The organism is Bacillus sp. AFS088145, from assembly GCF_002564465.1.
Lineage (GTDB): Bacteria > Bacillota > Bacilli > Bacillales > Bacillaceae_G > Gottfriedia.
Genome location: NZ_NUUX01000013.1, coordinates 173,015 through 230,685 on the forward strand (window position 1 = coordinate 173,015; position 57,671 = coordinate 230,685).

The 57,671-nt window shown below is 35.3% G+C and carries 45 protein-coding genes and 1 pseudogene (1 of these 46 cut by a window edge); 13 read left to right on the top strand and 33 right to left on the bottom strand.

Annotated elements, in window-relative coordinates:
* Positions 1–554: 554 nt before the first annotated feature.
* Positions 555–1,343 carry an enoyl-CoA hydratase/isomerase family protein gene (locus COI44_RS09015; protein WP_098427639.1) on the bottom strand — a complete coding sequence of 263 codons (789 nt, stop codon included), beginning with the start codon at positions 1,341–1,343 and terminating at the stop codon, positions 555–557.
* Positions 1,344–1,567: 224 nt separating this feature from the next.
* Positions 1,568–2,485, bottom strand: a complete 918-nt coding sequence (locus COI44_RS09020) for a LysR family transcriptional regulator (RefSeq protein ID WP_098427640.1) — start codon at positions 2,483–2,485, stop codon at positions 1,568–1,570.
* Positions 2,486–2,815: 330 nt separating this feature from the next.
* On the opposite strand from COI44_RS09020, the gene COI44_RS09025 reads away from it, so the two are divergent.
* Together COI44_RS09025 and COI44_RS09030 are read left to right on the top strand one after the other, a co-directional pair.
* The gene (locus tag COI44_RS09025; RefSeq protein ID WP_179887059.1) at positions 2,816–4,162 is read left to right on the top strand and encodes a flavin monoamine oxidase family protein; all 1,347 of its coding nucleotides are present in this window, start codon (positions 2,816–2,818) and stop codon (positions 4,160–4,162) included.
* 56 nt (positions 4,163–4,218) lie between these two features.
* Positions 4,219–5,145, top strand: a complete 927-nt coding sequence (locus COI44_RS09030; RefSeq protein ID WP_098427642.1) for a DMT family transporter — start codon at positions 4,219–4,221, stop codon at positions 5,143–5,145.
* 216 nt (positions 5,146–5,361) lie between these two features.
* Here the strand turns inward: COI44_RS09030 and COI44_RS09035 are convergent, their stop codons facing one another.
* The 16 genes from COI44_RS09035 to COI44_RS09110 form a co-directional block, all read right to left on the bottom strand.
* Positions 5,362–6,759: an aldehyde dehydrogenase family protein gene (locus tag COI44_RS09035; protein WP_098427643.1), complete on the bottom strand. Its 1,398-nt coding sequence runs from the start codon at positions 6,757–6,759 to the stop codon at positions 5,362–5,364.
* A 61-nt stretch (positions 6,760–6,820) separates the two neighbouring features.
* Positions 6,821–7,021, bottom strand: a complete 201-nt coding sequence (locus tag COI44_RS09040; RefSeq protein WP_098427644.1) for an aspartyl-phosphate phosphatase Spo0E family protein — start codon at positions 7,019–7,021, stop codon at positions 6,821–6,823.
* 166 nt (positions 7,022–7,187) lie between these two features.
* On the bottom strand, positions 7,188–8,165 hold the full coding sequence (locus tag COI44_RS09045; protein WP_098427645.1) for an electron transfer flavoprotein subunit alpha/FixB family protein: 978 nt from the start codon (positions 8,163–8,165) through the stop codon (positions 7,188–7,190).
* 20 nt (positions 8,166–8,185) lie between these two features.
* Complete coding sequence (locus COI44_RS09050) at positions 8,186–8,950, bottom strand: electron transfer flavoprotein subunit beta/FixA family protein (RefSeq protein ID WP_098427947.1); 765 nt, start codon at positions 8,948–8,950, stop codon at positions 8,186–8,188.
* A 149-nt stretch (positions 8,951–9,099) separates the two neighbouring features.
* Positions 9,100–10,263 carry an acyl-CoA dehydrogenase family protein gene (locus tag COI44_RS09055; protein ID WP_098427948.1) on the bottom strand — a complete coding sequence of 388 codons (1,164 nt, stop codon included), beginning with the start codon at positions 10,261–10,263 and terminating at the stop codon, positions 9,100–9,102.
* A 52-nt stretch (positions 10,264–10,315) separates the two neighbouring features.
* Positions 10,316–11,086 carry a 3-hydroxyacyl-CoA dehydrogenase gene (locus COI44_RS09060; protein WP_098427646.1) on the bottom strand — a complete coding sequence of 257 codons (771 nt, stop codon included), beginning with the start codon at positions 11,084–11,086 and terminating at the stop codon, positions 10,316–10,318.
* A 91-nt stretch (positions 11,087–11,177) separates the two neighbouring features.
* Positions 11,178–11,954: an enoyl-CoA hydratase/isomerase family protein gene (locus tag COI44_RS09065; protein WP_098427647.1), complete on the bottom strand. Its 777-nt coding sequence runs from the start codon at positions 11,952–11,954 to the stop codon at positions 11,178–11,180.
* 157 nt (positions 11,955–12,111) lie between these two features.
* A complete protein-coding gene (locus COI44_RS09070) occupies positions 12,112–12,906 on the bottom strand; it encodes a citryl-CoA lyase (protein ID WP_098427648.1) in 795 nt (264 codons plus the stop codon).
* 289 nt (positions 12,907–13,195) lie between these two features.
* A complete protein-coding gene (locus tag COI44_RS09075) occupies positions 13,196–14,383 on the bottom strand; it encodes an acyl-CoA dehydrogenase family protein (RefSeq protein ID WP_286163839.1) in 1,188 nt (395 codons plus the stop codon).
* 86 nt (positions 14,384–14,469) lie between these two features.
* Complete coding sequence (locus COI44_RS09080) at positions 14,470–14,880, bottom strand: MaoC/PaaZ C-terminal domain-containing protein (RefSeq protein ID WP_098427649.1); 411 nt, start codon at positions 14,878–14,880, stop codon at positions 14,470–14,472.
* Between the two features lie 25 nt (positions 14,881–14,905).
* On the bottom strand, positions 14,906–15,349 hold the full coding sequence (locus COI44_RS09085; RefSeq protein WP_286163865.1) for a MaoC family dehydratase N-terminal domain-containing protein: 444 nt from the start codon (positions 15,347–15,349) through the stop codon (positions 14,906–14,908).
* A 94-nt stretch (positions 15,350–15,443) separates the two neighbouring features.
* On the bottom strand, positions 15,444–16,259 hold the full coding sequence (locus COI44_RS09090) for an SDR family NAD(P)-dependent oxidoreductase (protein ID WP_098427651.1): 816 nt from the start codon (positions 16,257–16,259) through the stop codon (positions 15,444–15,446).
* A gap of 59 nt (positions 16,260–16,318) precedes the next feature.
* A complete protein-coding gene (locus COI44_RS09095; protein ID WP_098427652.1) occupies positions 16,319–17,497 on the bottom strand; it encodes a lipid-transfer protein in 1,179 nt (392 codons plus the stop codon).
* Positions 17,498–17,834: 337 nt separating this feature from the next.
* Entirely contained in the window at positions 17,835–19,034 is a 1,200-nt protein-coding gene (locus tag COI44_RS09100; protein WP_098427653.1) for an acyl-CoA dehydrogenase family protein, read from the bottom strand.
* Positions 19,035–19,393: 359 nt separating this feature from the next.
* Positions 19,394–21,010 (bottom strand): long-chain-fatty-acid--CoA ligase, encoded by a 1,617-nt coding sequence (locus COI44_RS09105; protein WP_098427654.1) that lies wholly within the window; start codon positions 21,008–21,010, stop codon positions 19,394–19,396.
* A 131-nt stretch (positions 21,011–21,141) separates the two neighbouring features.
* A complete protein-coding gene (locus COI44_RS09110) occupies positions 21,142–22,344 on the bottom strand; it encodes a CaiB/BaiF CoA transferase family protein (protein ID WP_098427655.1) in 1,203 nt (400 codons plus the stop codon).
* A gap of 342 nt (positions 22,345–22,686) precedes the next feature.
* Here COI44_RS09110 and COI44_RS09115 point away from each other — a divergent pair, with 342 nt between their 5' ends.
* The gene (locus COI44_RS09115) at positions 22,687–23,595 is read left to right on the top strand and encodes a LysR family transcriptional regulator (protein WP_098427656.1); all 909 of its coding nucleotides are present in this window, start codon (positions 22,687–22,689) and stop codon (positions 23,593–23,595) included.
* Between the two features lie 516 nt (positions 23,596–24,111).
* On the opposite strand, the gene COI44_RS09120 is transcribed toward COI44_RS09115, so the two are convergent.
* Positions 24,112–31,326 carry an Ig-like domain-containing protein gene (locus COI44_RS09120; RefSeq protein WP_098427657.1) on the bottom strand — a complete coding sequence of 2,405 codons (7,215 nt, stop codon included), beginning with the start codon at positions 31,324–31,326 and terminating at the stop codon, positions 24,112–24,114.
* A gap of 1,003 nt (positions 31,327–32,329) precedes the next feature.
* Here COI44_RS09120 and COI44_RS09125 point away from each other — a divergent pair.
* Positions 32,330–33,790, top strand: a complete 1,461-nt coding sequence (locus COI44_RS09125) for a spore germination protein (protein WP_098427658.1) — start codon at positions 32,330–32,332, stop codon at positions 33,788–33,790.
* Positions 33,791–34,188: 398 nt separating this feature from the next.
* Here the strand turns inward: COI44_RS09125 and COI44_RS09130 are convergent, their stop codons facing one another.
* Together COI44_RS09130 and COI44_RS09135 are read right to left on the bottom strand one after the other, a co-directional pair.
* Positions 34,189–35,658, bottom strand: coding sequence for a spore germination protein (locus tag COI44_RS09130; RefSeq protein ID WP_098427659.1), 1,470 nt, complete (start codon positions 35,656–35,658; stop codon positions 34,189–34,191).
* Positions 35,659–36,190: 532 nt separating this feature from the next.
* Positions 36,191–36,354, bottom strand: a pseudogene (locus COI44_RS09135) (alpha/beta fold hydrolase); the annotation flags it as partial.
* A gap of 266 nt (positions 36,355–36,620) precedes the next feature.
* On the opposite strand from COI44_RS09135, the gene COI44_RS09140 reads away from it, so the two are divergent.
* Positions 36,621–37,178 carry an NADPH-dependent FMN reductase gene (locus COI44_RS09140; protein WP_098427660.1) on the top strand — a complete coding sequence of 186 codons (558 nt, stop codon included), beginning with the start codon at positions 36,621–36,623 and terminating at the stop codon, positions 37,176–37,178.
* Between the two features lie 180 nt (positions 37,179–37,358).
* Positions 37,359–38,003 carry an isochorismate family cysteine hydrolase YcaC gene (gene ycaC, locus COI44_RS09145; protein ID WP_097976051.1) on the top strand — a complete coding sequence of 215 codons (645 nt, stop codon included), beginning with the start codon at positions 37,359–37,361 and terminating at the stop codon, positions 38,001–38,003.
* A 193-nt stretch (positions 38,004–38,196) separates the two neighbouring features.
* Here ycaC and COI44_RS09150 read toward each other — a convergent pair whose 3' ends face one another.
* The 7 genes from COI44_RS09150 to COI44_RS09180 all read right to left on the bottom strand — a co-directional run bounded on the left by COI44_RS09150 (position 38,197) and on the right by COI44_RS09180 (position 48,711).
* On the bottom strand, positions 38,197–38,904 hold the full coding sequence (locus COI44_RS09150) for a response regulator (RefSeq protein WP_098427661.1): 708 nt from the start codon (positions 38,902–38,904) through the stop codon (positions 38,197–38,199).
* Positions 38,901–40,502 (bottom strand): DcuS/MalK family sensor histidine kinase, encoded by a 1,602-nt coding sequence (gene dcuS, locus COI44_RS09155; RefSeq protein WP_098427662.1) that lies wholly within the window; start codon positions 40,500–40,502, stop codon positions 38,901–38,903. Before dcuS ends, COI44_RS09150 begins: the two co-directional genes overlap by 4 nt.
* A 216-nt stretch (positions 40,503–40,718) precedes the next feature.
* The gene (locus COI44_RS09160) at positions 40,719–42,428 is read right to left on the bottom strand and encodes an NAD-dependent malic enzyme (protein ID WP_098427663.1); all 1,710 of its coding nucleotides are present in this window, start codon (positions 42,426–42,428) and stop codon (positions 40,719–40,721) included.
* A 226-nt stretch (positions 42,429–42,654) separates the two neighbouring features.
* The gene (locus COI44_RS09165; RefSeq protein ID WP_098427664.1) at positions 42,655–43,623 is read right to left on the bottom strand and encodes a 2-keto-3-deoxygluconate permease; all 969 of its coding nucleotides are present in this window, start codon (positions 43,621–43,623) and stop codon (positions 42,655–42,657) included.
* Positions 43,624–44,657: 1,034 nt separating this feature from the next.
* Positions 44,658–46,073 (bottom strand): branched-chain amino acid transporter BcaP, encoded by a 1,416-nt coding sequence (gene bcaP / locus COI44_RS09170; RefSeq protein ID WP_098427665.1) that lies wholly within the window; start codon positions 46,071–46,073, stop codon positions 44,658–44,660.
* 446 nt (positions 46,074–46,519) lie between these two features.
* Positions 46,520–47,437: a response regulator gene (locus tag COI44_RS09175; RefSeq protein WP_098427666.1), complete on the bottom strand. Its 918-nt coding sequence runs from the start codon at positions 47,435–47,437 to the stop codon at positions 46,520–46,522.
* Between the two features lie 5 nt (positions 47,438–47,442).
* The gene (locus COI44_RS09180) at positions 47,443–48,711 is read right to left on the bottom strand and encodes a sensor histidine kinase (RefSeq protein WP_286163840.1); all 1,269 of its coding nucleotides are present in this window, start codon (positions 48,709–48,711) and stop codon (positions 47,443–47,445) included.
* Between the two features lie 166 nt (positions 48,712–48,877).
* On the opposite strand from COI44_RS09180, the gene gltP reads away from it, so the two are divergent.
* Entirely contained in the window at positions 48,878–50,164 is a 1,287-nt protein-coding gene (gltP, locus tag COI44_RS09185) for a glutamate/aspartate:proton symporter GltP (protein WP_098427667.1), read from the top strand.
* Positions 50,165–50,594: 430 nt separating this feature from the next.
* Here the strand turns inward: gltP and COI44_RS09190 are convergent, their stop codons facing one another.
* Together COI44_RS09190 and COI44_RS09195 are read right to left on the bottom strand one after the other, a co-directional pair.
* The gene (locus COI44_RS09190; protein ID WP_098427668.1) at positions 50,595–51,494 is read right to left on the bottom strand and encodes a DMT family transporter; all 900 of its coding nucleotides are present in this window, start codon (positions 51,492–51,494) and stop codon (positions 50,595–50,597) included.
* A 147-nt stretch (positions 51,495–51,641) separates the two neighbouring features.
* Positions 51,642–52,004: a hypothetical protein gene (locus COI44_RS09195; RefSeq protein ID WP_098427669.1), complete on the bottom strand. Its 363-nt coding sequence runs from the start codon at positions 52,002–52,004 to the stop codon at positions 51,642–51,644.
* Positions 52,005–52,484: 480 nt separating this feature from the next.
* On the opposite strand from COI44_RS09195, the gene COI44_RS09200 reads away from it, so the two are divergent.
* Entirely contained in the window at positions 52,485–52,685 is a 201-nt protein-coding gene (locus COI44_RS09200) for a hypothetical protein (RefSeq protein ID WP_098427670.1), read from the top strand.
* 70 nt (positions 52,686–52,755) lie between these two features.
* Entirely contained in the window at positions 52,756–53,172 is a 417-nt protein-coding gene (locus COI44_RS09205) for a Ger(x)C family spore germination protein (protein ID WP_142329247.1), read from the top strand.
* 51 nt (positions 53,173–53,223) lie between these two features.
* Here COI44_RS09205 and hxlR read toward each other — a convergent pair whose 3' ends face one another.
* A complete protein-coding gene (gene hxlR, locus COI44_RS09210) occupies positions 53,224–53,589 on the bottom strand; it encodes a transcriptional activator HxlR (RefSeq protein ID WP_098427672.1) in 366 nt (121 codons plus the stop codon).
* Between the two features lie 148 nt (positions 53,590–53,737).
* On the opposite strand from hxlR, the gene COI44_RS09215 reads away from it, so the two are divergent.
* Positions 53,738–54,730, top strand: coding sequence for an NADPH:quinone oxidoreductase family protein (locus COI44_RS09215; RefSeq protein ID WP_286163841.1), 993 nt, complete (start codon positions 53,738–53,740; stop codon positions 54,728–54,730).
* 40 nt (positions 54,731–54,770) lie between these two features.
* Here the strand turns inward: COI44_RS09215 and COI44_RS09220 are convergent, their stop codons facing one another.
* Positions 54,771–55,220, bottom strand: a complete 450-nt coding sequence (locus COI44_RS09220) for a ribose-5-phosphate isomerase A (RefSeq protein ID WP_353616011.1) — start codon at positions 55,218–55,220, stop codon at positions 54,771–54,773.
* Positions 55,221–55,346: 126 nt separating this feature from the next.
* Positions 55,347–55,601 (bottom strand): DUF3231 family protein, encoded by a 255-nt coding sequence (locus COI44_RS09225; protein ID WP_353616015.1) that lies wholly within the window; start codon positions 55,599–55,601, stop codon positions 55,347–55,349.
* A gap of 427 nt (positions 55,602–56,028) precedes the next feature.
* On the opposite strand from COI44_RS09225, the gene hxlA reads away from it, so the two are divergent.
* The 3 genes from hxlA to COI44_RS09240 all read left to right on the top strand — a co-directional run.
* The gene (gene hxlA, locus COI44_RS09230; RefSeq protein ID WP_098427673.1) at positions 56,029–56,661 is read left to right on the top strand and encodes a 3-hexulose-6-phosphate synthase; all 633 of its coding nucleotides are present in this window, start codon (positions 56,029–56,031) and stop codon (positions 56,659–56,661) included.
* An 8-nt stretch (positions 56,662–56,669) separates the two neighbouring features.
* Positions 56,670–57,227 carry a 6-phospho-3-hexuloisomerase gene (hxlB, locus tag COI44_RS09235; protein WP_098427674.1) on the top strand — a complete coding sequence of 186 codons (558 nt, stop codon included), beginning with the start codon at positions 56,670–56,672 and terminating at the stop codon, positions 57,225–57,227.
* Between the two features lie 115 nt (positions 57,228–57,342).
* Positions 57,343–57,671, top strand: the 5' end (the start) of a protein-coding gene (locus COI44_RS09240) for a 3-ketoacyl-ACP reductase (RefSeq protein ID WP_098427675.1). It continues 391 nt past the right edge of the window; the window shows 329 of its 720 coding nt (coding positions 1–329); the start codon lies at positions 57,343–57,345; its stop codon lies off the right edge, out of view.

Sequence of the window (57,671 nt, forward strand, 5' to 3'; positions counted from 1 at the left end):
TAATTTCAGACATTTTTTTTAAGAAATTGTCGAATTTTATAATAAAAAACAGAAATTAGTAAGGAATCCTGAAAAGAATTTAATAAATATGAATAACAATTAACTAAAATTAATTTGATAAATGTGAGTATCCTAAAATCTGGGGGAAATAGTGGTTTTTAAGGATTTTTGTTCAAAATTAAACGTAAATTGTCTCGTAAATTAAAAAAAAATTATAAACAGATAAGAAAATATTTATTGTTCGACATTTGAAGAGAATATGTCTGATTTGTTTTGGAGGTGTCGTTAATGCTAAAAATAGACTAACGCCAAAATAAAATAGAATAATCTTCCAATTAAAGTCCACACAAATATCCTCATGATGAGAACGAATAATTATTAGTAACCGAGTTTACTACCACCAATAAAAAAAGAATCTTCAATTTTAGATTCTTTTTTTGCTGTTCATTAAACTATACTGCCCTATAGTATTTTCATGAAAGTAAAATGAAAATACTTTGAAATTCTATCAAAAAGAAGTAGCAAATGCATCTGCCGCTTCTAACTTTTTGTTTTTATTTTTTCACATAATCAGCTTCGCGTTTTTCCAGAAAAGCTGATATCCCTTCTTTTCCCTCATTACTACTTGCTCTCTCAACAATCATTAAGGACTCCATACTCATTTGGGACTCAAGCGTTTCTTGAAGAGAGTGATAAAGTAACTTCTTCGTTACTCCAAACGCATTCATTGGTCCATTTGCTAGTTTTGCAGCTAAATCAAGGACAAAAGGCATTAATTTATCGTTCGAAAATACATCATTTACAATTCCCCATTCTTTAGCCTCTTTTGCTTCCAATGGTCGATTGGTATACAATAATTCAAGAGCACGTCTTACCCCGACAAGACGTGGCAAGAAATAACTTCCTGCTCCATCCGGTGTTAAACCAATTTTGTTATAAGCCGTAACAAATTTTGAATCCTCAGAAGCATAGACTAGATCGCAAGCACATGCTAGACTCATTCCTCCACCGGCTGCTACTCCATTAACTGCTGCAATCATTGGTTTATTCATTCTAGCAAAATATGAAATAGCTTGATGAAAATACCCTGTTACAATTTTCAGATGAGAGCCAATTTCGTCCCCTTCATTCGCAAAACTTTTTAAATCTCCACCAACTGAAAACTTATTTCCAGCTCCCGTCAGAACGACTGCCCGTATTTTTTCGCTTTCTGAACAAAAAACTGCGACCTCCATTAATTCCTTTGCCATTTGCAAATCAATTGCATTCCCTGCTTCTTGGTGACTTAATGTAATAATCCCAACATATTTTTCAATGTATAGGTGTACATAGTTATTTTTCAATGATAATCCCTCCCATTCTTACTTTCTTAATAAAATCTAATCCTCAACTATCAATTTATCTAAATAAAGAACTTATAACACCCTCTTTATATTCGTTAGCATGATTAATAATCCTGCCCCATTAGTTAAATAAAAAAAGATCCGCTTCTTACCAAAACTAACAAAAAATAGTTAACTATATTACTAACCTGTGTTAAAAATAAGTACAATCATTAACTAAAAAATTATTTAAAGTCCTTACTTTGGACTTCTGTCTTTAAATATTTCATAAAAGTTTTAGCCGTTTTAGTAAAATGATTACTTTTTGATCGAACGATTCCAATTTTATATGAAGATGGGAAACTAGTTATTTCTAACGGAATGATGTCTCCGCTTTTAACATAATGATTATTTTTTAATGCTATTTCTGAAATAAAACTGAATGCTAGTCCATTAGCAACAGACTTATATATAATTTCATAATTGTTTGTTGTAAATAAGATACTGATTGGTACGTAGTTTGTTTTAAACTCATTAATAAATGATTTACATAAATCACGATTATCATCATAGATCACAAATGGTTGGTCAATTAATTCATATGGTGTAATTGAGCGACTGTTAGCAAATGGTGAATGTTTACCCACTATAATTTTCAATTTTGATATGATTAGTTTTTCAAATATAAAATCATTTTCAATCCATATTTTAGGATAAACGAAAGGAATTATCCCTAAATCAATTTTATTTTGCTTGAGTTCTTCTCTTATTTCCTGGTTACTTTTTTCCATTATATTAATCTTTACGTGTGGGAAATCATTCTTAAATAAAGTGATCGTTTTTGTTAAGAGAGTTGAGACGATATTTGGACTTGCTGAAATTCTTAATTCTTCGTTCCATACTGAGTGCTTCGAATAAACATCATCTTTTATCTCCTGAATTTTTACTAATATTTCATTTGCCTTTTTGATAATAGATTCCCCTTCATCTGTTATAACTGTACCGTTTCTAGAGCGTCTAAATAATTTAATTCCTAACTCTTTCTCTAAATTTGCGATGGATCGACTAATAGTTGATTGAGTGACAAAGAGATTTTGTGAAGCCATATAAAAAGATTTCGTTTTAGCAACTTCGACTATATGAGTAAATTGTTCTATATTCATTGTCTATACCCCAATTAGATGATTTTTTATCAAGTAAGTATGATTATTACCAATTATACTTACTTGATAATTGTATGTAGAATTTAGTTAATTCATTTATTCTGAAACTCAAAGACTATTATTTCAAGAATAACTTGAAAATTAATCTATACGAGGTGATTCATTTTAAAAAAAATAGAATTTGTATTGATGAAAAATAGTTAAAAGTGAATCATGAATCAACTTAGAAAAGTAGTAGCTCCAACTTTCAAATTAAACGATTAATTTTACATGGAGGGATTATTTTGAATAAAAAGGTACAGTCAATTTTCGATAGATGGGATGATACTAATGGTCAAAATCGTTAATGATTCCAAAGAAATATATGATGTCATCATCATTGGTGCAGGATTTGCAGGAATCACAGCTTCTCGCGAACTAAGCAATCGAGGTTTTAAAACCTTAATCCTTGAAGGACGAGATCGTATTGGTGGTCGAACATGGACTGAAAAGCGATTAGGTAGAGATCTTGAATTAGGAGGTACTTGGGTTCACTGGAGTCAGCCCCATGTATGGACAGAGATTATGCGTTACGGTCTTGAACTTACCCCATCTCCTTCCCAGGAAGTAGCTTATTGGTTTGAAAATGGAAAGCTAAAAAAAGGTACAAAGCTTGAATTTTTTCAACTGATAGGTGATGCACTAACAAGTTTTTTAGAAGAAAGTCGTTTGCATATCCCTCTTCCTTACTTGCCGCTTACTTCATCAACTATGGAAGAAATTGATAAACAATCTGTAGATGATCGTTTAGATGAACTAAATCTTGACAAAGTAGTGTATGACAATTTAAAGAATTTCTTAGAAGCGTGTTTTAATGGTCCAACGGATGTTGCTGCATATAGTACACTACTTCATTGGTATTCTCTTTCTATGCATGATTTAAAAACTTTGTTTGAAACGATCGCTAAATTCAAATTGGTCGAAGGCACTAAATCGCTTATTGACTCAATAGCATCTGACTCCTCAGCGGACATCCAGTTTAATAAGACTGTAACTCTCGTTGAACAAATAGGTGATGTATATAAGGTAAATACTGTTGATAGTGTTGAGTATAAGGCAAAAACTGTCATCACCACACTGCCTATCAATATCTTAAATAAAATCGAATTTAAACCAGCACTTTCTAAACTAAAGCAACTGGCTGCAATTGAAGGGCAAACAAGTAAAGGTATTAAATTTTTTGCAAAACTTAGAGGGAAGTATGAACCATTTTCGGCCTATGCCCCTTCTGGTAGTCCAATAAATATTTGTAATTATGAATATGATTTAGATGGTGACAGCATAATTGTTGGATTTGGATCAGACGCTTCTCGGATCAATCCAAACGACTTGCCTGCGATTCAGAATGAAGTTCGTCGATGGATTCCAGAAGCAGAAGTTTTAGAATGTACTGGACATGACTGGGTTGCAGACGAATTCTCTGGTCAGACATGGAACATGCAAAAACGTAATCAAAAAACTCGTTATATGGCTGAATTACAACGACCAGAACAAGGCGTTTTCTTATCAGGTTGCGATTATGCAAATGGTTGGCCAGGTATGATGGACGGCGCAATTGAAAGTGGTCTAGTTGTTAGCCGAAAAGTTCAAGAATATTTAAATTTGAGATCTGCTAAAATGATTAATTTAATCAATTAAAGTTAATTGATTTCCCAAATATCTAAGATGCTCATTTTGAACTATGGAGGGTATTAATGGCAAAAGCATATTTTTTTCTTATATTAGTTCAATTTTGCTATGCAGTTCCACTAGTTATTAGTCAAGTTGCTCTTGAACAAATACCAATCTTTTTATTCACTGAAATTAGTTTTATTGCAGGTTTTATTTTCTTACTTCCCTTCTCATTGAAGAAAGAGAAAGTGAATTGGATTAAACTAGGAAAAAACAATTATGGTAAGTTACTTATTCAAGGGTTTTTAATAAATATTTTACTAAACATTTTTTTACTTTTTGGAATTAGTCATACTAGTGCAACCGCCACCGGGATCATTAATAGTTCTACTCCTGCTGTCATTTTAATCCTATCATTCTTCATTTTACGTGAACGTATTAAAGCACATTCTATCTTGTCTATCTTATTTGCGATTGTAGCTGTTACTTTACAATCCTTTATTAGTCTAGGACATAGTCCGAAAACCTCATTATTAGGTAATCTATTTATCTTTCTGGCTGTACTCACTCAATCATTTTTTGTTGTTTATTCGAAAAAATTTGCAGCAGATGTACCTCCGATTACGACAGCAACGATTGTAACTTTAGTCGGTTTAATCTTATTTTTACCTCTTGCAATGATGGATGGATATAAATTAAATTGGGCAGCCATTTCCGCTTCAAATTGGTGGATTGATATAATCTATGGTGTAGTTGGAAATGCTTTGGCTCTCATTTTATATTACACCGCAATTAAAAGAGTACACGCTAAAACTGTTGGTATATTTGGAGGTCTCCTACCTATCTTAACGACGATTACAGCATTAGTAGCTCTTGGAGAACCTTTTAGCTTAACGCTGATCGTTTCCCTTTTCTGTATTCTCATTTCAATCGGTATTGCTGTATTAGGTGAGAGAAATAAAAAGGAAGAAATCTCTTTAAGTGCATATGGTGAAATACCTCTAAAATAGAATAAACTGATTAATTTACTAGTTTACACGAAATGCTAGTGATCATAGTAAACAGTTAAATTTTCTGAACAACTCTCTAAAACATTTTCATAAACTAGAAGCGGCAGCAGGCCAAGTTCGGCCAGCTGCCATACTTTAACCTGATTCAGTCTGAAGTATAGAATGAATCTTTTACTTCTTTCAGAACTAAAGAATAATCCGTAAATTACTAATACATTATTTAGTATTTTTTCTTAGTACTTCAAGTTTCCCTTTGTATGGCGCTCTAGCAAAGGACTCCATCGGGCTTGTCCCTACTTGTGCCTGATAAAGTACTCCACGTTCATGAGAAAATTCCTTAAATCCATAAATCCCTGTATATCTACCTATGCCACTTTCATTTACTCCACCAAATGGTAGATTCGGTTCTGCCATATGTTTCATTACATCATTAACTGTTACTCCTCCAGAAGTGGTTCTTGAAAGTACACTTTCTACTACATTTGGATTGTCACTAAATACATATAAAGCTAATGGTTTAGGTCTTGAATTAATTTGTTCAATTACATCATTGAAATCTGTATAAGTTATGACAGGCATAATCGGTCCAAAGATCTCTTCTTGCATGATTTTGGCATCATGTGTAACATTCGTCAAAATAGTAGGATAGAATGTTCTTCCTTCTACTAATCCACCACATCGAACATTGGCTCCCCTAAAAATTGCATCCTCTAGCAATCCTTGTAATCGATTTACGTTTCGCTCATTAACAATTTTTGATAAGTCAACTTGATTAAGTACTCCGTTCTCGAAGTAGCTTGTTTGAATATAGTCCACAACAAAGCTTACAAATTCTTCTAGTTTGTTTTCCTTCACATAAATATGATCTGGGGCAAGGCATATTTGTCCAGCATTTGCGAATTTACCGAAAGCTATTCTTGGAACAATTTTCTCCAAGTCAACTTCTTCATCAATAATAACAGGACATTTCCCGCCTAATTCTAATGTAACGGATGCAAGATGTTTTGCAGCTGCTTTCATAACTACTTTCCCTACACTAGTACTTCCTGTAAAAAGGATGTGGTTAAACGGAAACTCAAGTAAAGCATTTGAAAGTTCGACTCCTCCTTCAAAAATAGCGACCTCTGATTCGTCGAATAATTCATTTACAATTTTAACAGCTAATTTGCTAGTCGAGGGAGCTAATTCAGAAGGTTTCAAGATACAGACGTTTCCAGCCCCAATAGCTGGTATTAATGGATAAAATAGTAGCATGAACGGAAAATTCCAAGCAGAAAAGATAAGACATTGGCCTTTTGGTTCAGAGATTATTTTAGTTTTAGCTCCCAAATTTCGAGCTGGGGCTTCTATAGGTTCCATCCATTTTTCTAAATTCTCGACAAATAAATCGATTTCATTTATAACACTCATAACCTCTGATGTCAGTACTTCAAAAGCTGGTTTTCCAAGATCTAGTTGAAGAGCTTCTATAATAGCTGGAGTTTCTCTTTGAATCGTTGCTTTTAGTTTATTTAATTTTTCTATTCTTTCCGCAGGTGTCGTTTGCTTAATCACATGTTGATGTTGTTTTTGCAACTGAAATACTCTTTGAATTTCTGTATTAGTAACTTCCATCTTTTCCTCCTCATATCTTTTAAAACGCGTTCATTTCAAATAAAAATTTACGTAAACTTATTCACGTATTGGAATTTCCATTTGATGACACAGAAAGAAGCTCATATTTAAGCTTTTGCCACATGACGATTTTCTCATCTAACTGTTGACTAATTTTAATAACCTGAGGATCAATTAAACCTTTCTCTTCTGACAACTTGTACATGTATTCACGATGATCATTAATACTTCTTAATAATGTAAGTACTTTTCCAAAAATCATTGAACTTACTCCTTTCTAATTTTCCCATGTAACAGTCACCAGTTTAACGATCATTAAAGTAATATTTAGCTACAGTATAGTTTCTGATTATTTTTCAAATATTCTGAATAAACTTAACGTATTTAGAGTAAATAAAAAAATTAGTTTTTCTAACTTATAACCTGACCTAGCTAATAAGAGATAAACCCAATATTTTTTTGAATTCTTCAGTTAAAAGTGGCACAACCTCAAATAAATCTCCAACAATACCGTAATCTGCTACTTGAAAAATCGGTGCCTCTGGATCTTTATTGATAGCTACGACCATTTTAGAGTTAGACATTCCAGCTAGATGTTGAATTGCACCAGAAATTCCACAAGCAATGTATAAATCAGGAGTGACCACTTTTCCAGTCTGACCAATTTGTAAAGCGTAATCACAGTACTCCGAATCGCACGCACCACGAGATGCGCCAACCGCCCCGCCAAGCACATCGGCAAGTTCCTCTAATTGTTTGAAACCACCTTTCGATTTTACACCACGTCCACCTGCTACGATTACTTTTGCTTCCGACAGGTCAACACCACCTGTCGTTTTACATACAACTTCTTTTATAACTGTGCGCAAATCTTTCAGTTTGACGGTAAAATCTACAATTTCAACCCCGCCACCTGTTTCTTCAGCTTGAATATTATTTGGACGAATTGTTGCAAATGGAACACCATATACTACTTTTTTCTTTTCAAATGCTTTTCCTGAATAGATTGGTCTCGTAAAAACTAGTTCTCCAGATTCAATCTGCACATCTATTACATCTGAGACAAGCCCAAGCCCATGACAGGCAGCAATACGTGGTGCCAGATCTTTTCCCATTGCTGTATGAGGTAATAAAATTACTTCAGGCTGTACATCTTCAATCACTTTGCTAAATGCTTGAAAATAGGCATCTGTTGAATATAAATCTAACTGTTTATTCGCCACAATATATAATTTTTTTGCTCCATATTTTCCTAATACTTTCGCATGTATTGTTGAATTACTGCCAAAAGCAGCCGCAATGATTTCTCCACCTTCCGCAATTCGCATAGCAGCAGTTAGTAATTCTAGCGAAACACTTCTTAATTTCCCGGCTTTAGCTTCCGTTAATACAAGAACTTTTTTCATAGACGTTTCCTCCTATCTGATTAGATTACATTTACTTCACTGCGAAGTAAGTTAGCTAGATCTTTAACTTGATCTCGGATTTGCCCTTTGAGGATTTGGCCATCCTTTTTTTCCATAGGAAAAAACGTCTCAGTAACAAATGTTTTTACTTCTACATCTTCTGCGATAAATAAATCGTCAAATGCAATCCGTTCAATTGGCTTCTTTTTTGCTTTCATTATCCCCGGTAAAGATGGATAACGTGGTTCATTTAAACCTTGTTGTGCTGTGACTAATACAGGAAGTGATACTTGGACAATTTCTGTATCACCTTCGACATCACGCTCAATTAAAGCTTCATTGCCCATAATGTCAATTTTAGTTATTGTTGTTACTTGAGGGATACCTAGCTCCTCTGCAACTCGTGGCCCTACTTGTCCCGATCCATTATCAATCGAAACATTCCCTCCTATAATAATGTCAAACTCATATTCTTTAATAACTTCTGCAAGTACTTTGGCTGTACTATATTCATCTAAATCAAAATCTTCACTGTCTACTAAAACCGCTTTGTCCGCACCCATTGCTAATGCCGTACGAAGTGCACTTTCTGAACGTTCCGGACCGACTGTGATGACAGTTACTTCACCACCAAACTTTTCACGTATTCGGATTGCTTCCTCTATGCCGTATTCATCATAAGGATTTATTACGAAATTTACTCCACTTTCAATAATAGTCCCATGCTGAAGCACAATTTTTTCTTCCGTGTCAAATGTTTGCTTCATTAAAACTAAAATGTTCATTTTCTTCGCCCTTTCCAAGTAAACTAAACTCCCTATAGAAAGTACAGTGCTCAATAAAACGCTTACACAAATTCACTTACTTCTATTAAACGGTTATTAATCTATGATTTACCATTTTATTTTTATTAATTTGTCATACTCCTAGCTACTTATAAACCTAAATTTTTGGCGATAATACCTTTCATTATTTCGTTAGAACCAGCATATATTGATCCTGCGACAACATCCCTGTACATTCTTGCAATCTCATATTCTTCCATAAAACCATATCCCCCATGCAATTGTAGACATAAAGGGGCTATTTTCTTTGCTAGATTGGTTATCCACCATTTTGACATTGAAACCTCAGTAACAATATTTTCACCTGCTATATGTTTTTCAATTAGTTGATCAACAAACGTACGACCAAGTTGAATTTCAGTCGCCATTTCAGCAATTCTAAACTGTGTATTTTGAAACTTACTGAGCTGTTGCCCGAATACGGTACGCTCTTTTACATAATTCATTGTAATTTCTAGCATTCTTTCTGCAAATGTAATAAAGCTCACAGCAACCATTAATCGTTCTTGTTGTAGTTTTTCCATCAAATGATAAAATCCTTTGTTTTCTTCACCGATTAAGTTTTCAACTGGTACAACGGCGTCTTCAAAAATAAGTTCCGATGTATCATAAGCATGTTGACCTAATTTTTTTAATTGTTTTCCTTTTGAAAAACCTGGAGTCCCTTCTTCAACAACGATTAAACTAATCCCTTTATGTGGAGATTCTGCATTTGGATTTGTTCTACAAACAACTATGACAAAGTTTGTATTAATGCCATTCGAAATAAACGTTTTTTCACCATTAATAATAAAGTGATTACCTTTTCGTACTGCATTTGTTTTTACTTTAGCAAGATCTGACCCTGTTCCTGGTTCTGTCATGGCGATCGCAGAAATCAGATCACCGCTAATAGCCCGTGGAAACCATCGTTTTTTCTGCTCATTGGTTCCGTATCTTTCTATGTATGGCATAATAACATTATTGTGGATGTTCAGCCCACCTAATCCGGAACCGACTTTACATAATTCTTCTTGAATGACAATTGAATAGCCGAAATCCGCTTTGAAACCTCCATATTTTTCATCTGCCCATGGGCATAAATAACCCATATCTCCCATCTTCTTCCAAAATGATTTTGGAACAATTTTATTTTCCTCCCATTGTTCATAAAAAGGGAGAGCTTCTTTTTCTAAAAATTTACGAAGTGACTTTCTAAAAACGAGATGCTCTTCTTTTAAATAACTTTTTGCAGTGTATTTCTGATCCCCCATCAATCCATTCACCTTGCAATCTCCTCCTTCTATTTTGAGTAAGTGCTCACTTTTATTTTGGTTGCATTCGTAGAGCACCGTCTAAACGAATTACCTCACCATTTAGCATAGGATTTTCGATAATTGATCGAACTAAATGTGCATATTCACTTGGTAGTCCAAGTCGTTTAGGGAATGGTACCATAGAACATAATGCATCTTTTGCTTCATCAGATCTTTTACCAAGCATTGGTGTTTCAAATAAACCGGGGGCAATTGTTACGACTCGAATACCATATGAAGCTAAGTCTCTTGCAATCGGAAGTGTCATCCCAACAACTCCACCTTTTGATGCACTATACGCAGCTTGTCCAATTTGTCCCTCAAATGCAGCTGCAGAAGACGTATTTATGATAACACCTCGTTCACCATTTTGATTCGGTTCGTTTTGGCTCATCTTTTCAGCTACTAAGCGTATAACATTGAATGTACCAATCAAATTTACTTTTACAATATTTGAGAAAGTAGCTAAATCAAAGGGACCTTTTCTACCAAACGTTTTTTGAGGTCCGCTGATGCCAGCACAATTTATGGCAGCTGTAATTCTGCCGAATTTCTCGATCGCCTGATCTATTGCTGTATTCACATCCACTTCTTCTGCTACGTTCGTTTTTACATAAAGTACATGATTATTTCCTAGTTCTTCAACTAAGTTCTTCCCTCTATCATCATTTAAATCAAGAATAATCGCTTTACCACCTTTGTCGACTATGTTTCTAACAGTAGCTTCACCAAGTCCTGAAGCACCACCAGTAACGATGGCAATACTGTCTTTAAAATTCATCTTCATCACGTCCATTTTCAGTTTAGTTTCAGTAGTAGTTTTACAATTTCGCTGAAATAGTCTATTCATTGTTGGGGTTGATCTAGTTCGATTACCTACCTTGAAATTGTGGTTTTCTTTTTTCTAAAAACGCTTGAACTCCTTCTTTTACATCTTCCTTTAGGAAAAGGTCTTGAAACAATTCAGCTTCTCTTTCTAACGCTTTATCAAAGGATAATTCACTGCCTTCATCTACCGCTTTTTTGATATTTTTCAAAGCCAAAAGTGAATTGCTACATATTTTTTTTGCCAATTGTAGTGCCGTTTGCAAACCCTCACCTGTTGGTACTACTTGATTAACCAAACCAATTCTCAATGCTTCTTCCGCTGAAATATGATCACCTGTAAAAAGTAACTGCTTAGCTCTCGCCTCTCCTATTAATCTAGGTAATCTTTGTGTTCCACCTGCACCTGGAAGTAAACCGAGCTTAACTTCTGGTACTCCCAGAATTGCATGTTCTTCAGCTATTCGAAGATCGCATGTTAATGCTAGTTCAAACCCACCACCTAATGTATAGCCATTTAAAACTGCAATAGTAGGCTTTGGTGAGAAGTCAATAAAATTAAAAATTTCATGAGTTTTCATCGTTTGAGGTATAATATTTGGATTACCAATTCTTTGCGGTAATTCTTTAATGTCTGCACCAGCCATGAATGATTTTTTACCTGCACCAATCAAAATAATTAAATTCACTTCATTATTAGCGTTAAGGTCAGAAAAAACTTCTCTTAATGCTTCTTTCATAGCTGCGCTCAATGCATTCATTGGAGGATTATCGATTGTTACAATTGCGATTTGGTCTTGTTTTTCAACTTTCAATAAAGTCATTTTATGTTTACTCCTAAATCATTTATTTAGAAAACAATACCTATGGCCTTAGATATTATTTATTTTTTACATTGTTAGATTCATGTAAACAATTGAAATATTAATAAAGTATCCTACTAAACATTGTCAATTTACGAAAAGCTAGTGGTCACTAAAACTAGTTCTCTAAATTTACTTCCATACCGTTTGAATAAAGTGTATTTTCTTCAATATGATCATAGAGCTTTTGTGCCATGCTTTCTTTTCGACCCGACTCAATTTCTTCGACGATATGACCGATTAATCCAACTGCCCGTGCAGCGACGGCAAATGATTTTACAACACTGTAATGTAAATTCATATCCGAAAAAATTGCTCCAATTGCTCCGGCAGCATTTAGTGTAATTTGTTTCCCTTTTTGGTCAGAAAATTGACGATGAATTTCTTTCATTAAAGCGGTATGTTTCCCACTAAATCCTAGTTCTTCAGCTAAAGTAAACAGCTTAATTGAACGTGGGTCAATCGGCTTATGAATTGGATGACCAAATCCAAAGACCTGTATCTTTTTTTCTTGTCGAAATTCTAAAATATTTCTAGCAATCTTTGTAATATCCTGGTCGTTACCATACGTATGCCAAGCTTCTTGAAGCATTTGTGCAGTATTTTCCATTGCGCCAAGGTAAACTGAACCTGCTCCAAGTAATCCTGCAGCTACTGCAGCCTGCACTGCTTCTGGTGCGCCTAGATAAGTAAAACGAGCCGAAATAGAACTTGGTGTGAATCCATGTTCGCAAACAGCTACCATACATGCATTGAGCATTTTAGACTCTTCAAATGTAGGTCGACGATGAAGTGCACCTAAAAATGCCATGTCTGCCAAAGTAATTTCACCTATTAAATCATCAGTTAAATTGTAACCATGTACATAAATTGCATCTGCACTAGATTTTCCGATTTTCGTCTCGAATTTCATTACTCTCATCCCCACGGTTAATAAAATTTTTGATATTCGTTCTATATTAGATACTTGTTTTGCCCTAAAAGGCAAAATGTGTATCGATTAAAGTTGATAAAGAAACCGCCTTAAGTAATTTACATGAAAATTTGTTTTCCAAAAATTCTAGTTACTTAAAACGGTTACTCATATTTGAAATTTACTTTGATCCGATCGTGTTTCATATGGAATACTGATAGATTGTATAAACCGTACCAACTTGTAAAACCAAATTCCTGCATTACATCAAATTCATCTACTTTGTCATTTACAATCCAAGATTTTTTGCGATTATGTTTTTCATAATTTCAGTTGTACCACCATAAATTGGCATAACCGCAACATCTCGATAACGACGGGCAATAGGATATTCTTCCATAAAACCGTATCCTCCATGAAGTTGTAAGCAACGTGAAGAAATACGTCTAGTCATTTCAGTAATAAACCACTTTGCCATTGAGATCTGTGTAACTATATTTTCACCTTGAATATGTTTGTTTGTTAAATCATCAAGGAAAGTTTGTGCTAATGATAATTCAGTTGCCATTTCAACCATCTCAAATTGAGTGTTCTGAAACGAACTAATTGGTTTACCAAATGCATGTCTCTCTTTTACATAACTCATTGTTGCCTTTAACATTTCTTCAGCTACAACTAATGCACCAATTGAAATTAAGAGACGCTCTTGTTGTAATTTGTCCATCAGATAGTAGAAGCCTTTACCTTCCTCACCTAGTAAATTAGCGACTGGAACATGTGCATCTTCAAATACTAGTTCAATCGTATCAGTAGAATGCTGACCAAGCTTTTTCAATTTTCGTCCCCTAGAAAATCCAGGGGTCTCAGACTCCACTAAGATGATACTAATTCCTTTTCGAGCCGGAGTTGCTTTTGGATCAGTTTTAACGGCAACAAAGAACAAACCAGCATTGATTCCATTGGAAATAAATGTTTTCTGTCCATTAAGAATATAGTAATCACCATCTCGAACTGCTGTAGTGCTCATACTAGCCAAATCAGAACCAATTCCTGGTTCTGTCATAGCAACCGAAGTTGTCATTTCACCACTTACGCATTGAGGCAAATACTTTAGCTTTTGCTCTTCTGTTCCATATCGTTCTAAATAAGGGACGATAATAGAACTGCTCGTGCTCGCTAATGTTCCAACTCCGACACGATTTAATTCTTCAGCTAAAACTAAGTTGAAACCAAAATCCAGTCCTAGTCCACCATATTCAGGTTTGACTTGCGGACAAAGAAATCCTTGTGCACCCAATTTTTCATAAAATTCTTTTGGGGTGTAGTGATCAGCTTCCCATTTCTCAATATGTGGGACTGCTTCCTTTTCAAGAAACTTTTGAAGAGAATTACGAAACATCTCATGTTCATGAGTTAGAAAGGGTCTTTCTCTCTTATATAAATCATAAATTTCGCGATTCGATGTTGTAGTTGACAATCTAGATCCCTCCAAATCATGTTTTTAAATTGTAAGGTTAAAATCTGACGATGTTTATATTTAATTAATATGGAGCATCTAGTAAACTAGGAAATTCTAGATGGTAGTATGGCTTCAAATATTCCTGCAACTTTTACTTCGCCTTCACTATTCTTTGCCAACACTTCGCCCACCACTGTATTGTCAGTCTTTTTCTCTAGCACTTTACCTACAATCTGAATCGATTCACCAGGATAAGTCATTTTGCTAAAGCGGACTTGGATTTTCTTAATATTTTTCCTAGATACCCAAGATGTTACTCCTTGAGAAAGCATCCCCATAATCAACATGCCATGAGCAATAATTTTCATACCTGCTTTGTCAGCAACCTCTTCAACTAAATGCAGTGGATGAAAATCACCAGAAGCTCCTGCAAATCTTACAAGTTGTACCCGAGTGATTGGATCCTTTTGCAGTACCGGGAATTCATATCCTTCATTAATATCCTCAAAAAACATGATTCTTTCTCCTTTCCATTTCAAATTAATGTCGATGCACTAAAGTGCTTTTCGCTTTAGCTACTAGTTCTCCGCGTTGATTAGTGTATTGATTTTCAGAAGTAATCAGATCCATTGCCCCTGTACTACCTTTCTTTGTCTCAGCATTTACCACTTTACTTGTTACAAATAATTTATCTCCTGCTAAAATATCACCAAGATATTCATATGATTGTTGTCCATGCAAAACTCGAACTAGGTTTAACTTCAACTTTTCTACCTTTTCAACTGAACCGTATCCGCCCCATAAATCGATCACTTGTAAAAAAGTAGGTGGTACTGGGATCCCATCAAATCCTTCTTTTCTTGCTGCCTCTACATCGTAGTAAATTGGGTTATGATCATCTAGAGCTGTTGCTAATTCTTTTATTTTTCCTTTTTCAACTTCCAAGCTGTAAGGCTCGAACTCAAGCCCGATTAACTCTTTCACATTTGACAAGTTTATTCACCTCTTTTAGAAAATAATTAACGTTTTAGTTAACTTTAATACAAAAATATAATGATCTTCCTTTATCAAGAAAGTATTAAGTTAGTGACCCTCCGTTAACTCCAAGCACTTGTCCATTTACATAATTAGAAAATGGTGATGCAAGGAATAAAATACTAGCTGCTGCTTCACTACCACTTCCGACACGTTTTTGTGGAATACTGTTAATTAACATATTACGAACTTTTTCAGGAATACCCGCTGCTTCTCCATTAACGATTAAACCTTCTTCTTTTGGACGAGTAAGACGAGTATCAATAAACCCAAATGCGACAGCATTAGCATTTACGTTAAATTGGCCCCATTCCTTTGCAACTACTTTCGTTAATCCCATTACGCCAGCTTTTGCAGAGGAATAATTCGCTTGTCCCATATTACCTCTAACCCCTGAACCAGATGAAACATTGATAATTTTTCGATGATGAACAATTCCTTGCTCGATTTCTTTTTTAGCAACGTCACGCATATATGGTGAAGCCTCACGAATTAATCGGAATGGAGCAATTAAGTGAATATCTAACATTGCTTGGAAATTTTCATCAGACATTTTATGAATTAAACCGTCAATACAATATCCTGCATTATTTACTAAAATATCTAATCGGCCAAATGCAGTAATTGCTGCCTCTACTACTTGTTTAGGGAATGCTGGATCTGTTACATTTCCACAAAATGCAATTGCATCACTACCGATTTCCTTAATTAAAGATGCTACTTCTGCTGCTGGCTCTTCGTCGCGATCTGCAACAACAACTCGCGCACCGTGTTCTGCAAACATTAGTGCCGTATCACGTCCGATTCCTCGACCTGCTCCTGTAATAATTGCTACTTGATTTTCCAATAATTTAACCATTTATTTTCTCCCTCTCAATTGTTTTATATAAAAAATGTAATTTCAATTAATTTAGTAAATTAACCCATTCGATACATCGTAACGACACAAGCTCCGCCAAGTCCTAAATTATGTTGAAGTGCTATTCTTGCATTTTCAACTTGACGCTTTTGGGCTTGTCCGCGAAGATGCCAAACTAATTCGGTACATTGTGCTAATCCAGTTGCCCCAATTGGATGTCCTTTCGACATTAATCCACCTGAAGGATTCACGACAACTTTTCCACCGTACGTGTTTGCTCGATCATTAATGAACTTCTCAGCTTCACCTTCCCCACATAGACCAAGACTTTCATATGTAATGACCTCATTTGGAGTGAAACAATCATGTAGTTCTAATACATCTACTTCATCAGGACCAATACCCGCTAATTCATAAACTTGTTTAGCAGCACGACGAGTCATATCTGCTCCAACTAGATTTATGATATTGTCATGACTTTCGCTAGTATCAGTCGTTAAAGCTTGTGCCACGATCTCGACTGCGTTAGAGATGCCATGTTTTCTAGCAAACTCATCGCTACAAACAATCGCTGCAGCTGCACCACAAGTTGGAGGACATGCCATTAGACGTGTTAAATGTGGTAACAATGTTGGTGCATTCATTACTTCATCAACCGTCAGAGATTTTGTAAAAAGTGAATAAGGATTTTTAATTGCATGACTCCTTGTTTTCACTGATACTTTTGCAAAAATATCTGGATTTGCGTCATACTTTTCAAGATACTCTTTACCAGCTGATCCAAATAATCGTATCGCATTCGGTGCATCTGGAACCTCAGGCCAAAGTTCTTTAACGCGTTCTTGTAACCAACCAGTCGCAGGTGTTCGGTCATCCCAGTGAGATTTTAGTGCACCTGGCTGCATTTCTTCAAATCCGAATGCCAAAGCACATTCAACTGTACCTGACTCGACAGCTTGTCTAGCTAAAAACAATGCATTGGATCCAGAAGAACAGTTATTATTAATATTAAAAATTGGAATACCCGTCATTCCGACTTTATATAGTGCCCTTTGTCCACATGTACTGTCTCCATAGATATAACTTGCATAAGCCTGTTGTATTGCTGAATAGTCAATACCTGCATCTTCTAAAGCGCCTTTTACTGCTTTGGCCGCCATAACCTCATAAGGTTCATGCATTCCAGGTTTTGTAAACGGTACCATATTTACGCCGATAATCTTTGCTTTTTTGCTCAAAATCTATCCCTCCTTCATTATTGTGTTTTTTTGTAAAAAGATTCTAAATAATTAGAATCCTTATATTTATAATAGTTTCATTGTTTAGTTTTTAATAGTTTAGAAATTAAAAGGTATGTTAAATAAATATTAATGTACATCAGTAACTGGGTTCTAAAATAATTTGGAAATTGGAATCTCATTCTTACTAGTTTTTACAAGCAGTCAAAAAATCCAAACACTATTAGATTCATTAAGACTCTACGCGTTTGGATTATTTACTTACTTTCTATCAATCTTACATAAATTAACGAGAACATAACGATTACGTGTATATAAACAATCATTCAAAATCGATTTACATACCAAGATTCTTTGCAATGATATTTTTCATAATTTCAGATGTTCCCCCACCAATCGATGAAACTGCAAGATCACGATAGCGACGAGCAATTGGGTATTCTTCCATAAACCCGTATCCTCCGTGAAGCTGCAAGCAACGTGTTGCGATCTTTTTAGCCATTTCAGGTATATAATATTTCGCCATAGAGACTTGGGTATCGACCTTCTCTCCTTTCATATGACGAGGAATTAAATCATCTAAATAGCTACGAGCTATTGCAAGTTCTGTCGCCATTTCTGCAATTTCAAACTGAGTGTTTTGGAAAGAACTGATTGGTTTTCCAAATGCTTGTCTTTGTTTCACATATTCAATAGTCGTTTTTAAGATTTCTTCTGCAACGATACAGACTGAATTCGCTGCACTAATTCGCTCTTGTTGCAATTTGTTCATTAGAATCTTAAAGCCTTTTCCTTCTTCTCCAAGTAAATTAGATACAGGTACACGAACATCTTCAAAAATCAATTCAGTCGTATCCCATGAATGTTGTCCTAATTTTTTCAATTTACGACCATTTGAAAACCCTTTTGTACCTTTTTCAACTATGACAACACTTACACCTTTATGTGCTGGTGTTGCATTTTTATCTGTTTTAACGACTACAAAAAACAATTCAGCGTTAATTCCATTTGAAATAAACGTTTTCTGTCCATTAATAATATAGTGATCACCATCTCGAACTGCAGTTGTTCGTATCCTAGCTAAATCCGATCCTGTACCTGGTTCTGTCATTGCAACCCCAGTAAGAATTTCACCACTTACAAATTTAGGTAAATACTTTTCCTTTTGTTCTTCAGTTCCATATTCTTCAAGATAAGGTACTATAATCGTGCTGTGCATCGATGCTCCACAAATCCCACCACCAATTCGATTAGCCTCTTCACCAAGAATTAAATTAAAACCGAAATCGAGGCCTAACCCTCCATACTTTGGATCAACCTGAGGCGCAAGAAAACCTTGTTCACCCATTTTATGAAATAATGCACGTGGAGTGTATTGATTTTCTTCCCACTCTTCAAGGTTCGGAACAATCTCTTTTTCGATGAATTTACGTAGAGAAGTTCGAAACATTTCATGCTCATTCGTATAAAAAGGTCTTTTTGTATTAAATAAATTAAATTTAACTAGATTAGTTGTAATTGTTGTATTTGTCATCATTAATTCCCTCCATTACTAATACAAAAGCTGTTCATTAATGTCGTTAAAAATAAAGGCTTTGCGTAAATATTGTTGCTATTACAGTATGTATGTGTAAGTTGATTTCCACTTCAAAATACTCGCTTTCCGTGGGGCGAGAGCTAGCTTCTTCGTTGCGTCCGCTCCTGTAGGGTCTTCCGCCTTCCCGCATTTCCCACAGGAGTCGAGCACCCTTTTAGTTCCAATCAACTTCTGTCTTAGAAGTTACAATAGCTAAAAGCAACAATTCTTTAAAAAAAGCCAAAATAAAACAAAAATATGAGAAGAATCGTAAAAAATCAAAAGACGATTTAGTAATCAATTAAAAAATCTCGTCATGATCAATTTCTTTGTAAGTGGTCATTTACTCTTTTTTGTTCTAAATACTCTTCAACCAACACACGTCGTAAAATCTTTCCAATTGCTGATTTAGGTAATTGTTTTCTAAATTCTACTTGTTTTGGTACTTTATATCTGGCTAATCGTTCAGTGCACCATGAAACAATTTCTTCTTCCGTTAACATATGATTTTCCTTTACAACAATTGCTGATTTAACCGTTTCACCGCGATATGTATCAGGAATTCCAAATGTACATGCCTCAGCAACGGAAGGGTGCTGATACAGAATCTCATCAATCTCGTTAGGATAAATATTATATCCACCAGCTATAATCATTTCTTTTTTTCTTCCAACAATATACAAAAATCCATTTTCATCCATTCTCCCTGTATCACCGGTATACAGCCATCCATTTCGTATAGCGCGAGACGTTTCTTCTGGATTTTTCCAATATCCCTTCATGATCTGTGGACCCTTTAAAAGTATTTCACCTGTTTCTCCTAGAGGCATTTCATTCATACCAGTTTCTAAATCAACTATCTTTACATCTGTATTTGGGACGGGTATCCCTACACTTCCTATTCTTCTTTCACCTTTCATTAAGGTACGAATTGTAATCGCATTCGATTCAGTCAATCCGTATGTTTCAGAAATTCGCACACCCGATTTTTTTTCAAATGCTTGCAGCACTTCTAGCGAAAGTGGCGCAGCCCCTGATCTGCATGCTTTCAAAGAACTTAAATCATCATCTTTAAAATCAGGATGATTAAGCAAAGCTATAAAAACGGTTGGAGGCAATGAAAGTTGAGTTGGTCGATATTTTCGAATAAGTTCGAGGGATTCATTTATACGAAAATGTTTGATTGGAATATAACTTCCAGCATAAAAGATCGCTGACATCATAACCATCATTCCAGCACAATGAAATAGTGGAAAAACACCAAAAAATCGTTCACCTGGACGCCTAAGAGCTCCATCATCAGTGAGGTACGTATGGTGAATAGACGATGCAATATTGTAATGTGTAAGCATTACTCCTTTTGGTATTCCAGTCGTACCACCTGTATACTGGAGAACTGCAATATCTTCTTTACTATTGATATTTAATGAGGGGAGATCTTTCTTCTCTTCCTGAATTAAATCGTATAAATATGGATCCTCACTATCCGTCTGATCAATGGTAATGATTGCTAGCTTATCCCCATACTTGGTATTTCTTAATTTCTCGATTTGATTACACTCACAAAGCATCCAAATTAGTTCGGAATCCCCCAACATAAAATTCAGTTCATGCTGCTGATACATTGGATTTAATTGAACGACGATACCTCCTAACCTTTGAACAGCGAAGTAAGCAATTAGATATTCTTTACAGTTAAAGAGCATAATCCCAAAACGATCACCCTTTATAAATCCACGACTACTTAAAGCAGCTGCAAAATGATCAACTGCCCGTTTCAATTCAGAATAAGTCAAACTAACTTCTTCCTCTATAATGAGTGTGTGATTAGGAAAATCTTGAGCAGCACGTTCTAGAAAATGATAGATTGAACATGAGGGTATTTCGATTTCAAACGGAATGTTTTTAGGATAAAAGGCATACCATGGTTTTTTCATGTAACTAATTCCCCCCAGCTATTTTAATATTGGATTAAAGAACACAGTTTCTGACACAAAGTGTAATGAAAGTACTGATGGAGTGAGATATTCATATGAATTAAACAAACTTTTAATCTACTTAAACAGTTTTACTCACAGACTCCGATCTCTCTTTTTATAATGTGTTTACTTGCTAGTTCATCAATTTGTTCTTCAGAATAACCAATCTCTAGTAAAAGTTCCTTAGTATGTTCCCCTGACTTAGGTGCTAATTTACGTATAGATCCTGGTGTTTTTGATAATTTAATTGGCGGAGAAATTAGTTTGACTTCACCAACTTCTGCATCTTTATATATTTGAATCATGTTTCTTTCAATTACATGAGGATCTTCCTCTAAGTCTTCAAGTCTATTGACTGGAGAAACACAAGTTTCTACCCCATCAAAGATTTCAATCCATTCTTTTCTTGTTTTTTGAATAATAATAGATTGAATTTCTACTTTCATGAAATCTTGAACTTCAGTTGGAGCGTTTATTTTTTGAAAAAAGTCTTCTCTTCCTACTTTTGTACAAAATACTTCCCAGAATTTTAATTCTGTTGCTCCAACTGACAAGTATAATCCATCCTTTGTTTCGTAAACTTCATAATTTGCCTTCCTTCCAAACAAATCATGTTGACCACGTACTTGATGTTCTTTCGTTACCAAAAAAGCTGGGAGAAGAACTTGTAACCAAGAAAGCACTCCGTCCATCATTGAAACATCAATAAACTGGCCTACACCAGAGCGTTCTCTTTCATATATAGCAATTAGAATTCCTATCGTGCTCATGAGAGCACCTCCACCAATATCAGCTATTTGAACGGATGGTACAATCGGCTTTCGATCACTTACTCCAAAATATTCAAGAACCCCAGCATAACTTATGAAATTTAAATCATGGCCAGGCTTTTTAGAATATGGCCCAGTTTGCCCATACCCAGTGACTGCACAATAGATTAGACGAGGGTTAATTTTCTTTAATACGCTGTAACCTATACCAAGGCGATCCATAACTCCTGGACGAAATGATTCGACAACAACATCCGCTTTCTCAACAAGCTGTAGGAAAATTTCTTTACCTTTTTCTGTTTTTAAATCAATGCATATACTTTTTTTATTTCGATTTATCGAATGAAATATTGCACTATCTCCGCCTATTTTCGGATTAATTACCCTCGCATAATCACCAAGGTCTGTGTCTTCAATCTTGATAACTTCTGCCCCATAATCAGCAAGTAGCATTGTGCTAAAGGGTCCTGGCAACAATCTTGTTAAATCTAAAATGCGAATAGACTCTAATGCTAATGTCAAATTAATCACCTTACCCTAATTATGTTTTTTATAAACTTCACTTTAATTAGATCGCTCCAATTACTTAAAAAATCATTCTTTGGCTGCTCGCTCCTAAACTTTGTAAACGATACCATTTTTATTGATAGACTCTCCTTTCTACTCTTTTCTTCTTCCATCAAAATATTTCAAATAATTTTAATTATTAGGAATATTTACTTTTATCGTAATTTTATATTATAATTTTTTAAAGTTTAAAAAACTAAAGGTACCTTAAGAAAATATTAATGGGTAGATATAGATCGTTTTAGTCCCAATAAATGTAAGCACTTTCAAAAGTTATCAATGTACTAGGGGGAAAATATGCGAATCGAACAACTCTTATATATAACTGAAATAGCTAAAACAGGTTCAATTGCAAATACTGCAGAGAGACTTTTTGTATCATCTCCAGGTATAAGTCTAGCAATCAGTAATTTAGAAGAAGAACTAGGAGTTAAGATATTTGAACGTTCTAGAACTGGACTTGAGCCGACTGAAACCGGAAAAAATTTGATCACAAGGGCACAAGATATATTAAATCGTATAGAAGAATTTAAACATGAAGCAAAAAGTAATTATATGGAAATTGAAGGACATTTAACGATTTCTGCTGTTTCAAACCTTTGTAGGAGTATTATCCCTAAAACATCAGCAGAGCTTAAAGCTAAGTTCCCAAAAGTAACTCTTCATATTAAAGAATCACTTCCCTCACAAGTCCGAAAAGATGTCTTAAATGGTGATGCGGATATCGGATTATTTGCTACACCTTCCTCATTACTTGAAGAAAACCAGCTTCTTACGACCACGCATATACTGGATAGCTCTGTCATGATTTGCTTTAAAAAAGATTCAGAGTTGGCTAGTAAAAACTTTCTTACAATGGAAGATTTACATGAACACCCGGTTGCTATCGCATTTAATAAGCATGACAAAAAAACTTTTTATTCTATATTTGGAAAATTTAACAAACTAAATATACTAGTTCAATCTCAAAACTCAGAAACAAGAAAGTATTTTATTTCGCAAGGATTAGCCCTAGGATTTGAGCCAAACTTAATTATTCAATCTGATTCGTTTTATCAAAATGAAGATATTATAGTAAAGCCTGTAGTAGGGTTAGAATCAAAATTATCCTATTTTGCCATAAGATTAAAAAAACAATATTTTTCTGCTGCAGGCAAGGAGTTTATGAAAGAACTTCATAATCAAGCTAACCATTTTAAAGAATAATATTAAAAAAACTCCCACATTAAGATAAAAATAAAAGACTCCGTTAGAGATTGGAGTCTTTTTGTTTATTTTTGACTAAATGTAAGTTAATAAGTACTGAAAGTAAACAAAGAAAAAGCCCAACCCCTTGATAATTAAGAGTTTGAGCGTTCCATTTGTATAATCTCAACTGGAAGCCAATCAATTAAATCAATAACTATGAAGAGTAAATAATTAAAAAAACTATATCTGCTCATAATTAAATTAATTACAATTTTTTTACGATATCTAAATTCTCTAAGTAAGAGTACATAAAAAACCCCTTCGTAATAATTTTCCTACAAAAGGGATTTTTCTAAAATAATATACCTGAATAGATTGACTAAGTTATTTCTCAATACTAAGAAGACAAGAATACTAAAAATGTATTCTTGTCTTTTATTATTTTTAAAGGAAAGTTTGTATTTTGAAAAAAATAATCTACTTTTTTTTACAAAAAGGGTGTTTATTTATCTTTAAACACCCTTTTTCATTTTTTTACTTAACAGTTACCTGACGTACTAACTTATCGCTCTTATTACCCGCTTTATCAACAGCATATAAAGTAATTGTTAATTTACCTGCTCTTTGTTTAGGTAATTTTGCAGCAAATGTTCCATTACTAGAAACTTTTACATTCGCTACAACTTTAGTACCGATTGAAATAACGATAGTCGAATTTGCTTCTGCTTTACCGTTTAATTGGATACCTGTTTTAGAACTTACAGATACGCTAGTAATCACTGGTTTGTTTGGAGCTGTGCGGTCTAGAACTGTTGTTTTAGATGCACCACTCTCGTTTCCAGCTGCATCTTTAGCTGTCACATATAGAACCGATCCTGCTTTTTGTTTACTTACAGTAATTCGATATGTTCCTTTTGAATCTACTTTTCCTGATCCGATTACTTTCGTACCGTTCTTAACAGTGATTGTAGCATTTACTTCTGCTTTACCAGTTAAAACTACGTCATTGTCATCAATTGCATTAAAAATTGGTGCTGTAGGAGCTGTACGGTCTAATACCGTTGTTTTAGATGCTCCACTTTCATTTCCTGCTTGATCTTTTGCAGTTACTGAAAGAATTGTTCCTGCTCTTAGCTTACCTACTTGAATTTTGTAAGATCCGTTTGAATCTGCCTTTCCTGATCCGATTACATTATTTCCGATTTTTACCGAAACTGTCGCATTTGCTTCTGCTTTCCCAGTTAAAACTGCGCCATTATCACCAATTGTATTAATAACTGGTACGTTAGGAGCTGTACGATCTAATACTGTTGTTTTAGAAGTTGCACTTTCGTTACCAGCTTTATCAGATACAGATACAGAAAGAATCGTGCCCGCTTTTTGTTTACCAATTTGGATTTGATATGTTCCGTTTGAATCTGCTTTGCCAGATGCGATTACTTTATCACTGATTTTTACAGTAATGGTCGCATTTGGTTCTGTTTTTCCAGTTAAAACTGCGTCATTATCACCAATTGTAATAATAATCGGTGCACCAGGAGCTGTATGATCTTCTTTGTGTGTTACTGTCAAATTAAATTCTTTTGTTGTTTTGTCGTTTCCTTTAGAAATTGTAGCAGTTAAAATTACTGTTTTGTCTCCATCTTCGTAAGTCGGACGAATGATTGTACCATCCTCTTTAATGACTGACGAATCACTTGAAGACCATATAATTGTTGTATCTAAACTCCCTTTAGTAGGAAGGTTTAGATCTGTTGTAACAGTACTTGGATCACTATTGTCTTTCTTAATCAGATTCCAAACAAGAGAAGCTTTAGCTCCTTGAACAACTGCTGAATTGTCTGAATTCTCACTTCTTACATAGAAGCCATATGATTGTGCTAAAGCAGCATCACCTAATCGGAAGATAGCTAACAAATTCACTGGTGTATTCGCTGCTGGTAAAGTTACTTTTCCATCTGGAGCAATTACACCTGGATTATCTGATTGCCAAGTGACTGTTACATCTCCAATACTAGTTGGTAGATGTAAGTCTTTTGTAACATCAGTTACAGCATTATTTTCTCCAAGTAAATCTTCAGACGTAATTGAATTAAATGCTCTTAAAACAAGCGTTCTATCTTTATTATCTGTATCTTTTAAGACTGTTACATTAAAAGTTTTATATATTGTCGATGTGTTTCTAGTAATTTTTGCAACAAGTTGCACTTTTGCATCGTTTTCATCAAATAACGGTTTGTAGATTCGTCCTGCATTTGTTACATGCTTTACGTCATTAGATGTCCATACGATTCTTGATCCATTTGAACCGACTGTAGGAAGTGATAACGCATTTGTCAAATTGTTTTGATCAGTGTTGTTTCCACGTATAACATTCCAAGTAATATTTGATGCATCTTCATTCGATGCAATTACATCATTTAGTTCTTTCGCTGCAACTGTAACGTTAAATGATTTTACAGCAGTTGCTCCATTAACTGTTACTGTTGCAGTAAGAATTACATTCGTATCTTGATTTGGTCTAATTACTGTTCCATCATTTGCAATGATACTTGGATCACTACTACTCCAGCTGATCAATGCATGATTTGCATCATCATATGAAGGTAATGCTAAATTCGTCAATAGTAATGACTGATGTTGATTTTCACCATTGATCTTATCCCATGTTAAAGCATTCGCAGCATTCGTTGCCAAAGGTTGATCTGCTCCTTCAGATGAACCAAGGCGAACTACCACAACATTTAAACAAAGTGGGTGATTACCCATTGATTGAAGTGGATTACCAATGGCATTACCACCATCGATTTGAAAAAAGTTTGCACCAGGTTTTAGTTCTCCCGTATTAAAACTAAAAGATTTTATTCCTGGATTATTCTCATGACCTGCTAGTACTTTATTCCCATCATCTAATTCAATTGAACCCCAATCAGAATTCGGGTTAAATAAATTTTTAATACTTGGTAGTCCATTCATACGTCTACCCCAATCAATCCATTCCGCATAGAATTGATCTTGAACACCTGTTATTGATCCTTTTACCGTATAGTTTGAATCATACGTGAAGAATGTTGCTGTGCCACTATTACTGTGATCAATGATAGCGTCGTTAAATTTCACCTTTGGAATATATACATTTTTGTGTATTTTTACATTAATCGTGGTTTCATTACCTAAGTAATCGACCATCTTAACTGGAATCTCACTGTCTCCTGTAGGCGTTGCTCCAGGATCATTATATCCAGTACGTGCAAAATCGAAAGTGTAACTATCAGCCGGTATATTCCAAGAAGGAATGGCATTTTTCGTATAAAACACTTGTGCATTATTTTGTGGATTTCCAACTAAGAAAATTGGTGTAAGAGCTGTATCTGTACTAGTTAAATTTCCATTTGGTGTTTGGATATACCCACTAAATCTAGGGTCACTACCTTCTGTAGCAAAAATATGATTTGAATCATAAACAATATCACTTGATAATCCTGCTTTTAATACAATAGCCGGATTTTGATTTGAACTAGCAATTTTTTGAATTGCGATATCTTGTGTCTTACTCACTCCATTTAACGTGTAATTTACAGTTACTTTAGTATCTGCCACATTAACTGAAATTGGAAATTCGCTTTTATTTCCTAAAGTGTCTGTCGAGATGATTTTGATATCATGTTGACCACTTGCATTTGGTAATACTACTGGATAACGGAAGGTTTGGTCCGATTGACTATTATTTGGATTAGTTCCCATCATTTTTGGAGTACCACCATCAACAGTATACTCAACTTTAAATCCTCTTGAATTCGAAATTGCATCTCTAACTGATGCATTTAGCATTAACGATACAGGATCTCCATCCTTTGTCATAATCGCTCTCATTGAATCTGTATTTAATGCTGTAACTACTGGAGCGTCTGTATCAACATAAGTTTCAATGCCGATCCCCGGTACGCCTGGATCATTCCATTTTTCTCCATCTGCCATCATTAAGAATTTAACTGCATAAGCACCTTTAGGTAATGTCGATGGAATTGTGACATTTCCTTTAATCGCATATTCACTAAAGTTAGAGAAATATGGCGTTTGAGTGACATTTTTCGTCATGTCAATATCCATTGGGTCTCCAACGATTGTACTATTATCATAGTAGTTCCTTAAGAAAACTGCTTGAATTTTATTCACACTATCTTTAGGACCTACAGCTTTGAAATTCAAATTATAGCTGTCACCTGGTTTAACGTTTGCTTCCCAATAAGTACTTGGAGCATTGTCATTTAATGTCGCAGAAGTAAGATCAATCCATACATGCTTACTTGTTTTCTTTACGATGATTGTACGAGGATCACCCATGTTACCTGATTTATCTACTGGAGCAACATGTATTACATTTAGACCTTCAACTAATCCATTTACTTTTAGTTCATAGCTTCCGTCCGTATTTTGTTTAACATCTTGCTGATAGCCATCTTGCTCTGTACCATTTAAAGCCATGTAAACATTACCATCAACATTACCAGAATCTCCATCATCCATCGTCCATCGAACAGTGTAACTATCCGAATTAGTTGTTTCAGGATTTGTTTTTTCGTCATAAGATGCAGAACGAGTAATATTCATTTTTGGTGCAGTTCTATCTAAGTATACTGGCATGTATACTGTCTTTTGCGGTTGTGCGTTCGGCGCATCTGCCGTTGCAGTAATCGCGAAATAATATTGTCCATCTTTAACTGGTACAGCTTCATTCCATGCTGGCCAAATCCAATCATAAGAAACTTTTGATGGAATACCACCACCATAAACATCCGTCTTTGTAGACCAGTTTTCATTTGCTATATTCGTAACGAGATTATGTTCCTTATCTACAACATCAATTTTTAGATTACGTGCATTTCGCAGTAAAGATACTATTGGAACTGGAATTACTTGATCATTAATTGCATAGAACTTATCACCTAACGCAATTTCTGCCGGAGTTGTTGGTGCTCCCCATAATTGTGCAAAAGTGTAAATACTACCTCCACCCATTACGCCCAATTGTGTTCCAAGACCTGTTGCAGACCAAACATTCGTATCTTTTGTATCGATCACACTTGGCTCATCCCATTTACCATAAAAGCCATTGTATGGAACATTTAATGTCGGAAGAGTAGAATCAGTTGGTGTTAAATACACATATCCTTCAATAAACGTGTTTTTCATAGTTGAAGTAGGAAGTGATAAAGTTACATTCACTCGTTGAACTGAATTTGCTGGAATCGTAATTTCATTTTGATCAAATGCTAATTTAGCATCATCTAAATAACGACTACGAATATTATCCGAATGAACTTTTGTTTTATCATTCAAAACATCTGTCATAACTGTGCCGTTTACTTTGTACGTAACTGCTTTATCTGTAAGATTTTGTGCAGTAATCGTAAAATTCGAGGTATTACCAATTTCTTTTAAACTAATGCTTCCAGTACCATCTTTGTTTGTTAAAACAACTGGTGTTTTAAGCGCTAAATCTGGTCGAATCATACCGGCTCCCTGTCTTCTAGGCTGGTATTCAGTCATATAATCTAAACGATTAGCCGGATTTTTGTCGTTAATAAAATCTCTTTTAGCTGGAATCGCCGTGTTCATAATGATATTTTTTGTTAATTGAGCAAACGCTCTAGTACCTGGTTGGAATCCTTTTGCTAGTAATCCTTGCATAACATCTGCAACCGCTCCAGTTACATATGGAGCTGCCATTGATGTACCATCTTCAGTTTCATAAGTATCGTGTCGATCTGCTGATTCACGTACAGATGAATAAATTGCATGGCCAGGTGCCATAATCTCTGGTTTTAATAATAAATCACTTGTTGTTCCCCAAGACGTGAAGTCAGTTGGCTCACCTGCATTTGATTCTTGGAATCCAGAGCCCAATTTATCATTTGTAATTTTTAATGTTAATGGGTTTGGTGCATTTGCTGCAAGTGTTCGACTAGAAAGTGGTCCACCAATACCTATACCAGGTCCAGCAGGGTTCAACTTAGAATATGCATCTTCTAATTTCACTCCAGCATCGTTACTGATAAATGTGTAAGGAATTGTACCAAATCCAACTGGATTATCTATCGGTGCTTTACCCGGCTGATTATAAATAATCACACCAGCAGCTCCTTGTTTCTGTGCATTAAGCACTTTTTCAGTTAAGCTAAGAGTCCCACGTTGAATTAGAACAACCTTTCCAGTTACGTCCAATTCAGCGTAATCAGCTATTTGACCAAGTTTTGTTGCCCCTAATGACACGACCGAATATGTTTTGTTTACGTCACCATTCCAGTGCCAATCATCAAGACCTTCTCCATCGAAAGAACCTACCGTTCCACCAGCTGTTAATGCATCGCTTGAAGTAAACGTATATTTATGACTTGTTACGATATTATTTGCAGCTGCAACAGTGAATGAATCCGGATAAACCCCAGGATTACCGATCTTATTTAAATCGGGTGTTTGTCCAGGTATTATCTTTTGGCCCATTCCACCGTTTCGGTCAGAATATGCATTTGACGCATTCCCAGCTGCAACTACTACAACATGACCTTCATCAGTTGCATTTCGAATTGCAATACCCATTGGTTCGTTAGGGTCTCTTGTATCAAATGAAGATGATGAACCAAGACTCATGTTTATCACATCCGCACCTAATGCTGAAGCATGGTCAATCCCCTTAATAATATCTTCAGTAAACGCTCCTTGCTCATAATCTGAAAAGACTTTCTCTGCAATAAGTTGTGCCTCTGGTGCTACCCCTTGAATGACTGGTCCAGAACCAGCTGCTATACCTGATACGTGCACACCATGTGAACTCGTGTTACTATTTGAATCTTCTACGTGAGGGATAACATCATTATCTTGATCCGCCCAGTCATAACCGTCAACAACTTTATGGGATATCGTACCATCAGGACGTGTGAATTTCCCTGTTTTTATTCGCGCTTTACTCAAGTCTGTTGGATTTGGGAATGCTTCGTGAGTATAGTCAATACCTGTATCAACAATTGCGATTACCATTCCTTCACCTTTATAGCCAGTTGGTTTTCCAATTGCTGAACCATTCCAAACATTTTTAATACCAGTTAACTCATGCTGTTGGTTAACAGCTGGGTAGTACTTATTTTGTAAGGTAACTGCTTTAACATTATCCAATGATTTTATTGCAGCGATATCACTATACTTGATATGATCGATACTAAATCCTTTAAAAATATTTACATATTCTTGTTTAAACTTTGGACCATTATCACTCTTTGCCAATCCAGATGATAATGTGCTCATAACTTCGTTTTTAGTCGCTTGAATATCCTGTTTTACAAGATTTGTAGCTGTATTTAAAGACATTTGATTGACTCTAGTACTGTTAATCATTTCAGAAGCAGTTTGACCTTTTAATTGAACAATTACTGAAACTATATCATCTGATTTATGTGTATCAACATCTAGATTATCTTGATTTTTTAGTCTATCTTTTAAATCTTTTGCATGCGCAGCTTCCATCTCTTTTTTAGCTTTTGATGTTAATCCTGCAATCATGTCTTCAGTTAAATTTGGTGAATTTAGATTTTCCTCGCTATTACTTACTAAAATACCTTGATTCGGATCTTTGTCAACAATTGGTAATTGTTGCGGTAAACCGTCAGCATGTACGTAAGACATGTTAGACATAACTAGACCGAAAAGTGATAATGATGATACTCCTTTTATCCATCTTTTCTTGATGTTCATAAATTTCCCCCCTGAGAGCAACTAAATTGCCTATTTCTTTATTTATTTTAAATAATTTAAATGTTGTGAATTTTCAACACTTAAATATATCTTAAAATTGATACACGTAATTAAAAACACACATTAAACGGCGAAAGTCCTTAGTCAATTACCTTCAACGCCTTCAATCCATGGAATTCAAAGTAATTCCTCCGGGTTCATGTAAACTGATTCTAATAATGGATATTCTGCCAATTAAAATCTTTCTTTCATTTCATAGTTTTTTAGAGTCAACAACTTAACTCTATTTGACCCCTATGAGGTAACCACAGTACTCCCTACTGCGGATACAATTGCTTGTCCCCAAGTAAATTAACAATGTAGAAACTAATGAAATAAACAAGTACCGCATCTTTTCAATTTGGTAAAAACAAAATATACCGTTTTTTCGTAATTTTCTGATTTATTATGATACAACAATCCATTTCTTAAATTACAAAAATTAATCCAAATAGCTACGCAGAGATGATTAAATGAAATATTACGCCTTTAATGTTCATAGTAGAAAGTCAATCAAGTTTCTTAGAAATCAACGTATGCTATTCATCTTTTAAACATCCGATGCATATCCGTTCACTCTGAGATAAAAACCAGACGAATCCGTTTTCTAACTTTAAATTTAATATACATTTCTATAAGTTTTAGATAAAGTGTCAATAATTCATGGTAAATTAACTTTTTTTCATTGAAAATAAAATATTGGTATAATTTTCTATATATTTCTAATTAACCCTAATATATTCATATCTAATCTAGTGGCAAATCTATCAGAATATCTTTTTTCTTCAACTATTCGTTCCAATTCATTCCCTTTATCTCGAAACTTACATTGTTGTAAGCATATAATAAGAGCTATTATTGTGCATACGACGATAATCTAAGTAAATACATAAAAACACACAAACATTAACAAACTAACACTATTGCAAAAGTCTGTTTTAGATAAGTTGAGGGAAAAATACTAATGATCAATCACAATCCAACTAATTTAACAATGAGTGTAGACAAAAATTTGACGATCCTACGTGAACATTTACAACGTTCATCAGACTTGGTTACTCGAACGATAAAACTAGGTCATTACACAGGCAGCCTTCTTTTTATCGATGGCATCGTGAATACTGACTTTGTTCAAGAATGCATTATCACACCACTCTTAGCATTAAATGAAATCTCAGACATAAAAAAGGAAACATTTATCGAAGATTTATCATATCGTCATATTCGTACGAGTTTAGTCGAAATCGAAACATCATTCGAATTATGTGCACTAGGCATATTAAAGGGGAAAACGCTTATCTTATTCGAAGGATTTGAATGCGGTATTCTCGCAGAAACCACGGAATGGAAACAACGAACTGTCGAACAATCGCTTGTACAAAGGACTGCTGTGGGTCCTATGCACGGATTCAATGAACAGATGAAAGTAAACATAAATTTAATTAGAAATATGGTACAAACACCCTATTTATGTATTGAAGTCATACAAGTAGGTACTTTTTCAAATACAGATATTGCAATTACCTATATCAAAGGAAAAGTTGATCAGAGCGTGTTAGATGAAACAAAAAAACGCTTATCCTCTCTTGAAATAGACTATGTGCTCGAAGCTAGAATGGTAGAAGATGCAATTGAAGGTAGGAGGAAAACGATTTTCCCTTTAACCTTAAACACTGAAAGACCAGACGTTGTGGCTTCTAGTTTATATGAAGGAAGAATTGCCATTTTGGTTAACGGTACTCCAAACGCAATAGTCGTTCCCTCAGTGTTTATTCAATACTTTCAATCACCAGATGATTATTATATGAAATCAGGACGATACACAAACCGTCTCATTACATTTCTTGCATTTTGTTTTACTATTTTTTTACCAGGATTGTATTTAGCTATCGAAGAATTTCACCAAGATTTTTTTCCTAAAAAATTCGAAAAAAAACTTTTCACTGATTTAAATTCACTCCCACCAGCAATTTTAGAAGTCCTAATCTTTTTAGTAATCTTACAAATGGTACAGATCGCATCTGTTAGAGTTCCAAAAGAAATTGTTGTAACAGTTGCACTCGTTGGCGCAATTGTACTAAGCGAAACAGCCGTAGATGCAAAATTGATTCACCCCATAAGTTTAGTGGTTGTTGGTCTAACAATTCTTGCAAATTACCTTGTCACAATAAATGGACTTTTATCAGTTGTAAATCCATTAAGGCTCATATTTTTATTAGTCGGAAATTTTTTTGGGTTTACAGGAATGGGAATTGTTTTTGTCCTATTAATCATTTATATGGCTAAATTACAATCAGTAAGTGTTCCGTATTTAGCACCAATTATTCCTTTTCGACCAAAAGAATTTAAAGATGTATTTTATCGCGGGAATTTAAAGGAATTGACTAACAGTCCACACAAATATCCACATAACGATAAAGAGTAATACATATTAACGAAATGAAAAAAAAATCAACACAATTATTATTATCTCCTTATATAGACAGTAAAAAGAAATTGTACTGTCTACTATAAGGAGATTTTTTCATACCGACCTCTCCAATGAAAGTCCTCTACCAGAAAAAAATGAAAAATATTACCGAAGCAACCCTTTAATGTGCTAATTGACAGTTTGGTTTAATAAGAACATATATTAAAGGGAAGGGAAATTTAGTTAAATTTGATTATGAAGATACAGTTTAAAGTTAGTTCTAGCGTTTAGTTACTTTTTACTTTTATCATCAAAATAGATTACTAAATTTCGAGTAGTTCTATAAACGTTTAAAAAGATCTTCTAAAATAGAAGATCCATTTTTTAAGCAATATTAAATAGGATACTAAGTATTACTCTTTATCGTCATGCGGATATTTGTGCTCACTGTTTATTAGTTTCTTTAAATTCCCACGATAAAATACATCCTTGAACTCTTGTGGGCGAAATGGAATAATTGGTGCTAAGAATGGAACACCAACTGATCGTAACTGAGCCATGTAAATAATCAACACGATGAGCCCTATCCCCATCGCTGATAACCCTAAAAAGTTTCCTATAATCAAAAATAAATATCGCAATATAAAAGCAGAACCTATCATACCACCTGTTTGAAAAAGTAAGCTTGATAGATAAGCTATCCCTACAATAATAAGGCTAAGGGGATGGACTAGTTTGGCATCTACTGCTGTTGTGCTAATCACCAAAGTTCCTACCAAAGAAGCAACAATAACTAAATCTTTTTCAATCCGAAAGGCGGCTAAACTCAATAAGTATAAAATGATTAGTAGGAGCGTGATTTCTAAAAAAAAAGGAAGAATAGTTTCTGATGCAGAAAAATATTTTTTTGTAAATTTTGCTGGAAACCAATCATGATGAAATTTAGCTAAAGCAAGATATATTCCCGGCAATAAAAATGTTGCTAAGTAAGTAATGAATATTATCAATCGATTAGAAAGCCTTCCTATTTTCGAATAGTATTCATTAGGTTGTGTCATATAATGAACGAATAATGCAGGCACAATTGTAGCGTTTGGTGTGCCATTTACTAAAACGGCAATTCGTCCTTCGTATAATGCAGCAGCCACAAGGTCGGGCATCTCTGTATTAAAAATAAGTGGAAAGATGCTTTTCTTTCGTCCTTCCAAAGCATCTTCGACCACTCTGGCAATCAACCCATATTCTACATCGAGCGTGTCTATACGGGTTCGTACCTCTTCTAATGCTTGTTGATCCACTTTATGTTTTAAGTAAACAATCGAAAGATCCGTTTTCTCATATCGCCCGATTTGTTTTGTTTCCACAACTAAATTTGGTGACTGAATAAAACTTCGAATTAGATTTAAGTTGACTTTTAATTGCTCATTCAATCCAATCATTGGACCACCTGGTGAACGTTGCCTGTTACTTTGTTCAACTGAACGTTGCTGCCACTGTGTTGTTTCAGCGACGATTCCACTCCCATACCCATCGACTATTACCAGTGTTTGTCCCCGCACAATTCCGTTAAGCGCTTGGTCAAAAGATGAAATCATTTCAACAGACGAGGCTCGAATATGTCGTGAAGCTAAGTAGTTGATAAATGGTCCGGTTTCGCTTTTTTTCTTCTCTTGAAATAAAAATAATGGGGTAATGACAAAGTCGCGAATCACATCAGCATTCACCAGATCATCTAAATAAATAAGCGAGACGTCATATGTTTTCGATTCACCAATCTGAATCGTTCGTATAGTTAGTTCAGTTGTATGGTGTAATCGTTCCTTAATGATGTCAATGTTTTTATGAAGACTGTCTGTTAAATTTTCAGAGTCATGTTCCTTCACTCTTTTTCACCTCTAGCCATTCAATCTTTCCATTTAAATAGTATGTTCCATTTAAATAGTATGTACTTATTTTTTGTTCACATTCAGTGGCATAGTAAGTGGGGAAAAGTTGAAGAGTTAATAGGTGAAGAAAAGGAGGAGGGACTTGTTCAATTCCTATACAATACTACAGAGGGATATCCAGATTTGGTACGATGGTAATGAATATCATCTTCTGTTCAACTTGCAAAATAATGTATTATTAAAAGTTTCCCTGGTGATGAAAATTTTGAGATGTAAGATAAAAGCTGAACCTTGACAATTGCCCCTACCCTCATAAAAAAACAGCCCCATTAGAGCTGCGATTTTAGTCTCATACTACTTCTCCGAAAATGATAGATGGCTGTGCACCAGAACTTTGAAATTATTAATTAATTTACATTTTTTGATATTTCCTTCTCAAATAGACAATGCTTTCATCTATAAATGGTTCCTTTGAACCTTCTATTAAAATAGCTAGATATGGTTTTGTGTGCTTTATTAAGCCAAATAACTTATCGTAATTTAACATACCTTGCCCCACTGGCACCTGATATTCCCAAGAGCTTCCACTTAAAGGCCAACCATGTATTAAGATGACGGGTTTCCTGAACCATGGTCCTCATAATAAAGTTCAATTGGAGCATGACTTTCATTACCTACAGTAAATTTTCCCATATAAATTTCCTCCTGAATTTTCATTATTAAACCTATGCTTCTTTGATCAAAAAACTTTTTATTCCAAAACATTTAAAATATTTTTTGGAAAATGTTAAAGATTATTATATTAGCAACTATTAAAATTGTAAAATTATTCCAAAAGATTAAATCAATTAATATATTAGATTACAATTTAAATAATCTGAATATTAGGTATAAAGCCACTTTTTCCAATTTGGAATATTATGGTAAAATTAGGATGGTTTTAACAAAGGAGGGTGTATATGACTAAGACAATAGGTCTTATTTGTGGTAGTTTAAGAAAAAACTCTTATAATCGAATCATTGCTCAATCATTAACAGAGATGGCTGATTCCCATCAATTTCGTTGGATCGAGATTAATGATCTACCTTTATTCAATGAAGACATAGAAACAAGTATTCCGGAAGCAGTGACATCATTTAAATCTGCTATCCAGGACGTTGATGGTATCATTATTGTAAGTCCAGAGTACAATTCTGGAATTCCAGGCGTATTAAAGAATGCATTGGACTGGGCATCAAGACCTCGGGAATCCGCTGTTCTTAGTAGAAAACCGATTGGTTTAATCGGTGCTACTCCTGGGGGATTAGGTACTGTATATGCTCAAATACAAATCAGAGAAATACTAGAAGCAATGCAAGCCCATGTTCTTCCATTTCAAAAAATGCTGATTTCTCAAGTACATGAAAAGATTGATTCCGATCTGAAAGTGCTTACTGACGAACACACAAAACGTTATCTTCACCGTTATTTACAACGATTTATAAATTGGATCGATAAAACTCCTGTTCTAGATTAATAGAAGCAGACCAAGTTTTTTCTGATTTTTGAGTAACCTATTAACGTGACATAAGTTTTATAGATAAATAATATCAATAATCAGTTTGGTTATCAGCTTATTGTAACAAACGAAGTAATTTATGATAATTTTCCAGTTTTAAACTTTCTTCGATTACTTAATTTTTAGGAGGAATACATAATGTCTGATCTTTATTCTCGTATTAATAAGGATGATGCTGTCGTTCTTTTAGTGGATCATCAAACTGGTCTTATGGCTGGACTAGTGCGTGACTATGGTGTTGATGAATTCAAGAACAATGTTTTGGCTCTTGCTCACACTGCTAAGTTTTTTGATTTACCAGTTATATTAACAACAAGCTTTGAAAACGGACCTAATGGACCACTAATGCAAGAATTGGTTGATCTTTTTCCTAACGCGCCAAAAATAGCTCGTCCTGGACAAATTAACGCATGGGATAATGATGATTTTGTAAAAGCAATCGAAGAAACTGGAAAAAAACAACTTATTATCGCGGGCGTAGTTACGGATGTTTGCGTTGCTTTCCCGGCACTTTCCGCTATAAAAGCTGGTTATGAAGTATTTGCTGTTACTGATGCTTCAGGAACTTTCAGCAAACAAGTTGCAGATGCCGCTAATACGCGTATGGCACATAGTGGCGTGCAACTTTTGAACTGGTTTAGCGTAGCTTGCGAATTACAACGCGATTGGCGCAACGACGTTGAAGGCTTTGGCAATTTGCTTGCTAGTAATCTTCCAGGTTATCAAAATATAATTGGAAGCTATATGGCAGCTCAGCGAAATCTGAGTAAACAAAACGTATGAAATTAGCGCTGATTTAATCAGCGCTCTTTTTTTAATTAGAAGTAAAGCTCATCTCAATCATGGTTGATCTGTAAAATAGTAGCGCAGGCATAAGCACCCACGCTACCATTTTTTAATCTATTTGCTATTACTTAAATAAATTATAAATAAGCGAGATCCACTAGTTTCTACACTTACTCTCGGTTTAAACCACTTACAGAAAGTTTTTTATTAAGTATTCTTTAATTGGGTTATATTCATGCTGGTAAACAGGTCTTCCGATGGTCCCATATATAACCTTGACATCAAGGATTCCTAAATCCTTTAAGAAGTTCAGATACTTTCTCGCTGAGACCCTTGAAATGCCCACAACATTTGCCACTTCTTCGGTGGAAAACGGCACCTCTTTCAATTCATGAACTGCTTCCCATACTTGCTTTAAAGTATCCTTAGTCAACCCTTTTGGGAGCTCTTCAACTATTGCAGTTTCATCCCTGTGTAAAAGATAATTATCGAGTTCTTGTTGGCTGACAGCTTCCAGTTTATCAGTAAACCGGGTCTTTTGCTGATAGCTGACAAGAGCAGCATTGAACCTTTCAAATTCAAAAGGCTTTATTAAATAATCGACAACGCCGTACCTTAATGCCTTTTTGATTCGCTCTAGATCCGATGCTGCCGAAATAATGATTACATCAACTTCAAGTTCCTTTTTCCGGAGGTACGTCAATAGCTCTAACCCCTGTTTGCCCGGCATAAAAATATCCAAAAGTATAAGCTGTATATCTTCCTTTCCAAGCAAAAGGACAGCATCATCAACTGAATTGGCTACTGTAGTCAAACGGAAACCACCAATCTTAGAAAGGTATCGTTTATTGATTTCCGCCACCATAGGGTCATCTTCAACAATCATTACATTGATCATGCCTTTTCATCCTCTGCTTTATAAGGTATATACACCGCAAAATTCGTTCCTTTTCCCGGCTTAGAAGAAATGATTAGGTCCCCTTCTAGTCTTTCAATACTCTGAGCTAGAAGATATAGTCCGACCCCGCGGTTTTCTCCTTTCGTGGAGAAGCCCTTATCAAATATTTTATTTTGCATTGAATTCGTCATTCCCATACCTGTATCCTTAACTTCGATTGTTAAAATATCCTCTGCGTAATCAAGCTTTAAGTCAACTTTCTTGACAGGACTGTTCGCTATCGCTTCCATTGCATTATCGACGAGATTTCCAATAATCGTTATCAGTTCATGCGTGATTCCCGGGTTCACAGGCCGGGGAATCTTATTGGAGCAATCAAATGATAGTGATGCACCTGATTCTCTTGCAAAGCTTAACTTGCCAATCAAAAATCCAGCTAGAACCGGATCCTGGACATTCTTGGTTACAAAACCCATTTCCATTTCCCGATGGTTAACCGTTTCACTCACATAGTTCGCAAGTGTATCGTATTGTTCGGTACGGACAAGGCCAAGAATAACATGCATCTTATTCATGAATTCATGGGCATGGGCTCTGAGGGCATCCGCATAATTGCGCACCCCTGTGAGCTGTTCGGCTAATAACTGAACTTCCGTTTTATCACGGAATGTAGCAATTGCTCCAACCGGTTGATTATCCACCACTACCGGTACCCTGTTTACCAAAATAGTAACTCCATGCAGATCCTGTTCCTGATCAACCTCAGTTTCTCCAGACTGCAAAATACGAGTTAAGCGGGTCTCAGGCAAATAATCTTCTATTTTGAGTCCTTTTGGATTCCCTTCTAGGCCCGCTTTTGTAAAAAGCTTTTGGGCTGCCCTGTTTACAAGGGTAATTTTTCCTTCTTGGTCAATGGCTATAATTCCCTCACGCACCGACTGGAGCATGGAACTCCGCTCTTCAAGCAGCTTAGCAATAGCAAACGGCTCGAGGCCCAATAGGATTTTTTTGATAAACCTGGCCAAACCCACCGCACCAGTTACCCCTATTAATATTCCGATTATTGTCCCAATCATCATCCCCATTCGACCTTTATGTACAGCCTTCGTTACGTTTTCCAAAGAAATCCCTACCGCAACAGCGCCGATTTGTTTTCCATTTGAATTCATGATTGGTTTAAATGCTCGCATGGATGGCCCGAGAATCCCCTTTGAGATAGATACATACTCTTTCCCTCGAAGGACCGGTCCTTCATCTCCTCCCTTGAATCTCTTTCCAACTTCACTGGGATCCGGATGGGAAAGCCGGATTCCTTTCATATCCATGACGACAACAAAGTTAACATGCGTTAAATCTTTTATTTGATTAGCAAAAACTTCTATTTCTGTCGAATTTGTTTTCCCCTCAAGAGACCCAATCACTTGCGGGTTAAGAGAAACGATCTTTGCAATATTGAGTACCTTTTCTTTCTGTGTCTCTTCCACACTGGAGGTAATTCTCTTACTGATTAGCAAATCGGTTATACCTAGTGATAAAGCGACAACAAGGCATACAAAAATAATAATGATGGCTTGTAAACTAAATCTGCCCTTTTTCATAATCTCCTCCAGGTTATCTCTTAATTATAGTATGAATAAGGTTTATCCATTACATACAAAGAGACCACGAAGCTCTCTGAAAGAGCTTTGCAGTCTCTATATTAAATCAACTTATTAGTAAAATTTCTGCCACGATTGGGTTAAGCAAGTTATGGTAAAGAAATAGAGAAGGAGTCATTATTAAGGACTTACTGTTGTTAGCTTTCCCCTTGACTTCTATACTTCTATAGCTATACTCTTAATTTCTTTATACTCAGGTTTCCACATAGCATCTTCAATCGCATCTTCAACATCTTGAATATCTATTCTTGCAATTCCTTCGTGTATTGCAGCATAGGCTACTTCAACGGCTACGTATTTTGAGACTTCATGTAGCTTTTCAATGGATGGCAGTAGGGTTGCTCCAGGTTTACTGGTGTCAGACATACTTGCAACCGCATAAGCAGCAGCTGCAAACATTCCTTTTGAGATCACTTCAGCTTTTGCAACAATCGCCCCCAAGCCTAGGCCTGGGAATACAAATGCGTTATTTGACTGTCCAATTTCATAGGAAATACCTTTGTATTCTACATTTGCAAACGGGCTGCCGGTTGCAATTAGAGCCTTGCCATCGGTCCACTTAATCAGGTTTTCCGGCACTGCTTCTGTCAATGCAGTCGGGTTGGACATAGGCAAGATGATCGGTCGCTCAACGTGCTTAGCCATTTCTTTAATCATTTCTTCAGTGAACGCACCGGCTTGTCCTGAAGTACCAATCAGGATTGTTGGCTTCACCCTTTGAACTACTTCAATTAATGAAATGATCCCTTCCTCATTCTTATCCCAATCCTGAACTTCATTCACCTTTCTTGTATAAGGCTTCTGGAAGTACAGAACATCTGGTGTTTCATCTGTTAGTAGACCCCGATAGTCTACAGCCCAGAAACGGTCAAAGGCTTCTTCTCTGGTCAATCCTTCTAGAACCATGGCATCTGCCATTTGGTCTGCGTTACCGATGCCGGCAGCCCCTGGACCAAAGACAACAATGCGCTGGTCCTTTAAGGATTCACCTGTTACTTTCAAAGCAGACATAATAGCAGCAAGAGTAACAGCACCTGTCCCCTGGATATCATCGTTGAAGGTAAGGATTTTGTCACCATATTTGTCCATGATTTTTCGCGCATTGACGTTACCAAGGTCCTCCCAGTGAATAAGAACCTCTGGAAAAAACTTTCTTGCAGTCTGAACGAATAAATCAATGAATTGATCATAACGATCACCTCGGACACGTGCGAATTTGTTGCCGATATACATAGGATCTGCAATCAAAGCTTGATTGTTCGTGCCAACATCCAACACGATTGGTAGAACACGGTTTGGATCAATACCAGCTGCAGCCGTGTACACGGCAAGTTTACCAATCGCAATATTAATACCGCCTATCCCTTGGTCCCCAATACCAAGAATGCTTTCAGAGTCGGTCACGACGATTAAATCAATACCATTTTTAGGCTTTCCAAGATTATAAAATGCCTTTTCAATGCCCTCAGGATTATCAATGGAAAGATATAAGCCATCTGGGCGACGGTATCTATGGGAGTATGACTGGATTGCATCGCCGACAGTAGGAGTGTAGATGATTGGGAGCATTTCTGCCAGATGTTCCTTCAAAAGACGGTAAAACAAGACAACATTACGGTTATATAAATCATAAAGTAGCCCGTTTTTGAACAGATTCGTCGTCCGCATCGAATATTGTTCATAGACCCTATTAACTTGTTCCTCTAGGGTGATTACTTGTGGCGGTAACAGACCTTCAAGTCCAAGGTTTTCTCTTTCCTCTTTCGTAAAAGCTGTTCCTTTATTCAAAAAAGGATTAGAGAGAACTTCTTTTCCTTTTATTGTAGTTACAATAACATTCTCAGGTACACTCTCAAGTACATTCATGGTGTTTCCTTCCTTCTATCTTAAATTAGCTATTTTAGACAATACCGAAACCATCTTAATAAAATTTTCCTTATCCCAGTATTTTTTTAACTAAAAACCCTTTTTTGTAACTAAAAAAAGCAGAAAGTAAAATCGCTGACTGCTTTGTTTTAGTTTCATTTTCAAATTGGCATTAAAGCTTCAGCAGCTTGATGGCCAAGAATATAGTAGATTTTTTACTTTATTGTCATGATGCCCTTGCAATTGATTTATTAGCTTTTTTCTTTTCGGACATTTTAAATATATAATTAACAATAATAGGACAGACTATTGCAGATATTACACATGCTGCTGCAACTTGCGCAGTAGCTCCTGGTGCTATTGCAGCTAAGGTTGGGTCTGCTGCTGCAACAACAGCTGGTGTAGCTACAGCATTCCCTGCAGTTGACCCTGTTGCTAAACCAACGATAGGATTTTCTTTAAATAACTTTAAAAGTACGTAAGCTCCAATTCCAGTGAATGCAGCTATTAATCCTAGTAATATGCCAGGGCCTCCCGCTTTTATAATAGTTGAAAGATTCATTCCAGCACCTAATGGGAATGAAAAGAATGGGATTAATAATAATTTACTGCTTCCAAGAAACTTCCTCATTTCAGGATCAATATTTCCTAAAATCATTCCTATTACTATTGGAATTAATACTCCTATAAGTGTTTGAAAAGGAATTGTGGCAAGACCAGATGCACCTAATGCAACTAATGTGAAAAATGGACCATCTTTTAAAGAAAATAAAGCATATGCGCCTACATCGGTTTCGTCTCCATATGATGAAGCAAGCGATGCATATAATCCACCATTTGCATTTAATAACGCTGCTAGGATAGCTAGTGGTGATAATCCTAAAATTCCGGCTGGCCCAAAAAGCATTGCTACAGTTAAACCGATACCTGCACCCACTATAAATTTTCCAGTTAATAATATTGCACCTTTTTTTAATGCCTTTGGTGCTAATTTGAAATTAATTTGTGAACCAATTAAAAACATGAAACATGCCAAAATGGTAGATGATGCTTCTTTACTAAATAATGCCGTTGTAAAACTTCCAATTTGTAAAAATTGCGGGAAAAAGGTATTCGTTAATACTCCTAAAAAAAGTGGAACAACCATCAGACCACCTGGAATTTTATCAAGCGTTTTCTTAATTGGAATTTGCATTTTTAACCCTCCTAAAGTAGTTTTATCATTTCAAATGAATCCATTATTTTACCTATTGTTCAAATAATCCTAGAAAGCGGTTCCATTTTTCTTGCATGATGTTCTATTCTCTAATTACCCGTTGTTTTGTTACCTGTCTATCATATTCGGATGAAAACTGTTTTCATAGTTTAAGAAAGTTTAATAATCCTTTTTGTAAATAAAAAAAGTAAGCAGTTTCAATAACTGCTTACAAAAAGTTTTTATTAGGTGTTCAATAGTAAAAAGAAATAAATAATCTTGCTTTTTTTATTTTATAATTATTATTTCACTTTTTTTCCCAATTAAATAAACTTGTAATTTATTAAAAGGGGATTTCTCCATTTAATTTTCCGAAGTATTCATCAGCTACTTCGGAATCTTGAATCGCATTTTTTTCTTCAACATTAATTTGAAATTTATTATCCAATTTTTTAATATCAACATTAATTGTCGTGTATGTTGATTGATCTTTTCTTATTTTAATATAAAGTATAGCTTCTTTTTCATTAATTTTTTTAAGAAAAATTCCATTAACTAAATTTTTAGTCTACTGTTTATTTTTTTTTCTATTTTTTGATTTTGTTCGATTGAGAGTTTGGTGGCTTTCATCGAAAAATCTCCTTTCCTTAGTGTCATAATACAGGCAGTAATGTTGTCCATATACTTGAGATTTTCCAAATACAAAATGGAATTCAGAAAAATAATATTAAATACTCAAATCTTCAAAACTGATAATACAAGAAGATATGTACCTGTTCCAAAAACAAGGCAAGGAATGCAAAATCAGTGATACGAGTTGGGAAAATGTCTGTGATTAGCTTATGTTTATCAGCTATGGGGACGTACAATACATTTTGGAACTAATTTGAAGGGAAAACAGTTTTATTTTGTTATGAAGGAAGAACTTGCATAAGAAGTATGTGCAATCTGCTTAGTAATAGATGAGTTTTTTGTATTTAAAAGGGCTTCCCAAAAGTCAGTTCTCCTAACTTAAGGGATAGCCCAATTTTTATTTATGCAGGTGTATTTGTATTTGTGTTTGCTTCTGTACTGTCACTTTGATTTAATTTACTGTTTTTATATCCGTAAGTAGCGTAAATTACTAAACCGATTACTAACCAAACTACGAATCCCTTCCAAGTAAATGCTGAAAGTTGAAACATTAAATATCCACAGAATAAAATTGCTAATACTGGAACAACAGGAACCCAAGGAGTTTTAAATCCACGTTTTAAGTTTGGATGAGTTTTTCTTAAGACTAAAATACCAAGTGATACAGCTGAGAAGGCAAATAATGTACCAATATTTGTTAATTCAGCTAGTTTATTTAATGGAATAAAACCAGCAAATACTGCAACTAATCCACCAGTTACCCATGTACTTACAACTGGTACTTGAGTTTTACCATTAACTTTTGATAATTTTTTCGGAAGTAAACCATCTCTACTGATTGAGTAGAATAAACGCGTTTGTCCAAACATCATTACGATTAAAACTGTAGTAATACCAATTATTGCACCAAGTGAAATGAAACCAGCTGCCCAATCTTGGTGGATAAATGATAAAGCAAAAGCAACAGGATCTTTAACACCAAGTTGATCGAACGGTACGATACCCGTAAGAATTAATGAAACAACGATATATAAGATTGTACAAATTGTTAATGCAGAAATAATACCGATTGGTAAGTTACGTTGAGGATTTTTTACCTCCTCAGCAGCAGTAGCTACTGCATCAAAACCAAAGTAAGCAAAAACAACAACTGCAGCTCCAGCTGTTACACCAGAGAATCCCATTGGCATAAACGGTGTCCAGTTTCCTGGCTCAACATACCAAACACCTATAGCGATGAAAAGAATTACTACTGCTAATTTAACAATTACCATTACAGTGTTTAGTTTTGCAGATTCTTTTACACCTCTAGTAAGAATGAATGTAACTAATAATACGATAAGAACTGCTGGTAAATCTATAAAAGTTCCTTTAGAAGGATCAAATGCACTTGTTAATGCTGTTGGAAAATGAATTCCGAAACCTGATAATAAACTTTGGAAGTAACCAGACCATCCACTAGCTACAGCTGATGAAGCCAGTCCATATTCAAGTACCATATCCCAACCTAAAATCCATGCCACAATTTCACCGAATGCGACATAACTATACGTATATGCGCTACCTGCCTCAGGAATCATTGATGCAAATTCAGAGTAACATAATGCAGCAAATGTACAGGCTAAACCTGCAATTATAAATGAAAGAATAAGTGCCGGACCAGCATAATCTGCTGCTGCTACACCAGTTAGAACGAAAATCCCTGTACCAATAATTGCACCTATTCCTAGCATTGTTAAGTCAAATGCACCTAAAACTTTATTAAGTGAACTGTTAGATAATCCACTCGATACTGATTTTTTTCGAAATAAATTCATAAAAACCTCCTCTAAATTCTTGTGCTACTTTTCCAATTTTAATTATTTAATAGTTTCATAGTTGTTTGTAAAAAAAGAAAATTCCGACAACTAAAACCAGAAAAAATTAATTGTTAGAATTAAACGATTTTTATCTTATCATACGATTTTTAATTATACAAAGCATTTTTCAACAAAAAAAAAATATTCAGAAATTGTGCAGAACGACTATATTCAGATCATTTTTCACTAATTTCTCCTCCTAAATCATGCACTTAAAATTTTTGGAGTTTATATTAGATAATAAGATTTTGGGAACTTTTTAGTAAGGTATTCAAATGGTTTCTATATAAAACTTGTTAAAATTAAATAAACAAAGACTGCATGAGCTTATTATCCCTACCCTTGTTACAACCTGACTACAACACTTTTACAATCCCTGCAATTTGAAGAAACAAATTTATTGGCTAATCCACCAACTGCTTTGATTCTATATAGAGCGATTGAATGAATTTTTTCATGTTGATTCGGCTTTGATTAGTGCTTTTTTCACTTTTACCTTCAAGCTCTAACATTTTCTTTCGAACTTCCGAGAAATCGAAAAACGTGGATGAATACGCTTCGAATTTTGGATTCGTGTAATCTGTTAATCCTAATGAGGCAATATGGATGAGCACATGGTAAATAGCTCTGCGAACCCGTTGTTCGGAGGCTTTCGATTCTTTTTGTATTTCCGCCTCGGTAGCCTGTTCTCCAAGCGATTTTTTGGCATTTCCATAAAATATTTCTTTTAGAGACGGAAAGATGTAGAAGGATCCAAACTTTTGTTTTTGGTCCTGCAGGAATTCTAAAATATTCATCAAGTCTTCACTTCCGCTTTCTCCGATAATCCCTAAATCCGAAATCAATGAACGGCCGGCTTCGATTATGTTTTTTGTATGAGAAGAGCCGAATGGTGCCGAATGATGACCTTTTAATAAAGTTAACGATTCTTGTATGCCTCGAATTGATTTTTCCAGAATCACCCGTTCGTTAACCTTTTTTAACACTCCTGAGATTTCAATTCGGTTTAACGGCTTAGTGATGTAGTATTCTGCTCCTAAACTATATACTTCCCCTATGAGCTCCTTTGCCTCTACTTGTGAAATCATTACGAATTTCCCCTGGAATTCAGAAGAAAGAACACGAATTGTTTCAATTCCATCCCTCTTTGGCATCAGTAAATCAATAAGTACTACGTCTACTTTTTTGAGCGCAAGCAAGTCATTGTCTACCAATGATCCGTCTTCTGCTTCACCCATCACTTTGCCTAAATCCTCATCCTCAATCATGTCTATCAGCATCGCTCTAATAGCTGGATCATCGTCTATTATAAAATAATTCATTTGATTTATCCTTTCTGTATCATAGCACTAATTGGAAGCTCGATGACAAATACTGTTTCTTTATGACTTTCTTTTAGCTTAATATGTCCGCCAAGCTTGTCGACGGTTAGTTTCACATATGAAAGTCCAATTCCTGTAGAAGGATTGCCGGAAGCATCATACTTAGATGTAAACCCCTCTTTAAAAATGACTTCTTTCAACTTCGGTGCAATGCCTGGTCCATTATCACAGACATGAAATTCTACAATCCAGTCTCTTCGAATGACATACAACGATACATGTCCCTCTTGCTCAATGGCTTCCACCGCATTTGCGATCAAGTTATTTATCAAAGATAATACCCTATATACATGATATGGCGGATGTTCCCCTTCGACGTGCATAGAAAACGAAATGTGTTTATTCAATAACTCTGCATACCGTCTATTGGAAACAAGGATAATGTTACTCAGTAACTCAATGCCCATGTAGTCCTCTTGCTTTTCAGTAGAAATCAACTGTGATAGTCCAGCATAAATTCGCTGATTATCTTTTTTTACTTCATGCACGAGACTTGCAATTTGCAGTGCGGTTTGGGAAAAATGGACATGAGAAACTTCTGATTTCAACCTACGATAAAAATCATAACTTATGCGGGTGATTTCTTCCGCATTTTGCATTGTTTTCTTTAGCTGTACCGATTCCTCATACAAATTCGAAATGAACAACAGCATTTGCTCGTTTTGTCTACGTTGCTCTTCCACTGCCAATTTTGATTCTCTCAGTTTAAAAATGTTAAAAAAGCCAAGTACAAAAAAACTTCGAATAAACGCGATAAAGATAATCTTTTCGATTGAGTGAAATGCAATGATTTTATCCGCTATCGAGTATCGAATCACCATTTCAACTAAACTTGCACCAATTTCTATGACCATTCCTAGTAATCCAATCATAAATGGCTTGTTATGCTGCTCATTCATCTTTGTAAAATGAAAGATGAAAGCGAACACGACGTAATAAAAGAGTACCGGAAAATGACTGTAAAATGCCTCATCAACCGGTATGTCACTGATTAGGACCGCCAAAAAAAATCGAAATACAAACACACTTGTCCCAGTCAAAATTCCTGCAATATTCGGGTGAATGCCCCTTCCCAATAACAAAAATAAGAAAAATGCCGGTGTCCCCAGGCTGACACGGAATGCATCATTGAACGGATAGAATTTAAACTCTCCAGCGAGCGGAACGGTAATCATCAAAAATACAACTGCTAAAATTCGTTCCTTCAGTTCCACACCTCCAAACATTAAACATTTTACTCAAACCTTTGGAAAATTGAAATAGTTGTGAGAAAATTATTTATTTTTTATTTTTTATTTGTAGGTTTTTGTATGATTCGGTATGATTTTGAGTGGAATCGCTTACATTCATATTCTTAATAAACTTGAAGGGGTGTATGGGATGAAAAAACTAAAACTTGGGTTAGCTTGGCAGATTGTAATTGGTCTCATTTTAGGTATCGCAGTTGGAGCTGCCTTTTATGGAAATCCAAATATTGAAGGATACCTAAAGCCGATTGGAGATATTTTTATTCGTTTAATCAAAATGATTGTTATTCCTATTGTTGTCTCAAGCTTAATTGTCGGTGTTGCCGGCGTTGGGAATATGAAAAAGCTTGGTAAACTCGGTGGTAAAACGATTTTATATTTTGAAATCATTACAACTATTGCCATTCTTGTTGGATTGCTAGCGGCAAATATCTTTCAACCCGGTAGCGGCGTTGATATGTCATCATTACAGAAAACAGATATCGGAAGCTATATAGAAACAACCGAAACGACGAAAAGCCACGGTTTTGCTGAAACTTTCGTCAATATCGTTCCGCCAAACATTATTTCTGCAATGACAGAAGGAAATATGTTAGCCATTATTTTCTTCTCTGTTTTATTCGGACTAGGTGTGGCAGCGATAGGTGAAAAAGGAAAACCAATCTTAAAGTTTTTCGAGGGTACAGCTGAAGCAATGTTCTATGTGACAAACCTAATCATGAAGTTTGCTCCATTTGGTGTATTTGCTTTAATTGGTGTAACGGTATCAAAATTCGGTGTCCAATCACTGATCCCATTAAGTAAGTTAACGATTCTTGTTTATTCAACGATGATTTTCTTTGTGTTAGTTGTTTTAGGACTTGTTGCAAGATGGGCAGGCATTAACATTATTCATTTTATTAAGTTATTAAAAGATGAACTGATCCTTGCTTATTCAACGGCTAGTTCTGAGACTGTTTTACCTCGAATTATGAATAAAATGGAGAAATTCGGATGCCCTAAAGGAATCACATCGTTCGTTATCCCAACAGGATATTCTTTCAACTTAGATGGTTCTACGTTATATCAAGCATTAGCGGCCATTTTTATTGCACAAATGTATGGTATTAATTTATCGATTAGCGACCAAATCTCATTAGTACTTGTATTGGTAGTAACATCTAAAGGAATTGCAGGGGTTCCCGGAGTGTCGTTTGTTGTATTGTTGGCAACGCTCGGTACAGTTGGAATTCCGGTAGAAGGATTAGCGTTTATCGCAGGTATTGACCGTCTTTTAGATATGGCGAGAACAGCAGTTAACGTAGTAGGTAACTCTCTTGCGGCAGTTGTTATTTCTAAATCAGAAGGTCAATTCGATAAACAAAAAGCGCAAGCTTATATTAAATCACTTGATTCCGGTAAGCAAACAAATGCAGCATAATCTTTCTTAACATCATAATTGAGTAGACCTAGATTCACCGACTACTGCATTACAGGCATTGACTACATTTCTACAACCTTCTCGCTTTTTCAATATGAGATCAAGCTCTTCTTCTAGTAATCAACTAAATATATATAACAACAAGTAAACGGTGAAATTAAAAGCCTGTATCTTCAAATACCAAGTAATTTTCGATACAGGCATTTTTTATCTATTAACGTTGTTATGTTTAGACTGACAAAAAAGAGAAACTCACAGGATAAAGAGTTTCCCTAAAAAATAGGTGATATTGGTAAAAAAGAAAATGTAACTGTACTTTATTATATAAAAATTATTATGTATTGTATTCGGTATTCGCCTTTCTTGTTGGATATATTTTCCAGCTTTATATAACTAAAGTAATACGTTCGTTAAATAAGAAAAGCCTTAGTTAACCCTGTATAGGTAATTTTATATTCTGATTTTTCGTTCCAAAACCTAATGCAATCGCGGCGCCAATACAGCAAAAAAAGCAACCAGCAATCAAATACACTGATGGATCAGACTCACCGATTAAAACTGAGGCCACTCCACCAATTGCGGGGAAAAGGGCGACCATATAGCCACTTTGAGCTCCTCCAATTTTTTCTACTAGCTTCAAATAGAATAACCATGCAGCAAAAGAAGCAACCAACGTTAAATATAACAACGCAGATAAGTACGTAAAAGATGTTGGAAAAATAAATTCTTTCCCTTGAAACAATATAATTGCTCCCATCAATAAACTGCCCACTGTAAATCCAATTGCATTTGCATAAATGGGATCAACCTTGCGATTTGCATTTCTTGCCGAGCATGCGTCACCAACTGCTGTTAGGAGAGTACCTAGGAAAGCGAAAATAATTCCTTTTATGTCATGGAACCCTTGAAAATTTTCCAGTGTCGGATAAATTAGAATACACACTCCCACTACACCAAGAATACCTCCAATTAGAACTCGCGAATGTAATTTTTCTTTTAAAAAAATCCGGAGAGCAATCGGAGTTAAAATCACTTTTAAAGAAAATACCAGTGTTACGATTGCTGCAGAACTCAAAATTGTAGCGTAATAAAGACACAGATAGCTTAATGCAAAGTTACATATTCCAAATGCCATTACAAACGGGATATCTTTTCTTGTTGGTCTCCCCTTTGGGCGAATGAACAAAACAAGAACTAAAAATAAAAAGGCTGTCATAACTAGTCGAAAAGTTAAGGATAATTCCAAGCTTACTGGAGTTCCTTGAATTTTTACAGCAATAAAATTAAGTCCCCATACGATCAAGCAAAACATATACATAAATTTTATCATTAATATTACCTCTTCCTACTGTTCCTCCATTAATTGTAACAAATCAAACTAAATTATTAGATTCTCGATTCATTTCTTTAAATAATATGCTTTTTACTTCAATAAAAAAGCGACCTTCTATTGAAGTATCGCATTGCTTTAGTTGTATTACTTCAACTCAAAAGATTCTTCATTTCCATCCCATTTAATCGTTACTTTAAAAACATCAGAATCCCTCGTAACAGAGCAACCCGAACAAGAGGTTTTCATAGTAATGACGGTTTCATCATTTTCACTTTCTTTTCGGTTACTACCGCCGGTAAGGCCATCGACATTGATTTCTAAATTTTTTTTCTTTTGTTTACCATCTTTGAATTCAAATTCAAACTGACCATTTTCAGTAGTGCCATCTACATTTGTTGTATATTCGCCTTTCCAATGTTCGCTTTCACCTTTAAAATGAAGGGAATCATTTGAACAACCAACCAAAATTAACAAGGTAACCAAAATCAGAAAGTAAATTTTTCTCATAATGTCATCTCCCATATTACCATAATATGTTAATTCTCGCCCATAATGATATTTCCTTCTCTAGGCAGTAAGGAAGTATTCTTATGCAACTAAACGGCCATCCTTTTTCGGTTCAAATTATTTAAGTAAAAATAAATACCATATTATTCATTTGATTCGATACTTATAATCTCCCATGTTTGAACGACTGGATATTATCCTGATTTCACTACATATGTTTTTATTGGTGTTTGCTATATCAATTTTCTTGTTATGTATATATGGGGCTACAAGAATCATCCTAAAAAACAAGTACTCAACCTTCACGTATGGGTTTTGCTGTCACTTGTATTATGTTATTTCTCTGCTTTGGATTTGGTCCATTGAAACGGAACAGTATATTCAAATTTGGTTAAGTGGAATAACTTACTTTATTGTCCCATCATTCTTGCTCCTATTGACAAAGCTAAAAGGGCGTGTAAAAGAATGAGACGATAGAAAATGCTTTTAGTTTGGGGAATCTTTGTTTCATTAGTCATGATTCCAGGATGTGCCCCATTTGTTGAGAACAACACAATTGAAGATATTGCTCCTGTCACTTTTTGGTCAATTAGTAAAGGCGAAAAAGGAAAAATAAAAATGAGTACATTAGTCCCTCCATTAGTAAATGAGCCAAAAAGCTTATTAACCACTAGAAGTTGATCTCCTTAAACAGGGAGGAAAAGACTTTAATTTAAGATATTATCGTGAATTGAAGGTTGGACAACTCCGTATGTTTTTAATTCATGAGGAATTAGCGAAACAAGGGATTATTCAGTTGATTAACAAGCTATTGACAGACTATGATATTTCGCAACGAATGTATTTAGTAATCGTAGGTAATTTTGACGATAATATTAACAGACAAGCAAAGAAGCAAGAAAACCTTGATTATTACCTGTATGGGATGCTAAGACACTATGAGAGGAAAAAACAAGTTGAAATGACCATTGTCAATTTGCATGAATATAAAAATAAGCTGTTTTCACCATATTCAGACTCCGTTCTTCCTGTTTTCAAAATAACGAAAGATAACTTTACTCACAAGGGGACTGAAGAGCTGAAGGTGGATCCTCCTAAAATCGTGACACACACCCAGCTTTTTTTGAGGCATTACAAAAGACTAAAAATAATTATTAAATTATCATGAAAAGAGGTTGACCCCCTTGGCCGGAGTCAACCTTAGATTACCAGTTAAAATTTACCTAATCGACTCTTGTCTTACTAAAGGATTCAACCCAGCAGTTTCCATATAATCTTTCCCCCAGTTATACATAGCATCGAGAATCGGCATCAAGCTTCTTCCTTGTTCAGTAAGGGAGTATTCTACTTTTGGAGGAACCACGGGATAGACTTCTCGTTTTACAATCAAGTCTTCTTCCAGTTCTCGCAATTGATTAACTAGCATTCTCTGCGTAATCCCTGGCATAAGAGCTTTCAGTTCACCAAATCGCTTCGTTCCCTCTTTTCCTAGATGCCATAGTATAAGCATCTTCCATTTACCACCGATAACGGAAAGAGTTAATTCTTTTTCACAATTAAAAATCTTATCCTGCATTCGCGACATTTCACTTCACCTCCATATTTATTATAACCAAAAGTATACTTTTTTCACTATATAAAATAAAAGTATGTACTTGCAATGTCCATCCATACAATATATATTAGCAGTGAATATATAATTCTATTCTGCTGTACAAGAAGGGAGTTAAAGAATGATGGAACAATTTAAAGCATTGATGGTAGATAAAAATGAAAACGATTTTTCTGTTCAAGTCAAAAATATTACCTTAAATGAGTTACCTCAAGGTAATGTTTTAATCAAGGTTTCTTATTCTGCGATTAACTATAAAGACGGTTTAGCTAGTATTCCGAATGGAAAAATTGTTACAACCTATCCCTTTATTCCAGGTATTGATTTAGCAGGTGTAGTCGTAGCGTCTCAAGATCCACGCTTTCGCGAAGGAGATGAGATCATAGCAACAAGCTATGAAATTGGGGTATCCCATTATGGTGGTTATAGTGAATATGCCCGCATTCCTGGTGATTGGATTGTCCCTTTACCCGAAAATTTAACGTTGATGGAATCAATGATTTTGGGGACAGCAGGTATTACTGCAGCCCTTTCCATTCAAAGGTTAGAAGATAACGGTTTATCGCCAGAAAAAGGCAAAGTCCTTGTCACTGGAGCTACTGGTGGGGTAGGAAGTTTAGCTGTTTCCATGCTTTCAAAAAGAGGATACGAAGTTGTCGCTAGTACGGGTAAAAATTCTGAGCATACTTTTTTACATAAGCTCGGTGCAAAAGAGATTATCTCTCGTGAAGATGTCTTTAATGGTAAAATAAAAACTCTTGATAAACAAAATTGGGTTGCAGCGGTTGATCCAGTTGGAGGAGAGACACTTGCTTCCATTTTAAGTAAAATCCACTATAATGGTTCAGTTGCGGTCAGTGGTTTAACTGGTGGAGGAAGCGTTCCTACCACCGTGTTTCCGTTTATTTTACGTGGCATAAACCTTCTCGGAATTGATTCTGTTTATTGTCCAATGGATGTTCGGCAAGAACTATGGAATCGCATGGCAACCGATTTAAAACCTTCTACTCTTTCTGAAATTATACAGAAAGAAATTACACTTGAAGAATTACCTGAAAACTTGCCTACTATTTTAAAAGGACAAGCAAGAGGTAGAATCATTGTAAAGATATAGAAAACATAAGAGAGGGACTCAAAGTCTCACTCTTATGTTCTTACCTTCTTAACATGACAACATTTTTTTCTTGATATAAAGTGATCACCAAGTCAGCCATTCCAACAAACAAACCGTTTTCAACGACTCCCCGTATCATTTTAAGCATTCGTTCTAACGTTTCAGGCTGAACGTGCTCAGGAATTCGGCAGTCAAAAATATAGTTTCCATTATCAGTAATAAACGAATTTTCTCTGTTTAATCGAATTTCTGGGACTAATCCAATGGCTCTAATATGTTTTTCCGTCATTTCATAACCGAACGGAATAACTTCTACGGGCAATCGAAACGCACCTAATTTCTCTACCCTTTTAGATGAATCTGCTACAACAATAGCAATATCTATACTTTCTATTTCACTAAAGCTTGTAAATGGAATGCCTAATTCTTTAACCAATTCTTCCGTTTGAACAAAAGTTGGAACACCTTTAATGGACAGACCTTCGTTCACTAGCTGACCATGCTTTTGAATGGTATAAAAACTGTCGATCCCGTACCAAGCCCCACAACCATGCCATCTTTTATAAACTCTGCTGCTTCTTCACCGACTATTTTTTATCTACCATTTTGACACCCATCATACCAAGGTCCTTTCTTTTTCATAAAGCACAATTATCATTGATCTAATTCTTTCCAAACTTTCATGATCAATGACAGAAGGAGGTTCTTCCATCCATCCCTTTTCTATTAATAGATTTATACTATCTTCAGCAATAAAGGCAATTTGGGTATTCATTCGTGCATAATCTGCCGTTAAGTCTCTTCTTTGTCCCATTGATAATGCCTCACTATAATAAGCAATTGCTGCAGAAAGCAGTGTCGCTATTTGAATAGCATAAGTTCATCTGAAAAGGGTGGAACTGTTGAATCTGTTACTTCTGTTTCAAATAACTTAGGAATAACACTAGTTACCCTTATAAACAACTTCAACAATGACAATTTGGGCAATTATTAAGCAACTTATACAGAAAATTGGCCATGCAGAATGGTGCATTGTTTCTTTTAAAGTTAATAGTAAGACTATATAAGCGGTTTGTCTTATAGTATACTTTTTGACACTATGTAAAATAAAAGTGCGTACTTTTAATGTTTAATCATACGTTATATACTTGCAATTGTTCAGTGAGAGAACATGATATTCCTTATTGCTCGCTGGTACAGATAAAGCACTATAAGGATTATATTACCGTAAAAGTATTATTACACTTTGGAGACATTTCCACTGAACAACAATAAAAAAATTATAGGAGTGAATATAGATGGAATTACAATTAGCATTAGATTTAGTTAATATCCCAGAAGCAATTGAGTTAGTTAAAGAAGTGGAGGAGTACATTGATATCGTTGAAATCGGTACACCGGTTGTAATCAATGAAGGTCTTCATGCTGTAAAAGCAGTTAAAAAAGCATTCCCTAACTTAAAGGTATTAGCAGACCTGAAAATCATGGATGCTGCTGGTTATGAAGTAATGAAAGCTTCTGAAGCAGGTGCTGATATCGTCACAATTCTTGGAACTGCTGAAGATATGTCAATCAAAGGTGCAGTTGAAGAAGCGAAAAAACAAGGTAAAAAAATCCTTGTTGATATGATTGCTGTAAAAGACCTTTCTGGACGTGCAAAAGAAGTGGACGCTATGGGTGTTGATTATATTTGTGTTCATACTGGCTATGACCTTCAAGCAGTTGGAAAGAACTCTTTTGAAGATTTACAAACCATCAAAGGTGTTGTAAAAAATGCTAAAACCGCAATCGCAGGTGGTATTAAGTTAGACACACTTCCAGAAGTCATCAAAGTACAACCAGACCTTGTTATTGTAGGTGGCGGGATTACTGGACAAGCTGATAAAAAAGCTGCTGCTGCCAAAATGCAACAAATGATTAATCAAGGGTAATTCAGATTATGAATACAACTCAATACCTAGCTGAAATCATAAAAGAGTTAAATCGCTCCGTAGACTTAATTTCGAATGATGAAGCTGAAAAATTAGTTAATGGGATTCTTGAATCAAAAAAAATCTTTGTTGCAGGCGCAGGTAGATCTGGATTTATGGCTAAATCATTCGCCATGCGAATGATGCACATGGGGATAGATTCCTATGTAATTGGCGAAACAGTAACCCCTAACTTTGAAAAAGATGACATCTTAATCATTGGATCAGGTTCAGGAGAAACGAAAGGTTTAGTTTCCATGGCCGAGAAGGCAAAAAGCATCGGTGGGACGATTGCAGCTGTAACCATTTTCCCTGAGTCCACTATTGGACAATTAGCGGATATCACAATTAAGTTGAATGGCTCACCTAAAGATCAGTCGGAGAGTGATTTTAAGACGATTCAACCAATGGGCTCATTATTTGAGCAAACACTTTTACTATTTTACGACGCTGTGATTCTTCGGTTCATGGCGAAAAAAGGTTTGGATACCAATAAAATGTACGGTAGACACGCCAACTTAGAATAAATATATTATTTTTTGAGTTCTAAATTGGAAAGACCGCAAGCTGTTTCCATGCAAGATTGCGGTCTTTCTGTTAGAATAACTACTTCAATTTGTAATAATTTTTAGGAGTGATAAAATGATTTCTTTAAATGGAAAAACTGCAATAGTTACTGGCGCAGGAAGAGGCATTGGACGTGCTACTGCTATCGCCTTAGCAAAAGAAGGCGTTCATTTAGGCCTAATCGGCTTAAATATGTCTAATCTAGAAAAGGTAGCTGCTGAACTAGCACAATTTGATGTAAAGGTTTCTGCAGCAACAGCAGATGTGACCGATCTTGAATCCGTTACCCATGCTGTTGAACATATCAAATCAGACTTAGGCCCAATTGATATCCTAATCAACAATGCTGGTGTTGCTAAATTTGGTGGGTTCCTTGATCTAACACCAGAAGAATGGGAAAAAAT

Coding starts and splice junctions, on each gene's coding strand:
- COI44_RS09020 (WP_098427640.1), bottom strand. CDS start 2,485: ATGAATATAGAACAATTTACTCATATAGTCGAAGTTGCTAAAACGAAA.
- COI44_RS09025 (WP_179887059.1), top strand. CDS start 2,816: ATGGTCAAAATCGTTAATGATTCCAAAGAAATATATGATGTCATCATC.
- COI44_RS09030 (WP_098427642.1), top strand. CDS start 4,219: ATGGCAAAAGCATATTTTTTTCTTATATTAGTTCAATTTTGCTATGCA.
- COI44_RS09035 (WP_098427643.1), bottom strand. CDS start 6,759: ATGGAAGTTACTAATACAGAAATTCAAAGAGTATTTCAGTTGCAAAAA.
- COI44_RS09040 (WP_098427644.1), bottom strand. CDS start 7,021: ATGATTTTTGGAAAAGTACTTACATTATTAAGAAGTATTAATGATCAT.
- COI44_RS09045 (WP_098427645.1), bottom strand. CDS start 8,165: ATGAAAAAAGTTCTTGTATTAACGGAAGCTAAAGCCGGGAAATTAAGA.
- COI44_RS09050 (WP_098427947.1), bottom strand. CDS start 8,950: ATGAACATTTTAGTTTTAATGAAGCAAACATTTGACACGGAAGAAAAA.
- COI44_RS09055 (WP_098427948.1), bottom strand. CDS start 10,263: ATGGGGGATCAGAAATACACTGCAAAAAGTTATTTAAAAGAAGAGCAT.
- COI44_RS09060 (WP_098427646.1), bottom strand. CDS start 11,086: ATGAATTTTAAAGACAGTATTGCCATCGTTACTGGTGGTGCTTCAGGA.
- COI44_RS09065 (WP_098427647.1), bottom strand. CDS start 11,954: ATGACTTTATTGAAAGTTGAAAAACAAGACCAAATCGCAATTGTAACA.
- COI44_RS09070 (WP_098427648.1), bottom strand. CDS start 12,906: ATGAAATTCGAGACGAAAATCGGAAAATCTAGTGCAGATGCAATTTAT.
- COI44_RS09080 (WP_098427649.1), bottom strand. CDS start 14,880: ATGTTTTTTGAGGATATTAATGAAGGATATGAATTCCCGGTACTGCAA.
- COI44_RS09090 (WP_098427651.1), bottom strand. CDS start 16,259: ATGGTTAAATTATTGGAAAATCAAGTAGCAATTATTACAGGAGCAGGT.
- COI44_RS09100 (WP_098427653.1), bottom strand. CDS start 19,034: ATGATGACAAATACAACAATTACAACTAATCTAGTTAAATTTAATTTA.
- COI44_RS09105 (WP_098427654.1), bottom strand. CDS start 21,010: ATGAAAAAACCATGGTATGCCTTTTATCCTAAAAACATTCCGTTTGAA.
- COI44_RS09115 (WP_098427656.1), top strand. CDS start 22,687: ATGCGAATCGAACAACTCTTATATATAACTGAAATAGCTAAAACAGGT.
- COI44_RS09120 (WP_098427657.1), bottom strand. CDS start 31,326: ATGAACATCAAGAAAAGATGGATAAAAGGAGTATCATCATTATCACTT.
- COI44_RS09125 (WP_098427658.1), top strand. CDS start 32,330: ATGATCAATCACAATCCAACTAATTTAACAATGAGTGTAGACAAAAAT.
- COI44_RS09140 (WP_098427660.1), top strand. CDS start 36,621: ATGACTAAGACAATAGGTCTTATTTGTGGTAGTTTAAGAAAAAACTCT.
- ycaC (WP_097976051.1), top strand. CDS start 37,359: ATGTCTGATCTTTATTCTCGTATTAATAAGGATGATGCTGTCGTTCTT.
- COI44_RS09150 (WP_098427661.1), bottom strand. CDS start 38,904: ATGATCAATGTAATGATTGTTGAAGATGACCCTATGGTGGCGGAAATC.
- dcuS (WP_098427662.1), bottom strand. CDS start 40,502: ATGAAAAAGGGCAGATTTAGTTTACAAGCCATCATTATTATTTTTGTA.
- COI44_RS09160 (WP_098427663.1), bottom strand. CDS start 42,428: ATGAATGTACTTGAGAGTGTACCTGAGAATGTTATTGTAACTACAATA.
- COI44_RS09165 (WP_098427664.1), bottom strand. CDS start 43,623: ATGCAAATTCCAATTAAGAAAACGCTTGATAAAATTCCAGGTGGTCTG.
- bcaP (WP_098427665.1), bottom strand. CDS start 46,073: ATGAATTTATTTCGAAAAAAATCAGTATCGAGTGGATTATCTAACAGT.
- COI44_RS09175 (WP_098427666.1), bottom strand. CDS start 47,437: ATGAATTATTTTATAATAGACGATGATCCAGCTATTAGAGCGATGCTG.
- gltP (WP_098427667.1), top strand. CDS start 48,878: ATGAAAAAACTAAAACTTGGGTTAGCTTGGCAGATTGTAATTGGTCTC.
- COI44_RS09190 (WP_098427668.1), bottom strand. CDS start 51,494: ATGATAAAATTTATGTATATGTTTTGCTTGATCGTATGGGGACTTAAT.
- COI44_RS09195 (WP_098427669.1), bottom strand. CDS start 52,004: ATGAGAAAAATTTACTTTCTGATTTTGGTTACCTTGTTAATTTTGGTT.
- COI44_RS09200 (WP_098427670.1), top strand. CDS start 52,485: ATGCTTTTAGTTTGGGGAATCTTTGTTTCATTAGTCATGATTCCAGGA.
- COI44_RS09205 (WP_142329247.1), top strand. CDS start 52,756: ATGTTTTTAATTCATGAGGAATTAGCGAAACAAGGGATTATTCAGTTG.
- hxlR (WP_098427672.1), bottom strand. CDS start 53,589: ATGTCGCGAATGCAGGATAAGATTTTTAATTGTGAAAAAGAATTAACT.
- COI44_RS09215 (WP_286163841.1), top strand. CDS start 53,738: ATGATGGAACAATTTAAAGCATTGATGGTAGATAAAAATGAAAACGAT.
- hxlA (WP_098427673.1), top strand. CDS start 56,029: ATGGAATTACAATTAGCATTAGATTTAGTTAATATCCCAGAAGCAATT.
- hxlB (WP_098427674.1), top strand. CDS start 56,670: ATGAATACAACTCAATACCTAGCTGAAATCATAAAAGAGTTAAATCGC.